Genomic DNA, 46,618 nt, shown 5'->3' with positions numbered 1-46,618 from the left:
AAAGCTGATGAGAATCGGTGATCAAAGTCATGAGAATACGCAGATTGAATATTTGTTTAGCAACTCAAAGACCAAGAGATATTACTGAAGGTGTTCTCAGTCAAATGGGGACATTGTTAGTCCATCGCTTAACAAATGACAGAGATAGAGAGGTAGTAGAAAGAGCATGCGGAGAGATAGATCGCTCAGCAGCATCTTTTCTCCCAAACTTGAAGCAAGGTGAAGTAGCATTAGTTGGCGTTGACTTTCCAATTCCAATGACCGTTCAGATTGATAAACCAGCCAATCCACCAAAATCTGATGGACCTAGTTTTCAAAAAATTTGGACTTCACCTTAATTGGACGTTTATTACCTAAATTTATCCATATAATCATCACTATTAAGTAGTGCTAATTTTAAAATTGATAAAGCTTCTAGTTTAATGGTAAAAGCTTTAAAATTTAGTGGAGAGCAAGCTTTACCAAGTGGAGAGAAGTCTTTAGGAACAGAATTAGATTTTCAAAAGGTTCAAAATTTATTATTTGGAGAAATAATTGGGAGAAAATTAAGGGGTCTAGTTTTAAAAATGAAATTTTATCTTTCGTTAAACTAATTAAGTTAGACTCTCCTTTGTTTTTATTGATCCTATATGTCATAAATGCTGTATTATTTAGCGCTATAAAGTACTTTCAACCATATGCTGAAAAGTACTTTAGTGAGATTGGTATATATAGTAATTTAGTGCTGTCTGTATTGGTCGTCGTTATACTATATCTCAATGGTAAACAGATATTTAGTAAAAGCTTTGATAAATTTATGGGTGATTTTAGCTAACCAATATATCTTTGTCATTGGCAGTGTGGTCTTTTAGCTTCGTATTTACTTTTTAATGAGCCCACGAAAGGTTTATCAATAAATGGTTTTTTGGCGTTTTTATTGGCATTATTGTTTGCATTTCTTTTGTCCTATATATTAAACTTTTTATTAGATAGCAATATTTCAAAATTGAGAGATAGTATTAAGAAGAGGGGCTAAAGTTGAGTTTTATTATATGGTAATCCCCCCGAAAAATAACGGTGCTCAAAAGTAGAATTTTCTCGTAATCTATACGCAGGAGGTTCTGCATGAAAATGTCACGTTATACCGATAGCCAAATCATGGCGATTCTTAAGCAAGCTGAAGCGGGAACGCCTGTACCCGAGCTTTGCCGTGAGCATGGCATGAGCTCAGCCTCATTTTATAAATTGCGCGCGAAGTACGGCGGTATGGATGCGTCCCTGATGACCCGATTGAAAGAGCTTGAAGATGAAAATCGACGGCTGAAGAAAATGTATGCTGAAGAGCGTCTCAAGGCTGAAATTGTTCAGGAGGCTTTACAAAAAAAAGTGGTAAAGCCGTCTCAGCGCAAGGTGATGGCGCAACAGGTTATTGCGGCAAAGGGAGTCAGTATCAGGCTGGCATGCTTAGCGCTCGGCATCTGCGAAACGTGTTATCGCTATCAGCCTAAGTTAGCCTCTGAGAATAGTGAAATCGCAGACTGGCTCATTCAGTTGACTGAGAAAGATACCGACTGGGGGTTTGGTATGTGCTTTGACTATCTTCGCAACGTTAAAGGCTTTCATTGGAACCATAATCGGATTTACCGTATCTACTGTGAGCTGTCGTTGAATCTGAGGATACGGCCTCGCAGACGGCTTAAAAGACACAAACCTGAGCCGTTAAAGCAGCCACTGCGAGCCAATCAGGTATGGTCAATCGACTTTATGCGCGACCAGTTGTCTGGCGGTAGGAAATACCGTTTATTTAATGTGATAGATGATTTCAGGCGTGAAGGCTTAGCGATTGACGCAGGCTTTTCACTACCCTCGATACGCGTCATACGGTCGCTTAACCAGTTGATTGAATGGCGTGGTAAGCCGTTGGTCATCCGCTGCGATAATGGCCCAGAGTTTATCAGTCATGAATTTACCGATTGGGCACGAAAGAACGGAATACGCATTGAATACATTCAACCAGGCAATCCTCAACAGAATGCCTATATTGAGCGGCACAATCGCACGATAAGGTATAGCTGGGTGAGCAAGCACCTATTCGAAACGCTGGATGAAGTACAAGACTATGCAACAAGCTGGTTATGGTTTTACAATCATGAACGACACACATAAAGCCAACGGTGGTAAACCACCTTGATGGTCGCTTAACTTCTACTTTTAGCACCTGCTAAAAAGGGGAGGATTACCCCTCATGTACAAAGCAGACATAATAAATTTAAAAGGAGACCCGATGCGGAGAATACAGTCCGAATTGACGGAATGTGAACGCTTAGGGTAAAAAGACTGAGAGCCCGATGCGGGAAAGATCAGGTGTTCACGTTCAACCAGAAACACCGTTTAGCTTCGCCAGAATACGCAAAAACTGTGTTAATATGTGAGTAAGCCTGATTTAATTATGTGGTTCAATAGGCTGGGGTGATTGGTTGTACCATGATTAATTGGATTTTAGGCCTTTTTACTATCGCTTAACGGGACAGCAGTGGAATATTATCATTAATAAGTCTGGTTTTTAAGTCAGTAGAGTTGTTTGGTGGCTATGTGATACAAAATATCTTTTCAGTTTTAACAGAAAAAGGTTGCTATAAAGTCATTTTGCCTTTCTGGGAAGTTGACTACATTCAAGGCATGCTTGCTAAGGAAGGCAAACCATATGAGCTTCCCATGCTTAAAGCCATGAGTAAAGAACTCTTGGAAGGTGATCTCGTTTTGGATGTTGGTGCAAATATTGGTAATCACACTTTATATCTATCTGCAGTTTGTGGCTGTCGGATCATCGCGTTCGAACCTAATCCAGATCTCTGTATACCTTTACGACAAAGTATTGAACTGAATAACCTTCTAGATAAAGTACATCTTCATGAGGTAGGGGTTGGCTCTGCCCCAGGAAAGGCATGCTTTTCAGCTCTCAACCCTGAGAATCTTGGTGGCCAGTCGTTATCTATAATCTTGCCAGAACAAGGTAGTATTGATGTTATAACCTTGGATTCTTTAGCTATCATCGATACAGTTCGTGCAATAAAAATTGATGTCGAAGGTATGGAACTGGATGTTTTAAAAGGCGGGCTTGAATTAATACGTAGGGATAAACCGCTGTTGTATATTGAGGCGCAAACAGAAGGTGACTTTTTGGGTCTTCACGATCTGTTGGTGAGCTCAGGTTATGTTTATTGGAACACATTTAATGCTACGCCCACCCATTTTTTTATTCATATAAATGAGTTAACAGAAGAAAGAATAGTTCAGCACTGCTTTGATAATGGAAAAAATACTTATAACCAGGCTAGTGCCTTGAATATACTCAAAGAAAAGTTGAAAGATGCTAACGATAAATATCGTCATGCGCATGAACAGATTGATATTTTGAAGGATAAACTTGCTGCAGCAAATGATAAGTATCGTTCGGTAACATCTGACTATCAAGTAATGAAGGATAAGCTTTGTTCTGAAATTGAACAGTTAAAACTTGTTGTTGAGGATGTTGAACCGAAAACTATCGGAGTTGAATCTTTCCTTTTAGGGCTCGATTTTTCTATAGCTGAGTACTCAGAGGGCTAATTTGAGCGTGCATGAACCATCTTCTTTAAATTTATTATTTTCGGTATTTTCTTCTGATTATTACCTTAAATCTAATCCAGATGTATTTAATGAGGATATTGACCCTTGGCTGCACTATAAAAACTACGGTATTTACGAAGGTCGTTTACCATGCTTATTTTCTGCTTATGTGTTAGATGAAGTTTTATGGAAACTTCCTATTGCCGATGTTACCTGCATTATCGAAGACCTTAAAAAAATAGAAAAAGATACAACTATCAATGCCGCACTTGCAGCATGGGTGTTAGCGCGTTGGTATGCCTCCTTTGGTGAATGGCAGCACGTGTGCGATATCTTGCCGCATTTTTTTTCTGAGCCATGTGCGCAGTTGATATTAAATCATCAAGGGCCTTGGTTGTTGCTGTTTACCGCATATTATCAATTAGGTGATCTACAACGATCAGAAGATTTGTTGGTGAGTTCTGAGTGGTCAGATAGTCCGGATAAACAATTAGCATCCGCTATGTTACAGCGCGGTAGTACTAAAATAGAGGTTTTTAACGAGATTTGGTTTGGTGCGAAGGTGCAAGCCATTGCTGTGGACACGCTGAGACAAGATGTTTTATCGCTGGATACTATGATTCCTATGCCTTGTGTTGAACCTTCTTTTGCAGCGAACACACTAGCGAGACTTCAGCAGCTGAAAAAAGTAACCGTTATCATCCCTTGCTTTAATGCAGTTGACACTATTGGCACTGCACTTTTTTGTTTATTGACACAAACATGGCAAAATATTGAGATTTTAGTGGTGGATGATCGTTCAACGGATGGTTCTGTTGAAGTGATAGAAGAGTGGATTAAGCGGGATAAGCGTATTCGCTTGTTACGCCATACAGTTAATCAAGGTGCTTATGCTGCACGAAATACCGCACTCAAATTTGCGACAGGTCATTTCATTACCGTACACGATAGTGATGACTGGTCTCATCCTGATAAGCTCAAGTGCCAGGTTAACGCGCTGCAAAAAAATTCTAAACTGCAGGCCAGTGTATCCCATTGGGTGCGTTGCGATAACCAGCTTAATTTTCAGCGTTGGCGCATGGAAGAGGGGTGGATTCATAGAAATGTCTCTTCATTGATGTTTCGTGCCAGCGTGGTAAAAAAAATCGGGTTTTGGGATCGGGTTTCTGTGAATGCTGATACTGAATATTATTATCGTATTCAGCGCGTTTTTGGTGAACAGTCGATCGGGGAGGTTCTACCCGGTGTGCCGCTTGCGTTTGGTAGGGTGGACGCATCTTCTTTAACACAGCAATCTGCTACCCATCTGCGCACACAGTTTTCAGGTGTGCGCAGAGATTATCAAGAAGCTGCTATGAAATGGCAGCAGTCGACATCGCCTGATCAGTTATACCTTTCCGCATCACCGACTAAACGGCCATTTCCTGTTCCGTCACTTATTTGCCGGGGTGACGAGGAGCAAAAGGCTCATAATGATCAACTCTTGCTGCAGGACAACCCTTTATTTGATTCAGCGTGGTATTTAGAAAAGTATCCTGATGTGCAGGGAGATGCGTCTGAGGCCCTTCGGCATTACTGCCTACATGGGGCTGAGGAAGGGCGTGATCCAAGTGCTTTGTTTAGCACGAGTGGTTATCGTTATGCGCATGGATTATCTATTTCTCAGAATCCTTTGGTTTTCTGGCAGGAGCACGGTGCGGATATATCAACGGCTATCCCTCATTTGACTGGACGTCTTGACTGGGTTGATGATGCGCCTTGCTTATTGGCGTGTGGACATACCGTGAGCAAGCAGTGGTTTGGTGCAGAGCGAAGCTTCTTGGATGTCTTAACCATATTATCAGACAGTAACATTAATATTGTCGTCGCTTTACCTTCTGCGTCTTCGCCTGCTTATATAGAAGCGGTGCGTGCAGTTGTTCACAAGCTTGTGATTTTACCTTATCACTGGTGGCATCTTCAGAAAGAGCCTGATCTCGCAGTGATTGAGTCATTCAAAAATATTATTAAGTGCTACGATGTAGCGCAGGTTTATGTAAATACTCTGGTTTTATCTGAACCTTTACTCGCAGCCGATACTCTGTCGGTGGAGCGGGTGATACATGTGCGCGAATTACCCCCAGCAGATAAGGCGTTATGTGGGGTGTTAGGAGGGTCTCCAGACGAAATCAGACAGCATTTACTGATGAGTGCGGATAAGTTTATAGCGAACTCAAATGCAGTCGCCTCTTATATCAACGACAATCGCAGTTATGTGTTACCGAATATGATTCACTGTGCTGAGTATGATATTAACCCTATGCCGTCGGCTGAGCGATTATCGGTTGGCATGTTGAGTAGCAATCTGCCTAAAAAGGGTTTGTTGGATTTCGTGGCTTTGTCGCAGTGGTGCGAAGCGCATCAGGTGCTCGCAGATTTCAGATTGTATGGCCCTGATAATGAACATATCACGCAACTTCGGGAGGATGGTCAATTTCAAGGTAACTTGTCCTATCTTGGATATGTCGACGAGGCCAGAAATGCTTTGTCTGAATTAGATATTGTTGTTAATTTATCGCATTTTCAAGAGTCTTTCGGGCGCAGCGTGCTGGAGGCGATGGCGTCTCAAAGGTGTGTGGTTGCTTACCGTTGGGGCGCGCTTTCAGAGTTGATTACACCTGGTTGTGGTTTTTTAGTGCCTTTTGGTGAGGTAGAATCTGTAGGTCAATATATCCACTGTTTAGCTGAAAATCGTAGCTTACTTCACGAAACAGCTAAAAGAGGGGCTTTAATGGTGTCGGATGCATATGGAGAAGACGCCTTTAGAGCCAAAGTTTTTTCTAATGAATCGCCTTTTTCATCGTTGTTGAGTTAATAAACTTCAGACGATATTAGCTTTTCTTATGTACTCAACCCCACTCATTCGCTGGATTACAGTGTATTATCGAATATACGGAACGTACGCTTGAATATTGCTATTGCTGCTATCGTTAAAAATGAAGCATCTTATCTGCTCGAATGGATCGCTTATCATTGCGTAATTGGTGTGTCTCATTTTTTGATCGCAAACAATGATAGCTCCGATGAGACTCCTGAATTACTGCGAAAACTTGCTGATAGTGGTTTAGTGACCACAATCGATTTTCCAACTAAAGGTGACGTCAAACCCCAGCTTCCTGCGTATCAAAAATTGCTAAAAAAATGCCCTGAATCGATCGATTTGATTGCTTTTATTGATGCGGATGAATATATAACGGTTACTGATGGCTCTTTGACTATTCATTCTGTTCTTGACCGCTTGTTCGAAAACTCGGAGGTCTCTGCTCTGGCCATGAATTGGGCCTGTTTTGGCTCAGCTGGACAGCTGTTTCGAGAAGAGGGGATGGTGATCGAACGATTTACCCGACAGTCGTCTCCTAAGTTTACCGCTAACCGAAATTATAAATCGATAGCGCGTCGCGAATCGATTATTAATTTCATGAATCCCCATCATATCAATACCAGTGGAGGGTCTTATATCAATACGTTGGGAGAACCTCTGGATATACTGGATGGAAAGCATGGGGTTACACAGCATCTGGTCTGGGATCATTTACGTGTGAATCACTATGTGACTAAATCATTAGAAGAGTTTGTCGTGGGTAAATCACGGAATGGTAGTGCTGCGACTCAAGGGCGGAAGAAGCATAAACAGTATTTCGAAAGTCATGATCGAAATGAAGAGTCATGGCGGTATTCAGACGGTTTATTAAACGCTGTACATGAGCTCCATTGTGCTTTCAAATCTATGCTATATCCTGAAGTTGTACCTCGCTCTGCAAATGTTTACTTCAGTATGGCTTCCGACCTCCGTTGGGGTGGATCTGCTAGTAGTAGGCAGATAAAGGATTTGGGTGTTTATAAATGGCATTTAGATTCTCCTTCCAATGAAGGTGTTATTGAACAAACACAACTTGGATGGAAGCTTGTCGGGTGGTTATTAACTGAAAATGCTGAGGATGCCGCTTACATTATTGTACAGGTCGGTAAAGGGTGTGAGTGGCGGGTTCCCTTAATGATAAAACGACCTGATGTTGTCAGGGAGATGTGTGAAGGGCCAATGTTGACCCGTCACGAACTCTGTGGTTTTGCATTCGATCTTCCAGGCTGTTTCAAGACTGCTAAATTGTATGCTGAAATTTCAGGTCGAAGGGCTTTATTAAAAGAAGTAACCATTCAGTGCTCTCAGTCTTGTTAGTTTTATTTTTAATTTTTAAATGATATTTAATTTATGAGTAGTTGGTGTTTATAGATAATGGTATTTAATCTGTTTGAAAAGGAAGGGGCTGGCTATGATGCAAGCGCGTCTACATGGTTTGTAAATTCTGTGCCAGCAACTGTTTCACTAAAAACTGTGAACAATGCAGGTTATCCATCGGGCTGGGTTTCAATACGCTCGAAGCTTGAACGAAAAGGGAGTGACTTTTCGGCTAAGTTGATTGTCAAAACTTCAAGCTCTGGTTCTGTTTTTTTATTCGACCTTCCTGTTAGCTTAAACGGTAATTTATTTGAAGTTATTTGTCTGCCTGATGATATTGTCAGTATTGAGTTTCAGCCGATGAACTCATTGGGGTCTTTTAAAGCAAAGCCATTTGAGATTATTAAGATAGGTTTTTTAGAGCGCTTGTATAGACAGTATTTTCGAGTATTAACTACCTATTATCATCAACCATCGGATAAGGTTTATAAGTCAGGTTTACGTTGGCATACCCCTATATTTAGTTTGCAGAAAGCTTATGCCATATCAAGTAGCTTTCGATCATATAGCCCTGTCTTAGCTTATTCTAACTGGATTGAGCGATTCGATAAAGTAGACTCCAGAGATAAGAAAAAAATCAGGAAAGTCATTAGAAAGTGGACGGATACTACGACGTTACATGTTGTAATCATAGATTGTTCAGGTAATAGTCAAGGCCTGAAGCGCTCTTTAGATACGCAGCTATATGCGAGCTTTAAAGTATGGGCTCTTACTGAGTGGCTCTCTGAAAGAACGAATTTTTCAGAGCAGGGTTGGGTAGTATTTATTGAAGATTATGTACAGCTTAGGTGTCATGCTTTATTTTGGCTTAATTCTGAAATAAGACGAAATTCAAAGCTTGCGCTTATTTACTCTGACCATGATCGACTTGATGAGTCTGGCGATCGTATTGACCCTGTATTTAAACCAGAGTGGTCGCCTGAACTCCTTTTCGCTACGAATTATATTGGCGGACTCATTGCTGTAAATCTTAATGCTCTCTTACCATATGAATTTACTGAAAACTTAAATTTATATGAGTTGGCGATAAATGTTACAAAAATAACTAAGCCTTATGCTGACTCTGTCTATGAAGTTAAGAGGATTCCTGCAGTTTTGTTTCACGATGCGTGGATGGGTAGTTATCAACCTGAACCGTCTTTTTTTGTGAAAGATATGCTCGAAAAAAACGGAGTTTCAGTAGGTTTTTATAATAATTTACGATTCAATAAGATTATATATAAGCCGTTGGGTAATCCCTTAGTTAGTATTATTATACCTACAAGAGATATGCTGCATCATCTGGAGCGTTGTGTTTTCAGTGTGTTGACACAGACGTTATATTCAAACTTTGAAATTTTGATTGTTGATAATCAAAGCAATATGGACGAAACACTGCAATTTTTTGAAAAAATTGTTGAGGATGAAAGGGTAAAAGTCATACCTTATGATTATTCTTTTAATTATTCAGCCATAAATAATTTTGCAGCGAGTAAGGCTCAAGGTGATTTTTTATGCTTGTTAAACAATGATACCGAAGTGATTACTCCTGAGTGGCTTGATATCATGCTGGGACAGTTACAACAGCCAAATGTTGGTGCCGTTGGAGCAAAGCTTCTTTTCGCTAATGGGACAGTCCAGCACGCAGGAGATGCTGTTGGACCAGGGGGCTGTGCTGATCACTTTCATATTGGTCTTGATGGCGATGCGCCTGGTTATCAATCCAGAGCGATTATGGCTCAAGATCTATCAGCGGTCACGGCTGCTTGCCTTCTCACATCAAAAGAGATTTTTAATCAACTTAACGGACTGGATGAAGAAAATCTTGCTGTTGCATTTAACGATGTCGATTACTGTTTACGAATAAGAGAGCATGGTAAGCGTATTGTCTTTACTCCCTATGCAAAATTATACCATCATGAATCCGCCACTAGAGGAAAGGATGATAGTCCGGATAAGGTTGCCAGGTCTAAGATGGAGGCGGACTACATGAGGACCCGTTGGAAGCAGGTTCTTAGAGATGATCCGTTCTATAATCCTAATTTGAATTATTCGCGCCCAGACTTTACGTTAAGTAACTCTCCATTAGTTGATAAACCATGGAATGAGAGAGTTAGTTTCTGGCGGAAAATGTTTTTTTTAGATTGATGACGTTTTACGGGAGCTTTGGTTTAAGTCCTTGGCGTTACTATGTGTAGATAGGTTTCTTCTCGTTACCTGGGTTTCAAAGAGTAGGTTTCTTATGGCTGATCAATTTTGGATAATCCAAGCTGGTAAAAATCCGTCAACCGATTTTTTTATTAAGCCTGAGCTGCAGAATACAGAAGTATCTCAGTATCATTGTTTCGAGCCACCTCCTTCATTACCACCCAAAGCAGGTCTTTCTATAATTTTTGTTCGCTATCTCAGTAAGGCATGGCTGCGCTGGGTTGAACGATATCGGAACCTGATAGATCAGCTGATCTACTTTATGGATGATGATCTGTTCGATATGGCTACTCATCGCGGCTTATCAACGGTTTATCGTTGGAAGCTTTATTATAATGCTTGTCGTTATAAGTCCTGGTTGCAAGCTCAGGGTGCACAGTTATGGCTTTCGACCCCCTGGCTAGTCGATAAGTACCAAAGCTGGCAGCCTAAATTATTGGAGGCTAAATCTCCCTACATCGATTCACGAGAGTTAAAAACTATTTTTTATCATGGTTCTTCATCACATATGGATGAGATTAACTGGTTATTACCTGTGGTAAGGAATGTGCTTAATCAGGATAGCTCTCTGGTATTTGAAATGATGGGAAATCATAAAGTACGCAAAATATTTTCCGATATTCCCCGGGTAAATATTTTGCATCCAATGGGCTGGGAGTCATATCAAGCATTGGTTAGCAGGCCTGGACGAAGTATTGGCTTAGCTCCACTTCTTAATACTGGCTTCAATCAGGCTCGCTCTTATACTAAGTATTACGATATCACTCAGGCCGGTGCTGTCGGTGTTTACGCTGATCATAATGTTTATCGTCAAGTCATTCGTCATAAGCAAAATGGCTTTCTGGTACCAATGGAGCCACAACTTTGGGTGAATGCCATCCTTGAGTTGAGTAATGATGTGACAGAGTGTGAGCGTATGTTAAAAAATTCACGAAACTGTTTATGATTGGTTATTTCTCATTAGGGATTGGCCGTATCCCATATTTGGATGTTTATTTAGAGCAGCCAATAACCGCTCTGGGAGTTGTAAATCGTTCCTCGGGAGTGTCTGCTATTGCTGGCTGGGGGCTTAAGAAGACTTCTGACAAAGCGCGTCGTTTTGCGATTAAGCATGACTTACCCTATTTATCTTTGGAAGATGGCTTCCTTCGCTCACTGGGGTTAGGTGTCGATGGCTCTCTTCAACATAGCTTGATTGTTGATACTTCTGGTATTTATTACGATGCTACCAGTGCGTCTGATCTCGAAATGCTGATTAGTTCTGCTACGTTCACTCATCAGGAGCTGCTTCGAGCAGAGTCTGGAATTGAACTAATACGTCATTATCGTCTATCAAAATATAATCATGCACCTGACCGTCCAGTACTTGGGTTATCAACAGATAAACTGAAAGTACTTGTTGTTGACCAGACAGTGGGAGATGCATCTATTGAGTATGGCTTAGCCAATATCAATAGTTTCAGGCAAATGCTTAAAACGGCATGTGCAGACAATCCTGAGGCTGAGGTCATTGTAAAGATTCATCCTGATGTCATAGCGGGTAAAAAGCAAGGTCATCTGATGTCGCTTGCCTCTGAGTATGGTTGCACTGTTATTACAGAGGATGTATCACCCTGGGCTTTGTTAGACCTGGTCGATAAAGTTTATGTGGTAACGAGTCAGCTGGGTTTTGAAGGGTTGCTGGCGGGTAAAGAGGTTATATGTTTTGGTGTTCCTTTTTATGCTGGCTGGGGTTTAACAACGGATCATAAAAGCGTTTCCCGTCGCCAGGTTCATCGTTCGCTTAATCAACTATTTGCCGCCGCGTATTTACGCTATTGTCGTTATATAAACCCGTACACCGGTAAACGTTGCGAGTTTGAAGAAACGGTTGCTTTACTTGCCGATCAGAAACGGCAGCGAGATCGTTTCTCCGGCCAATGGTTGGGAATTGGATTTGGTTATTGGAAGAAGGGCTTTGTTCCTTCTTTCCTCGGAAGCAAGGCCCGGATAAAGTTTTATAAATCATCCCCCTCCAGCATGACCCGCACTTGTGAGCGCTTGCTAGTATGGGCATCTGATAAAGCGTCTATAGGCTCTCTTATTGCTAATCAGAATTTTCTTTCTGTGAGTTATATGGAAGATGGTTTTGTCCGCTCGGTGGGGTTAGGAGCGGATGCGGTAGACCCTTTGTCGTTGGTGATCGATGCTAAGGGAATTTATTATGATGCAACGGCACCTTCGGAACTGGAGTCTTTACTGCAAAATAGTCACTTCTCTGAGCACCAGTTAATACGGGCAGAACAGTTGCGGCAGAAACTGGTGTTGCTCAGACTCAGTAAGTATAACACTGGAGAGGAGCAACCATTAACGTTGCCTAAAGATCGTCGAATCATTCTGATTCCAGGTCAGGTTGAAACCGATGCTTCAATTCGTCTAGGCGCGGTAGATATTACAACAAATGCTCAACTGTTATCCGAAGTCCGGCTGAGTAACCCTGATGCCTATATTATCTATAAACCTCATCCGGATGTTCTGGTTGGAGCCCGGTTGGCAGAAACTGATAGTGAGCAGATGGCAGATAGTTACGACCTTCGAGTGACTGATATTGCCATGCCAGAGTTATTAGAATGCGTAGATGAGGTTCATACACTGACGTCTCTAACCGGTTTTGAAGCTTTGCTGAGAGGCGTAAAGGTTTACACTTATGGAATCCCTTTCTATGCCGGTTGGGGACTGACGGAAGATCGTCATTATTGTCCTCGACGGACTCGTAAACTTACGCTGGATCAATTGGTTGCAGCAACTCTGATTATGTACCCAATATATGTTGATCCCGGTTCGGGGCATCAGGTCAACGTAGAAACGGCAGTGGATCTTATTAATCAGCAGCGCCATAAGCCCCCGAAAACAACACTGAATTCATGGGTATGGAAGCGTGTACGTAAACCGGAATAACGATAAAGGTTTAAACGGAGCTAGTTCATCAGATGATACAACATTAAGACTCCTGCTCTTATTAAGCATGATATTCTTCGTAAAGCATCGGTTCTTTAACCTTGTGAAGCGGTTATCTCAAAGGAATACTTATTGTGGTTAGTCCTAAAGCATCCAGCGTTACAAAACAAACAGTTATATTGATAACCGGTGCTACAGGAGCGATTGGCGGTGCTCTGGCAAAGCGTTATGCAGCACCTGGTGTGACATTATGCCTGCAGGGCAGAGATGAAGCTGCGCTTGAACAGATTAGCTCGCAATGCATTTCACTGGGTGCTGATGTAAGGTCATATGCCATTGACATGTTAAATATACCCGCGCTAATGGACTGGTTAAAACAGCTTGATGAGCACTCACCGGTTGACCTCTTCATTGCTAATGCCGGGATAAATATCAATATTGGTGCCGATTGCTCTGGGGAGAGTGAAGTAGAGATGGTTCAGTTACTGGACCTGAATATAAAGGCTACCCTGGTTATGTCCAGTTATCTGGCAAAGTTAATGCGTCAGCGAGGCCGGGGCAAAATTGCTCTGATCAGTTCATTAGCCGGATTTTATGGTTTACCTATTATGCCGAGCTACTGTGCCAGCAAAGCGGCAGTCAAAGCTTATGGAGAAGCATTGAGAGGAGGGTTGTCGGGTACAGGTGTGGGTGTGACGGTGGTCATGCCGGGTAATATTGAGTCGGCGATGTGTGATGCAATGCCTGGTCCTAAACCTTTTCTGATGACGCCCGAGCATGCTGCACGAATTATCCAGCAAGGGATTGACCGGAATGCGGCCAGGGTTAGCTTTCCGTTTCCGCTAAACATGGGAAGTTGGTGTTTGGCCGTGTTGCCCGCCTTTATATCGCAGAGAATTTTACACGTACTGGGTTATAACCGGACAGCAGACTAATATTTTTTATCTGCTTTTCCTGAGTATATTTGCGAAAGGCCTGTTCTAAATGTGGAGCTGCTCGCCTTTGCTCATACTTACTGTTTTTCTTATTCTTGGGGGGGTAGGTAAAAATGCCCCGGGCTGATTCACACTATTAGTGATCAATCTGTCACACATCTCATGGACTGCCAGTTCACGTCCTTTAGCTGAAATAAAACTACCATGAATCTGAATGGTTGCCGCTATCAAACGAACGAAAGCGTCAACCAGCTCTGCAATTGGGGGCTCTGGTTGCTGGAAAAAGGCAGTGAGAGGCTGCTGACTGGTGAGTCCAGGGATGTCATACATTGCATCGCCCAGCGTTACAATTGGTTTTATCTTCTGTAGGCCATGCACTCCGACTGTACTATTAATGGTAATAATACCAGTACAAAAATTCATTATTTTGTTCAGGTTGCCGCCATCTATAACCAGTATCCTGCCCTCAAGGTTGTGTCTGGCAGTCAGTTCGCTAATAATTTTTTCCCATGGTTCAATGCCGTTGTCCATTGGGTGGATTTTGAATAAAAGGGAGGTGTCCTGCTGACCGCTCAGTTTAAGTGATTGAATCGCCAGCTCTATTGCTTCTGATTGATGGTCAAAGGGGGAATTTTCCCTGAGTTGATAATCATTCTGCATTTGCAGTGGAAAAAGGAAAAAACGTTGCTTCTCTGCTTTCAAACGGGAGGTTATGGCTTCAGCCTTTTTCTGGTTTTTTTTATCCCGTAGTAATCTGGGGATGTAGTTAAGGTATTCGTAAATCGGGTTGTACACCTTATCTGATTGATAATGTCTGAAAAAAGCAATGTCGAAGTAGTTTGCCAGGCTAAATACAACCTCGTTCCAGGCTTCCAGCCAGAACGGGTGTCCCAGATTTTTATGGGTAACCGGCAGGGGTAGGTTTTGACCTTTGCGAAGGATGTCTTGCGGGTCATTAGGAAAATGGGAGAGTCGCGACATCCCACCATGTTCCAGAGTAATCCAAAAGGGCCGTAGGTAGCCGTTTTCGTAAGTGATTGCATTGATGCCCAGCTCAGCTGCAATCTTGATTGCTGCCTTATGATAGGGGGTTCGGTCGGCATAATAGACTACGTCGGTGACGCCGTTTTTCTGAATATAGTCTTTCAGATACGCTGGCCAGTCGGATAGTTTTCCGCGATAGTTATCGGCACTGCCTCCTTGCCAGAATAACCAGTCTCCAAGCGATAAGTGGATTTTAAAACACTTTACCTGACGACTTTTTAATTCTTTAAAGAGTAATGAACTGAATCGTGAAGGCGGACCCTGTAACAACAGGAATACTTTTTCGCAGTTTCTCAATGTCATACCCTATATCTGAAAATCAGAGTAGCTGTTTCAACAGTCTGATTGTTTGATCTACCTGATGCCGGGTATGATCGCAACAGAGGAAAAATCTCAGTCGGGCGCTATTTTCAGGTACCCCGGGATACACGATTGACTGGACGTTGACTCCCTGCTGAAACAGACTTTCTGCGATGCGGGTTGTCTTGACTGAGCTGCCTATTATGATCGGCACAATCGCAATACCTCTGCAGTCTCCTGTATTCAGGCCTGCGAGAGTTGCCTGCTCTAAAAAGTAAGCAGAAATGTCATGAAGCCGGGTTATCCGCTCAGGCTCCTTTGCCATGATCTGCAGGGAGGATATTGCTGCAGCGGCAGTAGGGGCGGGTATGCCTGCGCTGTATAAAAAACCGGGAGAGAGATAACGCAGGTTATCAATCAGAGCGGTTTCTCCGGCTATATATCCGCCGCAGCCCGACAGTGTTTTACTCAGGGTTCCCATCCATATGTCGACGTCAGTTCCTGAAATTCCAAAGGTCTCTCTCAGCCCTTTTCCTGAACGTCCAAGCACGCCGAATGAGTGGGCTTCATCAACCATGAGAAAACAATGATATTGCTGTTTGAGTTCGATGAGGCGGGGGAGATCTGGATAGTCCCCGTCCATGCCGTATAACCCTTCTACGATGACCACAACTCGTTCAAACTGATGGCGGTGCTGTTCTAAAAGCTGCTCCAGCGCCTTCATATCATTATGGCTGAACGAAAGTCGTTTGGCGCCGGAAAGTTGTGCGCCGACAACGGAGCTGTTATGGATATATTCATCGTGAATGACGAGGTCTTTGCTGCCAAACAGATAGCCGATAGTGGAGACATTTGTTGCATGGCCACTGACATAAACGACCGCGTCGTCAACGCCATAACACTCGGCAATAGTTTGTTCCAACTCTCTGTGGATAGGTCGTTCTCCCGCCATTATCCTGCTGGCTGAAACAGATGTTCCATACATTTGTATGGCTTCTATGGCGGCCTTATTAACGTCAGGGTGTCCTGATAGTCCGAGGTAGTTGTAACTCGCGAAATTAATTAACTCCCGGCCATTGATGCTTGTAGTCGCACCGGCTAAGGCATCATGCACTCTGAAAAAAGGACTTTCCAGTTCAAGCCGGGCCGCCCCCTGATCAATGATCTGCATCTGCCGATAACCGGGGTGCTGATCAAAACGATAAAACTTTTCAGGGATATCAGATTGGGTCAGGGCCTTTAAAGGCTTGTTCTCTTCTTTGCCCACCTGGTCGTACTTTCGGCGCAGTGATTGCTGAATCAACTTTTGCTTCAGGTCATTGGTCAGTTTTTTAGCGCTCATTTATGGTGTATCCGATGATTAGTAGAGCCCTGATTGATGGCAGTAAGAATCTCAGCTGAGAACTCTGCATCGGCTACTTCACCATGCTGAGAGACCAGTCTTTGTAATTCACCGCTATCTTCAGATAGCTCAGCATTGGTTCCTTCCTGCTTGACCAAGTCAATAATCTTATTTGTTAATTGAGATAGCATGGGGGTCTCAGTCAGTGCCATAACAGGAACCTGAATACCCATTCTGGACTCAAGAGCCGTCATAAGTTCAACACCCATCAGGGAGTCCATGCCCATATCATAGATCGATTTATTCGGATCTATTTTGGCTGCAGGAATCATCAGTATCTCACTTAATTCATTAGTAAGAATTTCAAGGATTGCAGCATTAAACTCTGATTCGGTCATATCCCGCATCATTGCTTTAAGATCAAGGGTGTTCACATCGCTTTGTTCACTATCACCGGCTCTCAGACTAATCTCGCGGAATTTATTCTGCGAGGCTGTGGGTAGAAACTTACTCAGCGTATGCCAGTCCAGCTCCATCACTCCCAGATTGGGAATATTGTGAATAATCATCTGCTCAAGGACATTCAGCGCTGATTCGGAGCTCAAGGCATTTCCGCCAAGACGGCTTTGCAGCGCCTCTTTGATCTCTTCATTACGTGTAAGGAAACCTACATCTTCAATCGCTCCCCAGCGTACACATGTAGCGGGGAGGTTAAGACTGCGCCTGGTTGCCGTCAGTGCTTCCAGCCAGCTATTGGCCGCAACGTATGCCGCTTGACCCGGATTGCCCAGAAGTGTTGTAACGGAGGAGTAGACTACGAAGAGATCAAGTTTAATCGCCCTGGTGAGCTCGTCCAGATACTCGGCACCGCAGAGTTTTGCTGCCAGACTGCTTCTTATCTGTTCTTCATTCAGGTTGCGGATCAGACTGTCATTGATCACTGTCGCTGCATGAATAACGCCTTTCAGTTCGGGAAGCTCATTGCCACAAAGAGCGATGATTCGGGCTAATGCACTTCGATCAGTGACATCACAGGCTTCGGCCCGAACAGCGATGCCATCGGTTTGGCATTGCAACAGAAACTCGACTGCTTCTTCCGATGATGCACCTCTGCGACTAACCAATAACAGATGCTTCGCGCCTTTTTCAATTAGCCATTTAGCGGTTCGTAAACCGAAGCCGCCAAGACCGCCTGTTACCATATAAGTTGCATTTGCTGACAGTTGTAAGCTTGTTATCTCTGCTTGCTCTTCTGTCTTTATATCGGGTCTTAAGCCCTGTTCATAGGTGACAACAATTTTGCCTATCTGCTTAGCCTGTTGCATGTAACGGAACGCATCGATAACCTGGTGAGCGTTGAACTGGGTATAGGGTAGCGGAAACAGGGTGCCGTCCCGGAATAGATCCATTAATTCTTTGAAGAGTCGTGCGGACAGTTCTGGCATCTCCAGTTGTAATTGGTCTGCATCAATACCAAAGTAACTGATATTGTTACGGAAAGGACGCAGGCCGATATGGGTATTTTCATAGAAATCCCGTTTGCCCAGCTCAAGGAATCGGCCAAAGGGTTTTAACACCCGGAAATTCTGGTTGATCGCTTCCCCTGACAGGGAGTTGAGGACCACATCGATGCCTTTTCCGTCGCCGATATCTCTGAGGATCTCCTCGCCGAAGGTCAGCGTTCGTGAGTTGTAAATCCGCTCAGAAGGGATTCCCAGCAACTCAAGAAACTCCCGTTTGTCATCGGAGCCTACCGTGGCATAAATATCAGCGTTGAGCCACTGAGCAATCTGTATCGCAGCAATACCAACGCCGCCGGCTGCACCATGAATAAGCACTTTTTCGCCGGGTTGCAGTCTGGCTAGATAGTGCAGGGCATAATAGACCGTCAGGAATGTGGTCGGAATAGTCGCAGCGCCTTCAAAACTGAGCCCTTCAGGCATTTGGGCAATCGCAGTACTTTTGGCGATCAGTCGGTTACTGAAACAGGATGAACCTGAACCGACGACATTGTCGCCAGTAGAAAAGTCGGTTACGTTCTTTCCTGTTCTGAGTACGCGTCCGGAAAACTCCAGACCCAGCGTTGCGCCAGCATAGCCATTTTCAATAGCTTCATCGGAGAGCAGTCCCAGAGCATACATGACATCCCGGAAGTTAAGGCCTGTAGCCATTACTTCAACTTCGATATCGTCGTCGGTTAAAACCGGCTGCGGCTGTGTCTGCCATTTCAGATTGCGAAGCTGCCCAGGCAGTTCGAATCCCAGTGTGATTAACTGGTCTTCAGTTTGAAGTTCAACGGTGCCGGGTTTAGTTTCGGTTCTCAATCGCGGCGCAAATCTTGACCCATCGGGCGAGATAACCAGTTCCTGTTCATCAGAGGGGTGCTGCAACTCATCGATGAGTGCGTCAACTGAGGACTCACTAACTACTGTAGGAAGATCAATCAGACGTACAGTCGTGTTCAGCGACTCATTCATCAGCGTTCGGGTAAAGCCCCAAAGTGCAGCATCCGCAGGTGTTTGCTGAGCCGTTTCCCACTCGATTGGATGGTCGCAGGGAAGAGTTGCGCCAACGCCTTCGGTTAACACCCAAAGCTGAGCTTTGGAGTTTGTTTGCTCCATTGCCATAGATATATCTGTAGCTAACGTACAGCGCTCTGTCTGACTAATGAGGGGGGCTTCGTCTGAGTCAGTTTGGCTTAGCAGAATGACATCAGTTATGTCTGTTCCGCTCTGTTGCAGTTCAATAAATTTTTCAATCAGCGCTGATCGCGAGGCTGATTGTATAACTGTTTGCGGAGTCTTTGTCGCAGCCAGCTTATCCAGTAAGAAACGCTCTGGTTCGTTCTGATTGCTAACGATGAGCCAGTGAGATGCAATTTCTTCAGGCTGTTCCTGTTTGCTCGCTTCTGCACTGCCGCAGATCAGGAAGAAACCAGTTTCGGGTAACTGATTTGAAATAATATCAATGCTACTGAGGTTGTCGGTTTTCAGTGTTGCCGCCCACTGTTCAGCTGTCGCTTGATTTGACAGCTTTTCGGCTAACCAGTCAGGGGTGTCACCAAAGCACAGGTCAAGCCAGTAAATTGGAGACATGCCGTAGAGAAGCAGGCAGGCACCTTCAGCCATTAATGGCTTTATGTGTTGAAGTAAGCGCAGGTTGTCCTGAATACGGTAGCTGTCCAGGCTGATAACGATCAGTTGAAACGGTTGTCCCTCTGTAGCAACAGTTGAGGCGTCCGTATCTGCAAGATCAATACCCGCTGCTAGCGGGTATTGCTCGCGAAGATGATGAAAACTCTCCAGTGCTGTTGCGTTAGGCGTGGCGAAGCTATAGTCGCAGTCATTGAAATTGATCTGGCTGCAGATAATATGGCCAAAGTGTGTCTGACTCGATGCAACCTCTAATACTCGAAGGCGCTGCCCCGGCTGAAGAGCTCTTTGTTGCTGTTGCAGAAGCTCAGTTAAGCCTGATGCGATCAACGGATAGCATGTCTGAATTGACAGGTCCCTGAACAGGCGGGAATAGCTTTCTTCTGGTTTAATGCCCGTAACCTTTCCGTTACCCAGCATCTTCTGTGCCAGGCTCAGGCTGCTTCGTCCGGCAAGGTTTAATAAGCTGAAGAAGTCTGGGTATTCTCTTAGTAGGGTGTTCCAGATCAGGGAGCTGCTTACTCCTGAATCCTTAAGCTCATGATTTAGCTCATAAGTCTCACCTGCGATAGTTAACAGGTTAAGATCTTTAGCGTGTTTCAGAATCAGCGGTTGTAGTGATAACTGATCTGGGTCTCTGAGTTGTAACGCTTCCAGCTCAGCAATATTTAAGCTACCAAGCTCCTCTTGCACCGTTTGTAGATTTTCATACATGGCATGCAGAATCATGCTTTCCAGTAATGGGGCTACCTCATTGCTGAAACGGTTAAAAGAGTCAGACTGCTGCTGGCCAATGCTTAATAGTGCTTGCGTTAGTGCTGGCTGAAAACCGCTAGCTGGTTGCGATAAGGCTGGCGCCGGTGTCAGATGATAATTCAGATAGGCCATCTTCTGGTGCTTCGATTTATACAGACGAACTGACTTAAATCGAACGCCTTCCAGGATCGCAATACACGCGCCCAGATCATCAAAAAGCTCCAGACGGGTAAGGAGAGAGTGGGATGACTTCTTCAGCAGTTTCAAATGAGCCAGCGTTGGTTGCTTTTTTATCTCTCGATCAATGGTTATCCGATCAACTCTGATAGGTATAAATGCAGTACCGCTGGTCTGTTCTAACTCCTTGATGAGAAAGTGCACAACTAATTGAATGGCGCTGTCGAGTATGCCAGGGTGCAGCAAATACTCATTTGTTGTTTTTGCGATGCTGTCATCTGCTTTTAGCTGCGCCAGGACTTCACTGTCGTTGCTCCATCCAAAATCTACAGCGCTAAAAGCCGGGCCATACTGAAGGCCGGCCTGAAGAGCTAACTGCCGGTGAGTGTCCTCGTTGAAATCAGCATCTCTGCCAGGGATATAAGGCGCTGCTATCTTTAAAACGTTACCGGTACACTGATGGAGTCCCCGGGCTTTACAATTTAAGGCCCATTGTTCGGATACTATATGGTTGCGACTTAATATCGAAATATCACCCGAGACTTGATCAATTGACGTTTGTAACACCTTACTTTGTCCCTGCTCAAGAATAAGAGGCAAGAGTATTTCAAGGTCTTCAATTTGAACGGTTTGAGCTGGTTGGAAACGATCTGCAGCATTTAGTGCTAATTCGATAAAACCGGCACCCGGGAAAACGACACTATCGCCAACTTTATGATCTGCTAGCCAGGGGTGTAGCTCTGTATCAATCTGATGTTCCCATCGCAGAGGCTGAAGTGGTAATTCTGCTCCAAGCAAGGGATGTACAGCATGCCTTTGCAGCAAGCGGTGAGACTCAATAGTGATCGGGTGCCAGTGACGTTCATGCTGGAAAGCGTATAAAGGTAGCTCCAGTCTGTTTCCATCTATTGGGAACCAGCGATGCATATCGACAGCGCCAGCCATTACTGCAGCAGCGGCACTCGTTTCCAGTTCAGCGAGAGTGCCGTTGTTACGATTGAAAGTTGGAATAACCAATGCAGTTTTATTGTGCTGGCGGATCTGATCATTCAGATAACTGCGCAATACCGGATGGCCTCCGATCTCAATAAAGCAAGTGTGTCCCTGTTCTAGCAATGTATCCAGTGCCTGGCAGAAGAGTACAGGCTGACGAATGTTATGCCACCAGTATTCTGCTGTCAGCGTTTGTCCATCTAGCTCTGTGCCGGATACAGTAGAGATAAAAGGCAGGTTGGTGGCCGAAGGCTTAAGTCCGGATAGCGCATTTAAAAGCTCAGACTCAATTGGGTCCATCGCCTGACTATGAAATGCGTAGTCAAGTTTTAACCGGACATTGAATATGTTTTCTTTCTGCAAACGGGCTTCAAGTACTGTTAGTTGGTCGGGGTTGCCCGCCAGGGTGACGCCTTTAAAACTGTTGATCCCTGCGAGGTGAACTTCATTAAACACAGGTTCCTGTAATAGTGTTTCTACTTGCTCCTGGCTCAGGCTGGCGGCCGTCATTGCGCCGTTGCCCTTAGTGGTGCCCTGATACAAGCTGCGATAATAGATAACTTTTACAGCGTCGTTTAGCGTCAGGGCGCCCGATGCCCATGCCGCGGCGACCTCCCCGACACTGTGGCCCGTGACGCACACAGGGGTTACTCCCTGATGCTTTAAGTATTCTGTAATCCCTACCTGAATGGCAAACAGGACTGGCTGTGCGACCTCTGTATATTCAAACCTGTTTGTACCGTTTAGACCTTTGATCTCATCTACTAATGAGAAATCAGAGAATTGTCTGAATATTCCATCTACTTTATTGATTGTTTGGCAAAACACATCTGAGGTTTCAAGGAGCGCTTTACCCATGGTTTCCCACTGGCATCCGTTTCCAGAATAGATAAATACCGCTCCGGTTGCAGATTCTAAGCCTTTACCCGTTTTTATCTCTGTAGTTGTTCGCTGCTCATTAGGGGTGATAAAGCTGTTTAACTTGGATATCGCTTCTTCAGCATTCATCGCATAAAGCAGAGCGGCTTCTGAATGCCGTTCTTTGCAGTAATTGTAGTTCCATGCAACATCATAAAAAGAAATTTGTCGGTCAGCCTCCAGAAAGTCCGCTAAGCGTCTGGCATTATCTATTAATGCCTGATCACTTCGTCCACTAATAATCAAAGGGAGGCTTTGGTCTGAACGATGTTGCTGGTTTGAAGGCTGAGCTCTATCCGGAGCGCTTTGAAGAATGACGTGAGCATTTGCTCCGCCAAAACCAAATGAGTTGATGCCGATATTAAGAGGGTCTTCCTTCTCCAAAGTAAGCAGTTTGTCGACGACATGAATATTCCACTCATCAAATTTAATATTTGGATTTGGGTGTTTCATGCTGATGGTGGCTGGTATTTTGCGGTGCTTGATAATAAGCAAAGCTTTGACCAGACTCGCTACGCCGGATGCGGGTTCCAGGTGACCAAGATTACTTTTAACTGATCCTATAGGCAGAGGCGTCTTGCGTTTTTTTCCCAGTGCATTACCAATCGCCCGTGTCTCTATAGGGTCTCCAACAGGCGTGCCTGTACCATGTGCTTCGAGATAATCTAAATCATCTGGCGTTAGACCCGCTTTCAGATAGGTCTGTTCCATAAGCCTACCCTGGCTGTGGCAGGAGGGGATTGTGATGCCTGATTTGTAGCCGTCAGTGTTGACTGAAGAGGCGGCTACTATCGCGTGAATCTGATCGCCATCGGCAACGGCCTGATCATAATCCTTTAACAGGAAAATGCCGCCTCCTTCCGAGCGGACATAACCGTTAGCGGACTCATCGAAGACTTTACAACGCCCGTCGGGGGAGAGCATGGTGGCTTTTGAAAAAATAATAAAGCCAAACGGATGCAGATGAAGGCTGATACCGCCGGTCAGTGCAGAAGATACCTCACCATTCAGAATGGCCTGGCATGCCTGGTGAAAAGCGACCATTGAAGATGAGCAGGCCGTATCCATCGAGATGCTTGGACCATGCAGGTCAAAGCTATAGGATATTCTATTTGAGGCAATACTCGTCGTATTACCTGTTGCAGTCGATGCATTGATGCTGCAAAGGTCATCAGACATCCGGTTGCCATAATCCAGGCTGGAGATACCGATATAGACGCCGCAGTCTGTTTGCTTTAAGGAAGAGGCTGGAATACCCGCGTGCTCAATTGCTTCCCAGGTCATTTCCAGAAGATAGCGTTGCTGAGGATCCATAACGGCAGCTTCACGGGGAGATATGCCAAAGAAGCTGGCATCAAAACCTGAAATATCACCCAGAGATCCAGCTTTGAACGTATAGCTGCTACCGGGATGATCTCTATCTGGATGAAGGTGGTTCTCGAACGACCAGCGTGATTGTTCTACCTCTGTAATAAGATCCTTGCCGTCAAGCAGATCTTGCCAAAAGGCGTCAGGCGATGTCTGCGGTAGGCGGTATGAGTAACCAATTAGAGCAACACGTTTATCCATGCTTAATAACGAAGTCCAGTAGAGCGTATAAATGAGCCGCCTATTCTAAAGTAAATAGGCGGCTGATATAAGAGTGAGCTGCTATCGTAATGTTGCTTTAATTACCAAGCTAACGAAGGGCGAATGTAATCTGTTACAGTAAGTTCAGCGCATCTGTTGGCCTTATGCGACTGGGATTAAGGTATTTAGTTTGAATAGTCGTCAAATCCTATTGTCTGTCATACGATCCCGGATTAATCAGCCTTTATGAGTAATGTAAAAATAATGAGTATTCCTGACAAAGAGTCGTTGTTTATTCCTGTCGCAACGGCGAGGCCAAAGTCCTTCGGCCTGTCCCTAACTAATGCATCAATCTTTCGTCGAAATATGCTTTCGGTCTGGGCTGATAAGGCATATCAGGCTCGATCGCTTTCATTTAAGCTATTGAATCAGCATTATTTTCTCTGTAATTCCTCAGATACTGTGCGGCGAGTTTTTCTCGATCGTCATGATATTTATGATAAAAAAAGTCCACAGATGCGTAATGCTCTTGAACCATTGCTGGGTGATGGTTTGTTTGCGAGTGATGGTGAGTTGTGGCAGGAACGGCGTAAAGCGTGCTCCCCGCCTTTTGAAAGCTCATATCTACCAGGTTTTGCGGCGGTTATGTCGCAGTCTGCTTCGGAGGTGGGCGATCGTTGGGCCTCTTTGCCTGACGGCTCGACGGTTGATGTGCTCAATGAGATGGCAAAGCTGACTGCCAGGATTATTGGGAGAACTATTTTTGGCGATGATGTTTCAGATGAAGATGTAGCTACGGTAGTGAGTGGGTTTACTGAGTATCAGCAAACGATCGAGCAGTTGGATTATGCAGACACGTTTGGTCTTCCGTTTCTGAAGGGGATCGTGAACCCCATGCGACGAAAGAAAGCGTTGAAAGCTGCTGCTCAGGTACACGTGGTAATTGATAAAATTATACAGCGGTACCAGCAGGGCAGCAGGCCTGATCAGCTAACATTGTTGTCAGTATTATTAGATGGTGAAGCTTCTGTTGCAGGCAGATCTGGTTGCCCGATGAGTCAGCAGGCTGCGCGAAATGAGGCTATTGTTATGTTTATGGCGGGACATGAAACAACTGCTAACTCTCTCGCCTGGGCCTGGTACCTTCTGGATGGTTGTGAGCGATCAAGGAATAAGATGTACGCAGAGATTGACCAGGTCTTGCAAGGGCGTACCCCAACCTTTGAAGATGTATCTGACTTACCCTTTACCCGTGCAGTATTCGAGGAATCTTTACGGCTTTATCCCCCGGTGCCGCTGTTAAGTCGGCAGTCGCGGGGCGAGGATGAAATTCGGGGAGCGAAAATAAAGCCTGGTACTATTATGCTGGCCTTGCCCTGGTTGCTGCATCGCCATGAGAAAGAGTGGGAAAACCCCAATGCATTTTACCCAGAGCGTTTCATGCCGGGTAATCCCCGTCCGGATAAGTTTATCTATATCCCTTTCAGTGTTGGGCATCGTGTTTGTTTGGGGTTGAGGTTTGGGCTCACAGAAGGGATTTTATGTCTGGCTACTCTGGCGCAACGCTATCAGCTCAGACTGCGAGATAATCATAAGGTGGATATTGAGTGTCGTCTGACTTTGCGGCCAAAAGGTGGCTTGCCGATGATTCTTAGTAAAAGGAACTGATATGGACACTAATGGACTATCCATTAAGCAGAAGTCGGAGGTGTTGCTGGCTCGCCTGCTGAGATTTTTGCCGATCGATGCTGCTTCAGCTATAGGAGGCTGGCTGGGACGTCGAAGTGCCCGTAAAGCGATTCGACTAAAAAGGAAGTGGGTGGCGCGTCTGCATCATAACTTTGAGCAGTTAGAAGGCATTGATAACAGCGAAAAAAGAGAGTCTCGTATTATTGAACATGCAGAGCATATCGGGAGAGTGTATGCAGAGTACCCAGTGTTGCATAAAATTGCTGCTGAGCGTTTAACGGTTAGTGGAAGTGAGTACCTCGCTAATATTGAGGGTCCGGTTATCTATGTAAGTGCGCATACTGGACACTGGGAGTTAATGGCTGAAGTGCTGCGTCGTCACGGTATAATAGCGGCGGTGCTATATGACCCCATTCCCGATAAGGCCCGGTTACAGCAAGCGCTAAATATTCGTAAGTACTTATGTCCTGAGGATGCGGGTAATCGTTACATTCCGGCGTCACCAACGGCAGCGAGAGAGTTGCTGAACTGGTTGAAATCTGGCCGTGGATTATTGCTCTATATCGATGAGGAAAAAGATGGTTTCGTGTGGTCTCCTGCATTGGGTAGAGAGTTGCCATTGAAGGGAAACAGGGTAATGGCGGCTAAGCTTGCTGTTAAATATAACGTGCCGCTTATTCCTATACACATACAGCGTAAGACAGCTGCCAACTACGAGGCTATTATTGAAGCGCCAATTGTTGCTGCAGAGAGCTCGAGCCGAACAGCAGCAACAGAGGATGTCGCTGAACAGTTGAACGATACATTAGAACGATGGCTTAAAGAGGATTACAGTCACTGGTATTGGTTGGCTCAGTTGAATCTGGATAAGCCTTTTCCTGGGAAGCTGCCTTAAAAAAAGCAAGATATCTCAGTAACACGAATTGAAAGCGTGTATGTGTTCTGGTCGTGTAGTTTTTGTGATTCGGTTTAGGATGGATAATGGATACACAACAGCTGATTAAAACCCTGGCGCAGTTAGCGTCGGATAAGCAAGTCAGAATTGCGACGGCTGAGTCCTGTACTGGCGGTTGGGTGGCGCAGGAAATTACCGGATTAGCGGGGAGTTCTGACTGGTTTGAGTGTGGTTTTGTAACTTACAGTAATGAGGCGAAAAGCCAGATGCTGGGGGTGCCGGAAGCGTTGTTTGGCAGTGATGGTGCCGTCAGTGAGCCTGTGGTGGTGGCTATGGCTGAAGGGGCTGTTAATAATAGCCGGGCGTCATTAAGTGTCTCTATTAGTGGTGTTGCGGGGCCTGGTGGTGGAACGCCGCTGAAGCCTGTGGGTACAGTGTGGATGGCCTGGCATCTTGAGGGGGCAAGTACCGAGACGTGCTGCTTTCAGTTTATGGGGGATCGTCATTCTGTGCGTCAGCAGGCCGTTGTTGAAGCACTGAAAGGGCTTATAAAACAATTAAATAAAAGTACTGTATAAAAAAACATATTTTTTTCTTGCAAACGGAGCTCGCTATGTTAATAATGCTGGTCAAACATACAGTATTTAACTGCGCTGCAGAGATAGGTCACTACAATGGATGCAAACAGACAGAAAGCACTCGATGCTGCCCTGAGTCAGATTGAACGCCAGTTTGGTAAAGGCGCCGTAATGAAGATGGGGGATCATCCCCGTGAAGCGATTCCTGCAATCTCGACCGGTTCTTTAGGGTTGGATATTGCGCTTGGAATAGGTGGTTTGCCGACTGGGCGGATTGTTGAGATCTATGGTCCTGAATCCTCCGGTAAGACTACTCTGACACTGCAGGTCATTGCTGAAGCTCAGAAAATGGGTAAGACCTGTGCGTTTATCGATGCAGAGCATGCCCTCGATCCTGGATACGCAGAGAAGCTGGGGGTCAATGTTGACGATATGCTGGTTTCTCAGCCGGATACTGGTGAGCAGGCTCTGGAAATTACCGATATGCTGGTGCGTTCCAATGCGGTTGATGTATTGGTAATCGACTCCGTTGCTGCCCTGACCCCTAAGGCCGAAATTGAAGGCGATATGGGTGATTCGCATATGGGTTTGCAGGCGCGTCTTATGTCCCAGGCGCTGCGTAAGCTTACCGGGCATGTTAAAAACGCCAATACACTGGTTATCTTCATAAACCAGATTCGTATGAAGATTGGCGTCATGTTTGGTAGCCCTGAAACCACCACGGGTGGTAATGCCCTGAAGTTTTATGCGTCAGTGCGACTTGATATTCGTCGCATAGGAGCGGTTAAACAGGGTGATGAGATCGTGGGTAACGAGACCCGTGTGAAGGTTGTTAAAAATAAGGTAGCACCGCCATTCCGTGAGGCTGAGTTCCAGATCATGTATGGTGAGGGTATCTACCATATGGGTGAAGTTATCGACCTTGGCGTTAAGCATGACTTTGTTGACAAGTCGGGTGCATGGTATGCCTATCAGGGCACTAAAATTGGTCAGGGTAAGGCGAATGCGGCGAAATATCTTGAGGAGCATCCAGAGGTAGCCAGCGAGATTGAAACCGCAATTCGGGCAAAGCTGCTGGCGGTGCCGACACCCAAAGTAAAAGAGGCCGAGTCTGAGGCTGAACCTCAGCTGGATCTGTAAAAAACTGCCTGGTGTTTATAGGGATAGGTTTCGACAGAGACCGGTTTTGATGCAAATCAGTTAAAAAAGGAGCCGCATGGCTCCTTTTTTATAACATCCGTTCTATAGAGTGATAGATCAGATGCTCTGTTTTGATGATCTGCTAGCGGAGTCACAAAATAGCACGTGTTTTGATCATAGTCTGATAAGAGGCCGCAAATGTACGAAACTCAATCTGAGGCAAAAAATGCAGCTATTGGGTTGTTAGCTCGTAGGGAACATTCACGCAAGGAGCTGTTGGATAAGCTGGTGAGGCGCTGTGAGGGCGTCGATCTGGATGAAGTGCTGGATGAATTGGGCCGCAATGGCTATCAATCCGATCAGCGTTTTACAGAAAGTTTTATCCGTATGCGGGTCGGGCAGGGGCAGGGGCTGATTAAGATACGTTTTGAATTACAGCGTAAAGGTGTTGCCAGTGAGTTGATTGCAGCTTCGTTTGAGGCAGCTGATATCGACTGGTTTGAGTTGGCACTGGAGATGTATCGTCGCAAGTATAAAACTAATCTGGACGGGGCCGACTTTAAAGAACGAGGCAAGCGGATGCGCTTTATGGCGCAGCGTGGGTTTAGTTCAGAGCAGATTAATTTTGCTATAGCTGCCGGACAGGGGTTTGAGTGAATATCAAACGTGCATTTTCTACTGCTTTACATTGATCTTTAGTTGCGGTTTTCTATTAAAATCTGCCCCTGATATAAAAAAATTCGTAGATTTAATCGTCTCGTTATATACTACTTCGCCATTTTTATAATGATTTCCATGTCTGTTTCTAAGTTTCTGTTTTGTATCGGAAACAGGGCTGGTGACGGTTAGGTATTAGAGCGATTAAAGCCATGAAAAATATGACAAGTGCTGAACTGCGTCAGGCCTTCCTGGGATATTTCGAATCTCAGGGGCATGAAATTGTAGAGAGTAGTTCACTGATTCCCGGGAATGACCCTACCCTGATGTTTACCAATGCAGGGATGGTGCAGTTTAAAGACGTCTTCCTCGGTAGTGATAAGCGCTCTTACAGTCGTGCGACCACCAGTCAGCGCTGTGTTCGCGCAGGTGGTAAGCATAATGACCTGGATAACGTTGGTTATACTGCCCGTCATCATACCTTCTTTGAAATGCTGGGAAACTTCAGCTTTGGCGATTATTTCAAGCGTGACGCGATCAATTTTGCCTGGTATTTCCTGACTGAAATCCTTGAGCTGCCGAAAGAAAAGCTCTGGGTGACCGTGCATATCTCTGATGATGAAGCGGAAAAAATCTGGAAAGATGAGGTTGGTATTGATCCGACTAAATTTTCTAAGTTAGACGAAGATAACTTCTGGTCGATGGGCGATACCGGACCTTGCGGGCCGTCCAGTGAGATCTTTTTTGATCATGGTGCCGATGTCTGGGGTGGACCTCCCGGAAGTCCGGAAGAAGACGGCGATCGCTATATAGAGATCTGGAACCTGGTGTTCATGCAGTTTAATCGCTCTGCTGATGGCACAATGGAGCCGCTGCCGAATCCTTCGATTGATACCGGTATGGGCCTCGAGCGAATCGCTGCAGTACTGCAGGGCGTGCACTCCAACTATGAGATTGATCTGTTTCAGAACCTGCTGAAGGCTGCGTCAGCTGCTGTGGGATGTAAAGAGACCGATACTCAGTCGTTACGGGTTATTGCGGACCATATCCGTTCCTGTGCTTTTCTGATTTGCGATGGAGTTATCCCCTCCAATGAAGGCGCAGGTTATGTGCTGCGTCGAATTATCCGCCGTGCTGTTCGTCATGGTAATAAGCTGGGCGCTTCAGGTCCCTTCTTCAATACGCTGGTGGCTGCATTAGTGGTTGAAATGGGTGATGCCTACCCTGAGCTTAAAGAGAAAGAGGCTCAGGTTTCACGCGTGTTGCTGAAAGAGGAAGAGCAGTTTGCCAAGACGCTTGATCATGGTTTGGGTTTGCTGGAAGAGGTGATCGCCAACCTGACAGGTAGTGAAATACCGGGCGAAACCGTATTCAAACTATATGATACCTATGGTTTTCCGGTGGATCTGACAGCCGATGTTGCCCGTGAGCATCAATTGACTGTAGACATGGATGGTTTTGATCAGGCGATGGATGATCAGCGAAACCGTGCCCGTGCAGCAGGTAAGTTCAACGTTGATTACAATGAGACTCTTCGTCTTGAGGGGCAGACGACCTTTACCGGATACACTGAACTGGAAGGTTCTGCTGCTGTTGTTGCGCTGTTCCGTGATGGTGAGCCTGTTGAACAGTTGAATGCTGGCGATAAGGGTATGGTGGTGCTGGATCAGACGCCGTTCTACGGTGAATCTGGCGGACAGGTCGGTGATACGGGGCTGCTGTCAGCTGTGGGCGTCGAGTTCCGGGTTGAAGACTGTACTAAAGAATCTAAAAACCACCTGCATCATGGTGTGCTGGTGAGTGGTAACCTTAAAGTCGGTGATGCAGTTGAGCCTCAGGTCGATAGTGCTAAGCGTCGTGCGACGGCGGTAAACCATTCGGCCACACATCTATTGCATGAAGCGTTACGTCAGGTGTTGGGCGAGCACGTGCAGCAGAAAGGTTCTCTTTGTGATGCAGACCGTTTGCGCTTCGACTTCTCTCATTTTGAGGCGGTGAAGCCTGAAGAGATGAAGCAGATTGAGCAGATCTGTAACGAACAGATCCGTTTAAACTCTGCTGTTCAGACCGAGATTATGGACCTTGAGACCGCTAAGCAGACCGGCGCAGCCGCTTTGTTTGGTGAGAAGTATGAAGATACCGTGCGGGTTCTGACCATGGGCGAAGGCTTTTCTGTCGAACTCTGTGGTGGTACTCATGCGAGTCGTACCGGTGATATTGCGTTGCTTAAAGTGATCTCTGAAGGCGGTATCGCGGCAGGTGTTCGGCGGATTGAAGCGATAACCGGGGCTAAAGCGCTGGAATATATCGATCAGTCAGCGGTACAGCTGGAAGCAAAATTGCAGGATCAGATCGGTAAGAGTCGTCAGCTTGAAAAAGAGCTGGAGCAAATAAAGGCCAAATTGGCGGCTGCCAAAGGTGCTGACCTGCTCGGCAACGCCATTGATGTCAAAGGTGTTAAGGTGTTGGCGGAACAGCTCGATGGTATCGATCCAAAAACGCTGCGTGACACGATTGATCAGCTCAAGAATAAGCTTGGCAGTGGTGTTGTCGTACTGGCAACGGTCGCTGAGGGTAAGGTTAGCCTGGCAGCAGGGGTTACTCAGGATCTGGTCGGTAAAGTTAAAGCCGGTGATCTCGTGCGTGACCTCACGGCCCGCTTAGGCGGTAAGGGCGGCGGCCGCCCGGACTTTGCACAGGGTGGCGGTACTGATATTGAAGCTTTGCCAGCGGCGCTTGCTGAAGTGCAGCAGCTGGTTGAGCGTAGCTTGTAATAAGAACTGTAATATAAGCGTGTAATAACTGCAGCCTGGCGGCTGATGAAGGGAACAGATAAGTATGGCCCTATATGTACAGAAATATGGTGGAACTTCGGTCGGTACCGTTGAGCGTATTCAGGGTGTAGCCGATAAAGTCAAAGGGTTCCGTGACGCGGGTCACGATATTGTGGTTGTGGTCTCCGCCATGAGCGGTGAAACAAATCGACTTATCGGTCTGGCTAAAGAAATGCAGGAGCAACCAAGTCCCCGTGAGATGGATGTACTTCTGTCTACCGGCGAACAGGTAACTATTGCGTTGTTGTGCATGGCGCTGGAAGCGCGTGGTGTCCGTGCCCGCTCCTATACCGGCGGACAGGTTAAAATTCTGACTGATGACGTGCATATGAAAGCACGGATTCAGGATATTGAAGTCGATGGCATGCGCGCTGATCTGGCGCAGGGTAGTGTTGTCGTTGTTGCTGGTTTTCAGGGGGTTGATCCTGAAGGCAATATTACAACACTGGGACGTGGTGGCTCAGATACAACCGGTGTTGCGCTTGCTGCAGCACTGAAAGCTGATGAGTGTCAGATCTATACTGATGTAGATGGCGTATACACTACAGACCCTCGGGTTGTTGAAGGTGCACAGCGCATGGATAAGATTACCTTTGAAGAGATGCTGGAAATGGCCAGTCTCGGATCAAAGGTGTTGCAGATTCGCTCTGTCGAATTTGCGGGTAAATATAATGTGCCACTGCGGGTTCTGCATAGTTTTCAGGATGGCCCTGGCACGCTGATAACAACAGAGGAAGACGATACTGTGGAAAAACCGGTCATCTCAGGTATTGCATTTAACCGCGATGAAGCGAAGCTGACAGTTCTGGGTGTACCAGATATTCCAGGTGTTGCTTCTCGCATTCTGGGGCCTATCAGCCGCGCTAATATTGAAGTGGACATGATTCTGCAAAATGTCGCTGCGGATAACTCCACCGATTTCACCTTCACTGTGCATCGAAATGACTTTGTTGCTGCGCAGGATATTCTGCTGAAAATCAGAGACGAGCTGGGTGCACGGGAAATTATCGGTAATAATAAAATCGCAAAAGTCTCGATTGTTGGAGTCGGTATGCGATCTCATGCTGGTGTTGCTAGCAAGATGTTTGATACATTGGCGGGCGACAACATCAATATTCAGATGATATCTACGTCTGAAATTAAGGTTTCTGTTGTAATAGCAGAGAAATACCTTGAGTTGGCTGTGCGCGGATTGCACTCAGCTTTTGATCTGGACGCGGCTGATACAGTTAGCGAATAAACTTATCAGCAGTGGTCTATAGTTAGGTCACTGCTGGACAACTATAATGTTTAACGCAAGGTTCCCCTGCGACAGCCCGTTGTTACGCTATAATGCAAACAGGAGAGGTCAGGTCTGTAGTACTTGTCTGTTAAATAAGGAGATTTTTCTATGCTTATACTTACTCGTCGAGTTGGTGAAACCTTGATGGTTGGTGATGACGTCACCGTGACTGTGCTGGGTGTTAAGGGTAATCAGGTGCGTATTGGTGTTAATGCACCTAAAGATGTTTCTGTGCATCGTGAAGAGATTTATCAGCGTATCCAGAAAGAGAAAGAACAGGATAGCGAATAATATTTCTTTTTTAGGATTAGCGCTTTTCTTTTGAAAATCAGTATTGTACTATACGCGCCGTTGTTTAGGTGAGCTGGCCGAGTGGCTGAAGGCGCGCCCCTGCTAAGGGCGTATAGGGGAAACTCTATCGAGGGTTCGAATCCCTCGCTCACCGCCATTCAGCGCCCGTAGCTCAGCTGGATAGAGTACCTGGCTACGAACCAGGCGGTCGCACGTTCGAATCGTGCCGGGCGCGCCACTTATTTTTTTATTCTCCGTGAATCACTTTGTTGAGTAATTCATCTTTACCTGAGTTATTTCGCCCTCTTTGTTGTTACCCCTTGTCTGTGATGTATGTCTGCAAAAATGCTTTTGTCTGGATGAGTTTTGTACCCTCTTCGCAGCAATGTATAATAAACAGCCTTCAACCCTCTACAGATGTACACCATGAAATTTATCGTCAAACTCTTCCCTGAAATTACCATCAAGAGCAAGCCTGTGCGTAAGCGTTTTATTAAACGCCTGCAATCCAATCTGCAGGTGACACTTAAACGGATTAACAATGATATTAAGGTGCGCGGCTTATGGGACCGGGTTGAGGTTGAGCTGCCCTCTGCTGATGCGCAGCTGAGAGCTGAGGCGGTTGAGCTAATGATGTGTACCCCGGGTATACAGCATATCCTGGAAGTGGATCAGTACCCGCTGGGGTCGTTTGACGATGTATTTCAGATCACCAGATCGGTTTATGCCGATGAGATTAAAGGCAAGACGTTTGTTGTCAGGATCAAGCGTGGTGGCAAGCATGAGTTCAGATCTACAGATCTGGAGCGCTATATCGGCGGAGGCCTGCTGGAGCATTGCGACACTAAAGGGGTGGATCTGCATAACCCGGAGGTAACGGTTAAACTTGAGATTCGTGATGAACATCTGTTTCTGATATCGCAACAGCATAAAGGCTTGGGTGGTTATCCTCTGGGGACGCAGGAGGATGTTATATCGCTGATCTCAGGTGGTTTTGATTCGGTTGTCGCTAGCTATATGACGATGCGCCGGGGTAGTAAAACCCACTTTCTGTTTTTCAATCTGGGTGGGCGTGCGCATGAGATTGGCGTAAAGCAGATCGCGCTCTACTTGTGGCAGAAGTATGGCAGCGCTTCGCGGGTTAAGTTTATCTCGGTGCCCTTTGATGAAGTGGTTGGCGAGATACTGCAAAACGTCCACCACACTCACATGGGTGTGGTGTTAAAGCGGATGATGATGCGGGCGGCAGAGAAAGTCGCTGACCGTATGAAGCTGCCTGCGTTTGTTACCGGCGAAAGTATCGCTCAGGTGTCCAGTCAGACGCTGATTAATCTCCAGGTGATTGATTCGGTAACCTCGAAGCTGATTGTGCGTCCGCTGATTACAATGGATAAACAGGACATTATTGATCTGACCAAGCAGATCGGTGCCTATGACTTTGCCAAAAATATTCCGGAATACTGTGGTGTTATCTCTGATCGTCCTACGACTAACGCTAAGATCGAGCGTATAGAGGAGGAAGAAGCCAACTTCGATTATGACGTTCTGGCACAGGCATTGGAAAATACTCAGGTGATTAGCATTGATAAGATTGTTGAGGATATTAATATCCATACAACTATTGAGGCATTGACCCGGGTGGGCGAGAATCAGATGATTATTGATATCCGCCACAGTCGGGATCAGGAGCGCAAACCCTTTAATATGCCTAAGGCTGAGGTACTGCCGATACCGTTTTTTGATCTTGAAACAAAATTTCAGGATCTGGATCAGAAGAAAGAGTATCTGCTGTATTGTGATAAGGGGATTATGAGTCAGATGCATGCCCAGAACCTGCAGGATAAGGGGTATATGAACGTTAAGGTGTATCGTCCAGAGGTCTGAATGAGGTTCTCGTGTTGAATTGGTTAACATCGTAAATTGTCGTATTTTAGCTATTTTTTGTAGTTTATTTACAGACGTTTGCGGCACTTTTTATGCATTATATATATTGTAAGCAGTTGCCTGAACGTTATATTTCAGGTTTAATTGTTGACCATTTACTAACTGTTCATCTGTTCTGTTGCAGCCGGATTTGACCTTCCGGGGGAGAAACTGCGGCCACAAGCCAGCAACAGACTTATGGGTTTCGTACAAAGAAGGAGCACCCGTTAGATGGATAATCTAATGTCAGAAGGCCTCAGCTTAATGGTCTTTGGTATGGGATTCGTTTTCGTATTCCTGACCCTGTTGGTTTTTGCTACAGGCTTTATGTCTAAGCTGATAGCAAAGGTGGCGCCTGAGGCTCCGCCTAAGCCTGCCAAGCCAAAATCAGTTGCGGTTGCCGCTACTGCTTCAGGTGGTAGTGATGAGCTGGTCGCAGTGATGACTGCTGCGGTTCATCAGTTCCGTAAGCACTGATTAGCTTAGCAACTAATAACCAATAATTATTTTAAAGAGCATTAATCGACAAAAGGCCTATACCCATGTCTGATAAAAAACCTCTTGGCATCACCGATGTAGTACTTCGGGACGCGCATCAGTCGCTGTTTGCTACCCGCATGCGCATCGATGACATGCTGCCAATCGCTGAGAAGCTTGATAAAGTCGGTTTCTGGTCCCTGGAAAGCTGGGGCGGAGCGACATTTGATTCATGTATTCGTTATATCGGTGAAGATCCATGGGATCGCATTCGTGAACTGAAAAAGGCGATGCCGAACACCCGACAGCAGATGCTGTTGCGCGGACAGAATCTTCTTGGCTACCGTCACTATGCTGATGATGTGGTCAGCAAGTTTGTCGAGCGAGCAGCCACCAACGGCGTAGACGTTTTCCGTATTTTTGATGCGATGAACGATCCCCGTAACCTTGAAACTGCGATTAAGGCAGTTAAAGAGTCCGGTAAGCACGCCCAGGGCACCATCTCTTATACTAAGAGTATCGTACACACCATTGATATGTGGGTTGAGTACGCTAAAACTCTGGAAGATATGGGTGCTGAGTCGATTGCTATTAAGGATATGTCCGGCATTCTGACGCCTTACGACGCGTTCGATCTGGTGTCTCGTCTGAAAGCTCAGACTGATCTTGAAGTTCAGCTGCACGCTCATGCAACTTCCGGCCTCTCTGACATGACTATCCTCAAGGCGGTTGAGGCGGGTATCGATCGGGTTGACACCGCAATCTCCTCTATGTCGATGACATACGGCCACACCGCTACCGAGTCTGTGGTTGCTGCACTGGCTGGCACTGACCGTGATACAGGTCTGGATCTGCTGCAACTGGAAGAGATCGCAGCTTACTTCCGTGAAGTGCGCAAAAAATACGCTAAGTTTGAAGGTTCTCTGCGGGGTACTGACTCCCGTATTCTGGTTGCTCAGGTTCCGGGTGGCATGCTCACCAATATGGAAAGCCAGCTGCGTGAGCAGGGTGCTTCTGATAAGTTTGATGAAGTGCTGGCTGAGATCCCACGGGTTCGTGAAGATCTGGGTCTTATCCCGCTGGTCACACCGACTTCACAGATCGTTGGTACACAGGCGGTCATCAACGTGTTGATGGGTGAACGTTATAAAACCATCTCTAAAGAGGTTCAGGGTGTTCTGAAAGGTGAATATGGCGCCGCGCCTGCTCCTTACAATGCTGAACTTCAGGCCCGTGTTCTTGATGGCGGTGAGGCAATTACCTGCCGTCCGGCTGATCTGCTTGAGCCTGAAATGGAAAAACTGGTTGCTGAGCTTAAAGCGCTGGCGACTGAGAAAGGCGTTAGCCTTGCGTCCGGTCAAAATGAGATTGATGACGTTCTGACCTATGCACTGTTCCCACAAATTGGTCTTAAATTCCTTGAAAATCGCGGTAATCCAGACGCATTTGAACCCGCACCTACATTAGAGGACGCCCTGACAATGGCTGCACCTAAGAATACTGGTCCACAGACTTACACCATCAATGTTAATGGTCAGAACTACGTTGTTCAGGTTTCAGAAGGTGGTGATATCACTGCGGCTGCTCCAGCTGCTGCGCCTGCTGCTGCACCTGCTGCATCCGGTCCTGCTGAATCGGTTCCGGCCCCGCTGGCAGGCAATATCTGGAAAGTTGTCGTTTCTCCGGGACAGACTGTTCAGGAAGGTGATGTTCTGGTCATTCTGGAAGCAATGAAGATGGAAACTGAGATCCGTGCAGCACGTGCCGGTACCGTTTCTACCATTGATGTTAAAGACGGCGATACCGTACAGGTCGGTGACAGCCTGCTGACTCTGGTGTAAGGGCGGATTCTAAATGGATAAGCTATTAGATCTCTGGCACGCGTCAGGGGTATACAATGTGACCCCAGGCCAGATCGTTATGATTCTGGTTGGGCTGTTGCTTCTGTTTCTTGCTATTCGCAAGAACTTTGAGCCATTGTTGCTGGTCCCTATCGGTTTTGGTGGCATTATGGCCAACATACCGGAAGCGGGTCTTGCTTTCTCCGCAGTTGAGAACGCTCTGCATTTAGGTGGGCCTGATGTGATCATGTCCATAGCCGATGCATTGGGTATCAACAGTACTGATCCGTATGCGATTCATGAAGCCTATAATATGGCTTCTGCAAAAGCGCATACCGCCGCCGTATATGCTGCTACCGATGGCGGATACAGCAACGGTATGATGTACAACTTCTACTCCGTAGCGATTGCATCCGGTGTTGCGCCTCTGCTGATCTTTATGGGTGTTGGTGCGATGACCGATTTTGGTCCTCTGCTGGCTAACCCTAAAACCCTGTTTCTGGGAGCGGCTGCGCAGTTTGGTATCTTCGCCACCGTACTGGGAGCGGTCGGTCTGACGACACTGGGGCTGATGGACTTTACCATTCAGGATGCAGCGGCAATTGGTATTATTGGTGGTGCTGATGGCCCGACAGCCATCTATGTAGCCTCTTTGCTGGCGCCTGATCTGCTGGGGGCAATTGCGGTTGCTGCATATTCGTACATGGCTCTGGTGCCTTTGATTCAGCCACCCATCATGCGTGCGTTGACTACAGAAGCTGAACGTAAGATCTCTATGGTTCAGCTGCGTCATGTACCTAAAACTGAAAAGATCATGTTCCCGATCGTGTTGCTGATTCTGGTTGCGCTGCTGCTACCTGATGCGGCGCCACTGCTGGGTATGTTCTGTTTCGGTAACCTGATGCGTGAGTGTGGTGTTGTTGATCGTCTGAGCGATACTGCTCAGAATGCACTGATTAACATCGTGACCATCTTCCTGGGTCTGTCTGTTGGCTCTAAACTGTCAGCGGATAAGTTCCTTGATATTCAGACTCTGGGTATTCTGGTTCTGGGTGTGATCGCATTCGGTATCGGTACCGCCTGTGGCGTTCTGATGGCGAAGGTTATGAATAAGATGGCCGGTGGTAACGCGATCAACCCACTGATCGGCTCAGCAGGTGTATCTGCGGTGCCAATGGCTGCTCGTGTATCGAATAAGCTGGGTCTGGAAGCTAACTCTCAGAACTTCCTGTTGATGCATGCGATGGGACCCAACGTCGCCGGTGTCATCGGCTCCGCGGTTGCCGCGGGTGTGATGATCAAGTTCGTAGGTTAAACCTACGATCTTAAAAAAAAACCGCCTTCGGGCGGTTTTTTTTGTTTTTGCTTTTTCTAGCAAGTCACGTAGCGACGTTCTGCTTTTTATACGTTCTGCTTTTCTTAGTACCCTGCCAATACTTCCAGGTGTGCCTGCACACTAAACGCCAGTGATACCGGGTTATAACCGCCTTCCAGTACTGAGACGATACGTCCGCCGCAGGTGGTGCGCGCAGCATCTGTTAGTAGTTGCGTCGCCCAACGATAGTCCTCTTCGGTAAGGTTAAGGTCTGCCATAGGGTCTTCATGGTGTGCATCAAATCCAGCGGATATGAAGATGATGTCAGGTTTATGTTTTTGTAGCGCAGGTAACCAGTGCTTTTCTAATTGCTCGCGAAAAACCGAAGCGCGGGTATGGGCTTCAATCGGGCAGTTAATAATATTATCCCGTTGAATATCACAATAGCGTTCCGGGTAGTAGGGGTGCTGGAAGGTAGAACATACCAGCACCTCGGGTTTGTCTTTAAAAATATCCACGGTGCCATTGCAATGGTGAACATCAAAATCAACGATAGCCACCCGGTTTACATTGGGTTGAAGCAGGGCATGCATGGCACCGATGGCGACATTGTTAAAAAAGCAAAAGCCCATCGCTGCGTTATGTTCGGCATGGTGTCCGGGGGGGCGTACCGCGCAGAAAGCGTTGTCGACCTTTTCTGCGAGTACCTGGTTGGTGGCAAGAATAGTCGACCCGGCGGCCAGGCTGGCAGCATGCAGAGAGTCCGGGCAGAGAGCGGTGTCTTCATCGGCATAGAAAACCCCCTCCTCTGGGACTTTCATCTCCAGTCGTTTCTGATGCAGGTTTGCGTGTGCCAGTTGAATCTGCTCAGGGGTGACATGCACCGATTCCATCTGCTTGAGATGCTCAATCAATCCTGTTTTCTGCAAGACCTTTTGGATCGCCAGCAGCCGGATTGGGCTCTCTGGGTGTTCCGGCCCCATATTGTGCAGGCCACAGTCATGATGAGTAATAAATGCGGTAGTCATATCTTATCTGATTCTTTTATTTATCTTAAGTTTACTGGAATATCACTGTGGCAGCGCTTAGTCAAAAGTTGTAGGAAATTACAGTTTAACAAAATAACTTAACAGGTCGACTATTGACATGGATCAGTATCTCTTTTACCGGAAGCCTATACTATGTTTCTCACAGCATAGAACTGTATTTAGCGCCGAGCGTTTCACCCTACTCTCGGTGCTTTTTTTTGTCTGTAGAAAACTGATCCCGTTTTGAGATGTTTTTCCTTTCTCCCCGGGGGCGTGGCTCTTATACTTGATTGGTTATAAGTTTTAAGGATAAGGCTGGCCGTGACCGCTTTGCGCAACAATACCATTGATATCCAGATTGATTATTCAGACAAGCATGTTCTGTTAATCGACAGCAGCGGAAACATGCGCGCAACAATCTACTATATGCTGCGCGAGCTGGGCATCACCAATGTGAAAGCGATAACCATCAATGACAAGGTTATCCCGTTAATTGCGCAAAATGATTTTGATGTCATCCTGCTGGGACATAACGCCAGCGACAGTGTTACCGGCATTCAGATACTTGAGGAAGCCCGTTATCGTGGCTATATCAAGCCCAGTGCTGCCTGGGTCTGTATGACCAGCGATTCTTCGCAAGAGGTTATCCTGCATGCCATCGATAGTCATCCGGATGATCTGATCTCAAAGCCCTTCTCCATTGAAGAGCTGAAATATCGTCTCGACCATATTATGCGCCGTAAGTTAGCGTTGCGTCCGGTTGACCTGGCGCTGGAGTCAGGCGCGTTCAATCAGGCTTTGCAGATCTGTGAAGCGCTGATAGACCGGCAGCATCCGGAGTATAGTCATCTGCAAAAAGTCAGAGGAACGTTGCTGCTCGATCTCGGTGAATATGAGCGAGCCCGTGAGCTTCTCGACGGTATCTATTGGGAATCACGGGACAAAGAAGCAGGACTTTACCTTTGCCGGGCCTATGTTGGTCTGGATGATCTGACTGCTGCAGAGCAACTGCTGCAGGAGTTGATTATGGATAACCCGTTGCTGATTGCAGCCTATGATCTGTTAGCCGAAGTACATGAAAAACAGGGCGACCTGGTGCAGGCCCGTGAAACACTTAAAGAGGCAACGACGCGTGCGCCTCTGGGAATTCCCCGGCAGATGGAGTTGGGGCGTGTTGCCATTCAGACCCAGGAGATGGATCTGGCTAAAGGCGCTTATCGGCGTTCTATCTCACTCGGGAAACACAGTTGTTATCGTTCCGCAGAACCCTATCTGAAACTGGCAAATCTCCGCCGTATGGAGGTGAAAAGTAGCGATACGATCACCCGTGAGCAGATTGAACGGGAGATTGATGGCTTACTTGTCAGTGCCCGGAAGCAGTTTTCAACGGATCGTGCAGCAGAGGTTCGTGCGTTTCTAATCCGTAGTCAGTTGGCTGAAGATATCGGTGATAGCAGCGCGAAGGAACGTTTTCTCCGGGATGCTAAACTGGTCAATCGGGAGATGGATATTCCTGTCGATATTGATCGGGAGTTGTTAGTGATGTCTGGTGAAGCGTTGCCCGTTCTGGAGAAATCTCAGTCAGTCTCTGTCAGAAAAGAAACCGATACCCATGTTAAGCAGCTAAGTCCGGATATGAGTGATAAGGCTAACCGGCTGGGTATCAAACATTATCTATCCGGAAAGTTTGGTCTGGCGATCAAATCTTTTGGTGCGGCGATCGATTTTGATTTCAACAATCAGTCTGCGGTTCTCAATCTGGCGCAGTTGTTCCTTGAGACTGCGCGGGATGATAAAGCGCGACGTGATGATCGACTTAAAATGGTTGATCGTTATCTTAATCTGGTTGAGCGGGTGGTGCTTAACCCAGAGTTTAATAACAAGAAACTGTTGTTGAAAAAGTATCGGGCGACGCCTCTGGATGAACTGCCACCATCCTCTCTGGGGCCGTTATTAAAATAAGGTTATTCTTTCTTTAATAACCTCTGGTGAGCAGCAGGTCTGAACCGTTCATATAAAATGTTCCAGCTCATCAGCCATAGCGTTAGCGCTTGCCCAGCTCGCTTCTAAACCGTTACCTTTTAACCAGTCTCCGCAGGCGCCAATGCCGGTCTCGGCATCCCAGAGATAAGCTGTAGGATGGTCCGACCGGTGCCGGGCCAGCAACCAGCGGTGGACTCTGCTGGATCGAATGTTGGGTTGCTGACCGATCAGGGTGCAAAATGCTGAGTACAAAAGGCTTAATACATCAGCCGCATCGGTATCGATATGGCCCGCACTCCATTGACGGGTTGCTTCTATAACCCAGGTTTCCGTATCTGCTGGCGCTGTTCTACCGGGTTTAGCGCTGTCTTTAATACAGCGATAAAGTATTTCGTGTTCGCCGCAAAACAGATCTGCTTCATTCCGTAGCCCTGATAGGGTGATTACCACTACCCAGCATGGATCGGTGATCGCCTGTCCAGCGATTCTGGCAAAGCCGGGTATCGCTTCGAGCAAAGGTTTGGCCTGAATTGCGGGAGCGGTGATAATCGCCGCGTCAAACAAACCTAATGCCAGTCCCTGGTCATCGTTAACTACCACTTGATTAGAATGCTCCTGCTGTAGTGGTAAAACAGAAGCAACTCTGCATTGAGTTTTCAGCGTGGCTTTATCACACAACTTGCGCGTGAGTATGCTTTGCCTGGGATTGGCAACATAGAGCGGCTCAGATTTTATTTGTATGTTATTGAAATCACGCCCCTTGGGTTGCCAGCGGCTTACCTCCGACTGCGCTCCGAGCCAGTTGCTGAATGCTCCGCTTGTGGGTTTAAACCAGGGCGCTCCCAGGTCAGCAGCGTACTCCTCAAGTCTGCAGGATGACATTCGTCCGCCGGTACCTCTGCTTTTTTCAAACACAGTAACCTCTGCGAAGGGGCTCAGGCGGTCAGCTAAAACGGATCCAGCAAGACCCCCTCCGATAATGGCTATCTTTTTTGTCATAGTCAGAAACGTCGTGTCTTGAGTTGTTTTGGGTTGAGTGAGTATATCCTGCACTCGATCTGTTAGGTGCGGCGGGTTTCTCTTCTGCAAGAGACTACGTTCAGTTACTGCATCTGGATCACTCAGACCGCGGTTTTTCCTCAAGACTCTTTAATTTATAGGTTATCTGACGTCGGGTTATTCCCAGCAGTTTAGCTGCCTTGGTCATATTGCCTTTCGTTTTTTCCATGGCTGCTTTAACCAGTCTGCCTTCAAACTCTTTCAGCGGCAGGTTCTCCTCCAGTAAGTGATTGTAGATATTTTCCCCTGAGGTGATGGTTTCATGCTCTGTTGTCAGGGTTTCAGTCTGTTGTGTTGTTGATGCGCGGGTCACAATATGTTGACGCTCAATCGAGCCGCTATCCGGGGCCAGCAGAACCGCTCTCTCAATAATGTTTTGTAGCTCCCGGATATTACCCGGCCAGTCATAGTTCATTAATGACTGCATGGCACTGTCGCTTATCCCTTCTATGGATTTGTTATACAGCGGCGCATATTTCTCAACCATTGAGTGGGCTAATAGCGGGATATCTGACTTTCTGGATCTAAGTGGTGGAATCTCCACCGGATAAGTGGCAATCCGATAATAGAGATCTGAGCGGAACTGTCCCTGATCGATCGCTTCATGTAGCTTCATATTGGTTGCAGCGATGAGTCTGACATCCACTTTTATCGTTTTATTATCGCCCAGGCGTTCCAGTTCCCCGGACTGCAGCACCCTTAACAGCTTTACCTGAGCAGATAGTGAGAGTTCACCCAGCTCATCGAGGAACAGTGTGCCGCCATTGGCTGATTCGAAACGGCCAGGCCGGGAAGCGTTGGCCCCGGTATAGGCTCCACTTTTCACGCCAAATAACTCAGCCTCGATCAGGTCATTTGGAATAGCACCACAGTTAATCGCGATAAAAGGCTTATCGGATCGGCCACTGTTTTCATGTAGCCAGCGGGCAAACAGCTCTTTACCCACACCGGTTTCACCCAGCAGAAGCACGTTGATCGGACTGTTAGCCGCCTGATTAAGCAGGGTGAACGCTTTAACAAACTCAGGAGACTGTCCGATCAGTTTACCTTGTTCCGGGCGCCTGGCTGAGGGAAATCCCCTCAGACTGTTAAGTTCAGATTCGATTGAACGAAACTGCTGTTTGACCGGGTCCTGCTTAAAATAATCGATATAATCATCATCTCCCCAGGCTTCAACGGGCTTGCCAACGAGCACGCATCTGGCATCCTCTTTAGCGACACATTCCACCTCTTTAAAGACGATATAGCGTTTGAAAAACATCGAAGAGTAGCCAGAAGCATAGCCGACCAGCATCCAGCAAACCGGGTCATGGCTGGGGCCTGATTCCTCCAGTTCAATGGCGGCTTCTACGGAGTTCTGACAGACTACTTTGCCGTAGAAACTGCCTTTTTCCCAGTCCACCTCTGACTCGACGATAGTAGATTTAACAAAGCCTTCTAAACCGTGCAGGGCCGGGCCGATATCGAAGACATCGTAGTTATTATCGGTGCCAAACAACTTCAGTGCCAGCTCTGCGTCCTGCTGCCCGGCCGCAAAGCCCATACGTACCAGAATGCTCTGTGCCTGTTTAGGGTCGAGGCTATCAAAAAGGCTTTTACGGATCTCGGCAAGCACCTGGCTATGAAATAGCAGCATACGGTTCTTATCGAGCCAGATCTGCCCATCATCGCTTTCGAAACGTAGCTTTTCGTGGATTTTAAAGTGTTCTAAGAGCTCTTGGTTTTGCATTTTATTGTTATTTTTTTGTTGATTGGCGTGCTATAGCAAACAGATTAACCATCATCGACAGAGTCCGTCTAGTGGTTTTTTTGATTAAAAGGTCGCCTCCTGTTGATATGGGGGTGACCGTTCAATTTTGAACGAATTATATATTTCGTTCAAAATTGAACGGTTGTTTTTGATTTAATTGAACATTTTTGAACGCATCTGTTTTTCACAAAAAGGTATGAATTATTATAAGTCGTTGATTAATAGTTAAAAAATATTATCTGGTCTGAGCTGTGCAATATACCCCATACGGAATATCCAAAAAATAATTTTAAAAACTGGAGTTTTGGTATGGCAATGACCGGTGTGTTAAGACCTGGACATGTTCAGGTTCGAGTATTTGATCTGGAAGAGAGTGCACGTTTTTATCGTGATGTAATGGGACTGGTGGAAACAGGTCGTGATAACCAGGGTCGTGTTTATTTCAAGTGTTGGGATGAACGGGATCATAACAGTTACATCATCCGCCAGGCTGAAGAAGCCGGGATAGATTTCTTCGGCTTTAAAGTTCTTGATGCAGCAACGCTGGATAAGCTGGAAGCAGACCTGAACGCCTATGGTATTACAACAACCCGCATGTCTGCCGGAGATATGCTGGAAACCGGTGAGCGGGTACGTTTTACCCTGCCAACCGGTCATCTGATGGAACTGTATGCTGAAAAGAGCGCCGTCGGTAATGGCCTGACCAATGCCAATCCGGGCCCGTGGAATGCAGCCAGTGAACAGGGTATTGCACCGCTTCGGCTGGATCATATGCTGCTGTACGGGCCAAATGTCGCGGCCAACAAAAAGATCTTTGAAGAGATTCTGGGATTCTTTCTGGTGGAGCGGGTGCTGGCTGAAGATGGCGAGTTTGAGGCTGCCCTGTGGTTATCCTGCTCTCACAAAGTCCACGATATCGCTTTTGTTGAACACCCTGAACCAGGCAAACTGCACCACTGCTCGTTCCTGATGGAAAGCTGGGAGAAAGTGCTGCGGGCTGGGGATATTATGTCGATGAATGAGGTGTCGGTGGATATTGGTCCGACCCGTCACGGTATTACCCGCGGCTGTACTATCTATGCCTGGGACCCGTCCGGTAACCGCTTTGAAACCTTTATGGGTGGTTATCAGCCCTATCCTGATTATGAAACCATCACCTGGGACTGGGATCATTTCCCTCAGGGGCTGGATTATCCGCAACGAAAACTTCATGAGTCATTCCTGACCATCGTCACCTGATTTAACAATTCAGAAACTGCAGAGTGTCTTTTAGGCATCTCTGCAGCTTCGCAGTGGAGTTGTTCCATGACCACAAACCATATGACCACCGCCGGTGCAGATGTCGCCGGACTGGATAGCTACGTCAAATATATCCGCGTACGCAGTGATGAAAATGCTCGCTTTGTCGAGTTCGATTTTGCCATTGGTGACCCGATGCTGTTTGTTGAGCTGATTATGCCTAAAACCGCTTTCGAGTATTTTTGTACTGCGAATGATGTGGTGTTTATGACCCGTGAGCAGCAGGAAAATGTGGATGCCGAGATGGAAAAATGGCGCTACGGCGAAGAGACCCTGATGGCAAAAAACCATAGCTGAGACCGTTAACCGCTGTAACCGCTGCGCTAATAAATAAAAATAAATAACCCGAACAGAAGGGATCAAGCAAATGACCATAGAGATCAAAACCGCAACGCTGGAGCCG

Annotated in this window: 31 protein-coding genes and 2 tRNA genes; 27 read left to right on the top strand and 6 right to left on the bottom strand. The window is 46.3% G+C overall.

Annotation, left to right across the window (positions count from 1 at the left end; all coding sequences use genetic code 11):
- The first annotated feature begins 17 nt into the window (after positions 1–17).
- From Q0499_RS16350 to Q0499_RS16305, 10 genes are all read left to right on the top strand, one after another.
- A complete protein-coding gene (locus Q0499_RS16350; RefSeq protein ID WP_299201308.1) occupies positions 18–338 on the top strand; it encodes a hypothetical protein in 321 nt (106 codons plus the stop codon).
- Between the two features lie 84 nt (positions 339–422).
- Positions 423–593: a hypothetical protein gene (locus Q0499_RS16345; protein WP_299201305.1), complete on the top strand. Its 171-nt coding sequence runs from the start codon at positions 423–425 to the stop codon at positions 591–593.
- 511 nt (positions 594–1,104) lie between these two features.
- Positions 1,105–2,170, top strand: a protein-coding gene (locus tag Q0499_RS16340; RefSeq protein WP_299201302.1) for an IS3 family transposase whose coding sequence is annotated in 2 segments (ribosomal slippage) — positions 1,105–2,136 and positions 2,138–2,170 — 1,065 coding nt in all. Because the reading frame shifts where the segments join, the coding sequence is not laid out codon by codon here.
- 401 nt (positions 2,171–2,571) lie between these two features.
- Positions 2,572–3,588, top strand: coding sequence for an FkbM family methyltransferase (locus Q0499_RS16335; RefSeq protein WP_299201299.1), 1,017 nt, complete (start codon positions 2,572–2,574; stop codon positions 3,586–3,588).
- 7 nt (positions 3,589–3,595) lie between these two features.
- A complete protein-coding gene (locus Q0499_RS16330; RefSeq protein WP_299201317.1) occupies positions 3,596–6,442 on the top strand; it encodes a glycosyltransferase in 2,847 nt (948 codons plus the stop codon).
- A gap of 90 nt (positions 6,443–6,532) precedes the next feature.
- Entirely contained in the window at positions 6,533–7,804 is a 1,272-nt protein-coding gene (locus Q0499_RS16325; RefSeq protein ID WP_299201296.1) for a glycosyltransferase family 2 protein, read from the top strand.
- Positions 7,805–7,861: 57 nt separating this feature from the next.
- Positions 7,862–9,991 carry a glycosyltransferase family 2 protein gene (locus Q0499_RS16320; RefSeq protein WP_299201293.1) on the top strand — a complete coding sequence of 710 codons (2,130 nt, stop codon included), beginning with the start codon at positions 7,862–7,864 and terminating at the stop codon, positions 9,989–9,991.
- 94 nt (positions 9,992–10,085) lie between these two features.
- Positions 10,086–10,997, top strand: coding sequence for a glycosyltransferase family 1 protein (locus Q0499_RS16315; protein ID WP_299201290.1), 912 nt, complete (start codon positions 10,086–10,088; stop codon positions 10,995–10,997).
- Positions 10,994–12,988 (top strand): capsular polysaccharide biosynthesis protein, encoded by a 1,995-nt coding sequence (locus tag Q0499_RS16310; protein WP_299201287.1) that lies wholly within the window; start codon positions 10,994–10,996, stop codon positions 12,986–12,988. Before Q0499_RS16315 ends, Q0499_RS16310 begins: the two co-directional genes overlap by 4 nt.
- Positions 12,989–13,122: 134 nt before the next feature.
- The gene (locus Q0499_RS16305) at positions 13,123–13,923 is read left to right on the top strand and encodes an SDR family NAD(P)-dependent oxidoreductase (RefSeq protein ID WP_299201284.1); all 801 of its coding nucleotides are present in this window, start codon (positions 13,123–13,125) and stop codon (positions 13,921–13,923) included.
- Between the two features lie 45 nt (positions 13,924–13,968).
- Here the strand turns inward: Q0499_RS16305 and Q0499_RS16300 are convergent, their stop codons facing one another.
- From Q0499_RS16300 to Q0499_RS16290, 3 genes are read right to left on the bottom strand one after another with little or no spacing between them, the layout of a single operon-like run.
- Complete coding sequence (locus Q0499_RS16300) at positions 13,969–15,270, bottom strand: capsular biosynthesis protein (RefSeq protein WP_299201281.1); 1,302 nt, start codon at positions 15,268–15,270, stop codon at positions 13,969–13,971.
- 16 nt (positions 15,271–15,286) lie between these two features.
- On the bottom strand, positions 15,287–16,609 hold the full coding sequence (locus tag Q0499_RS16295; protein ID WP_299201278.1) for an aminotransferase class I/II-fold pyridoxal phosphate-dependent enzyme: 1,323 nt from the start codon (positions 16,607–16,609) through the stop codon (positions 15,287–15,289).
- Positions 16,606–24,174, bottom strand: a complete 7,569-nt coding sequence (locus tag Q0499_RS16290) for a type I polyketide synthase (RefSeq protein ID WP_299201275.1) — start codon at positions 24,172–24,174, stop codon at positions 16,606–16,608. The genes Q0499_RS16295 and Q0499_RS16290 overlap by 4 nt, the downstream gene beginning before the upstream one ends.
- A gap of 246 nt (positions 24,175–24,420) precedes the next feature.
- Between Q0499_RS16290 and Q0499_RS16285 the strand changes: the two genes are divergently transcribed.
- The 14 genes from Q0499_RS16285 (at position 24,421) to Q0499_RS16220 (ending at position 39,096) form a co-directional block, all read left to right on the top strand.
- Positions 24,421–25,842, top strand: a complete 1,422-nt coding sequence (locus tag Q0499_RS16285) for a cytochrome P450 (RefSeq protein ID WP_363317815.1) — start codon at positions 24,421–24,423, stop codon at positions 25,840–25,842.
- Between the two features lies 1 nt (position 25,843).
- Positions 25,844–26,758 carry a hypothetical protein gene (locus Q0499_RS16280; RefSeq protein ID WP_299201273.1) on the top strand — a complete coding sequence of 305 codons (915 nt, stop codon included), beginning with the start codon at positions 25,844–25,846 and terminating at the stop codon, positions 26,756–26,758.
- 86 nt (positions 26,759–26,844) lie between these two features.
- Positions 26,845–27,336, top strand: coding sequence for a CinA family protein (locus Q0499_RS16275; RefSeq protein WP_299201271.1), 492 nt, complete (start codon positions 26,845–26,847; stop codon positions 27,334–27,336).
- Positions 27,337–27,432: 96 nt separating this feature from the next.
- Complete coding sequence (recA, locus tag Q0499_RS16270; RefSeq protein ID WP_299201268.1) at positions 27,433–28,476, top strand: recombinase RecA; 1,044 nt, start codon at positions 27,433–27,435, stop codon at positions 28,474–28,476.
- A 198-nt stretch (positions 28,477–28,674) separates the two neighbouring features.
- Positions 28,675–29,133, top strand: coding sequence for a regulatory protein RecX (locus Q0499_RS16265; protein ID WP_299201264.1), 459 nt, complete (start codon positions 28,675–28,677; stop codon positions 29,131–29,133).
- Positions 29,134–29,354: 221 nt separating this feature from the next.
- Entirely contained in the window at positions 29,355–31,907 is a 2,553-nt protein-coding gene (gene alaS / locus Q0499_RS16260) for an alanine--tRNA ligase (protein ID WP_299201311.1), read from the top strand.
- Positions 31,908–31,971: 64 nt separating this feature from the next.
- Complete coding sequence (locus Q0499_RS16255) at positions 31,972–33,207, top strand: aspartate kinase (protein ID WP_299201261.1); 1,236 nt, start codon at positions 31,972–31,974, stop codon at positions 33,205–33,207.
- A gap of 150 nt (positions 33,208–33,357) precedes the next feature.
- Entirely contained in the window at positions 33,358–33,540 is a 183-nt protein-coding gene (gene csrA / locus Q0499_RS16250; RefSeq protein ID WP_019620695.1) for a carbon storage regulator CsrA, read from the top strand.
- A 67-nt stretch (positions 33,541–33,607) separates the two neighbouring features.
- Positions 33,608–33,697, top strand: a tRNA-Ser gene (locus Q0499_RS16245).
- Between the two features lie 4 nt (positions 33,698–33,701).
- Positions 33,702–33,778 (top strand) — tRNA-Arg (locus Q0499_RS16240).
- 188 nt (positions 33,779–33,966) lie between these two features.
- The gene (thiI, locus tag Q0499_RS16235) at positions 33,967–35,424 is read left to right on the top strand and encodes a tRNA uracil 4-sulfurtransferase ThiI (RefSeq protein WP_299201257.1); all 1,458 of its coding nucleotides are present in this window, start codon (positions 33,967–33,969) and stop codon (positions 35,422–35,424) included.
- Positions 35,425–35,694: 270 nt separating this feature from the next.
- On the top strand, positions 35,695–35,940 hold the full coding sequence (locus tag Q0499_RS16230; RefSeq protein WP_299201253.1) for an OadG family protein: 246 nt from the start codon (positions 35,695–35,697) through the stop codon (positions 35,938–35,940).
- Between the two features lie 65 nt (positions 35,941–36,005).
- Entirely contained in the window at positions 36,006–37,781 is a 1,776-nt protein-coding gene (gene oadA / locus Q0499_RS16225; protein WP_299201250.1) for a sodium-extruding oxaloacetate decarboxylase subunit alpha, read from the top strand.
- Positions 37,782–37,794: 13 nt separating this feature from the next.
- Entirely contained in the window at positions 37,795–39,096 is a 1,302-nt protein-coding gene (locus Q0499_RS16220) for a sodium ion-translocating decarboxylase subunit beta (RefSeq protein ID WP_299201248.1), read from the top strand.
- Between the two features lie 104 nt (positions 39,097–39,200).
- On the opposite strand, the gene Q0499_RS16215 is transcribed toward Q0499_RS16220, so the two are convergent.
- A complete protein-coding gene (locus Q0499_RS16215; protein WP_299201246.1) occupies positions 39,201–40,124 on the bottom strand; it encodes a histone deacetylase family protein in 924 nt (307 codons plus the stop codon).
- Between the two features lie 321 nt (positions 40,125–40,445).
- Between Q0499_RS16215 and Q0499_RS16210 the strand changes: the two genes are divergently transcribed.
- On the top strand, positions 40,446–42,086 hold the full coding sequence (locus Q0499_RS16210) for a response regulator (protein ID WP_299201243.1): 1,641 nt from the start codon (positions 40,446–40,448) through the stop codon (positions 42,084–42,086).
- Between the two features lie 48 nt (positions 42,087–42,134).
- Here Q0499_RS16210 and Q0499_RS16205 read toward each other — a convergent pair whose 3' ends face one another.
- Positions 42,135–43,106, bottom strand: a complete 972-nt coding sequence (locus tag Q0499_RS16205) for an NAD(P)-binding protein (RefSeq protein ID WP_299201240.1) — start codon at positions 43,104–43,106, stop codon at positions 42,135–42,137.
- Between the two features lie 118 nt (positions 43,107–43,224).
- The gene (locus Q0499_RS16200) at positions 43,225–44,895 is read right to left on the bottom strand and encodes a sigma-54-dependent Fis family transcriptional regulator (protein ID WP_299201237.1); all 1,671 of its coding nucleotides are present in this window, start codon (positions 44,893–44,895) and stop codon (positions 43,225–43,227) included.
- 330 nt (positions 44,896–45,225) lie between these two features.
- Here Q0499_RS16200 and Q0499_RS16195 point away from each other — a divergent pair, with 330 nt between their 5' ends.
- Positions 45,226–46,155: a catechol 2,3-dioxygenase gene (locus Q0499_RS16195; RefSeq protein ID WP_299201234.1), complete on the top strand. Its 930-nt coding sequence runs from the start codon at positions 45,226–45,228 to the stop codon at positions 46,153–46,155.
- Positions 46,156–46,221: 66 nt separating this feature from the next.
- Complete coding sequence (locus Q0499_RS16190) at positions 46,222–46,512, top strand: phenol hydroxylase subunit (RefSeq protein ID WP_299201231.1); 291 nt, start codon at positions 46,222–46,224, stop codon at positions 46,510–46,512.
- The last annotated feature ends 106 nt before the right edge of the window (positions 46,513–46,618 follow it).

The sequence above is a fragment of the uncultured Amphritea sp. genome (assembly GCF_937127095.1).
Lineage (GTDB): Bacteria > Pseudomonadota > Gammaproteobacteria > Pseudomonadales > Balneatricaceae > Amphritea.
The sequence above is the reverse complement of the archived record's forward strand: the minus strand, read 5'-3'. Positions and strand labels throughout refer to the sequence as shown.

What these genes read in the sequence shown, in the direction of transcription:
- Q0499_RS16345 (WP_299201305.1), top strand. Translation starts at nt 423, where the DNA reads ATGGTAAAAGCTTTAAAATTTAGTGGAGAGCAAGCTTTACCAAGTGGA.
- Q0499_RS16320 (WP_299201293.1), top strand. Translation starts at nt 7,862, where the DNA reads ATGGTATTTAATCTGTTTGAAAAGGAAGGGGCTGGCTATGATGCAAGC.
- Q0499_RS16315 (WP_299201290.1), top strand. Translation starts at nt 10,086, where the DNA reads ATGGCTGATCAATTTTGGATAATCCAAGCTGGTAAAAATCCGTCAACC.
- Q0499_RS16310 (WP_299201287.1), top strand. Translation starts at nt 10,994, where the DNA reads ATGATTGGTTATTTCTCATTAGGGATTGGCCGTATCCCATATTTGGAT.
- Q0499_RS16300 (WP_299201281.1), bottom strand. Translation starts at nt 15,270, where the DNA reads ATGACATTGAGAAACTGCGAAAAAGTATTCCTGTTGTTACAGGGTCCG.
- Q0499_RS16295 (WP_299201278.1), bottom strand. Translation starts at nt 16,609, where the DNA reads ATGAGCGCTAAAAAACTGACCAATGACCTGAAGCAAAAGTTGATTCAG.
- Q0499_RS16290 (WP_299201275.1), bottom strand. Translation starts at nt 24,174, where the DNA reads ATGGATAAACGTGTTGCTCTAATTGGTTACTCATACCGCCTACCGCAG.
- Q0499_RS16285 (WP_363317815.1), top strand. Translation starts at nt 24,421, where the DNA reads ATGAGTAATGTAAAAATAATGAGTATTCCTGACAAAGAGTCGTTGTTT.
- Q0499_RS16280 (WP_299201273.1), top strand. Translation starts at nt 25,844, where the DNA reads ATGGACACTAATGGACTATCCATTAAGCAGAAGTCGGAGGTGTTGCTG.
- Q0499_RS16275 (WP_299201271.1), top strand. Translation starts at nt 26,845, where the DNA reads ATGGATACACAACAGCTGATTAAAACCCTGGCGCAGTTAGCGTCGGAT.
- recA (WP_299201268.1), top strand. Translation starts at nt 27,433, where the DNA reads ATGGATGCAAACAGACAGAAAGCACTCGATGCTGCCCTGAGTCAGATT.
- Q0499_RS16265 (WP_299201264.1), top strand. Translation starts at nt 28,675, where the DNA reads ATGTACGAAACTCAATCTGAGGCAAAAAATGCAGCTATTGGGTTGTTA.
- alaS (WP_299201311.1), top strand. Translation starts at nt 29,355, where the DNA reads ATGACAAGTGCTGAACTGCGTCAGGCCTTCCTGGGATATTTCGAATCT.
- Q0499_RS16255 (WP_299201261.1), top strand. Translation starts at nt 31,972, where the DNA reads ATGGCCCTATATGTACAGAAATATGGTGGAACTTCGGTCGGTACCGTT.
- csrA (WP_019620695.1), top strand. Translation starts at nt 33,358, where the DNA reads ATGCTTATACTTACTCGTCGAGTTGGTGAAACCTTGATGGTTGGTGAT.
- thiI (WP_299201257.1), top strand. Translation starts at nt 33,967, where the DNA reads ATGAAATTTATCGTCAAACTCTTCCCTGAAATTACCATCAAGAGCAAG.
- Q0499_RS16230 (WP_299201253.1), top strand. Translation starts at nt 35,695, where the DNA reads ATGGATAATCTAATGTCAGAAGGCCTCAGCTTAATGGTCTTTGGTATG.
- oadA (WP_299201250.1), top strand. Translation starts at nt 36,006, where the DNA reads ATGTCTGATAAAAAACCTCTTGGCATCACCGATGTAGTACTTCGGGAC.
- Q0499_RS16220 (WP_299201248.1), top strand. Translation starts at nt 37,795, where the DNA reads ATGGATAAGCTATTAGATCTCTGGCACGCGTCAGGGGTATACAATGTG.
- Q0499_RS16215 (WP_299201246.1), bottom strand. Translation starts at nt 40,124, where the DNA reads ATGACTACCGCATTTATTACTCATCATGACTGTGGCCTGCACAATATG.
- Q0499_RS16205 (WP_299201240.1), bottom strand. Translation starts at nt 43,106, where the DNA reads ATGACAAAAAAGATAGCCATTATCGGAGGGGGTCTTGCTGGATCCGTT.
- Q0499_RS16200 (WP_299201237.1), bottom strand. Translation starts at nt 44,895, where the DNA reads ATGCAAAACCAAGAGCTCTTAGAACACTTTAAAATCCACGAAAAGCTA.
- Q0499_RS16195 (WP_299201234.1), top strand. Translation starts at nt 45,226, where the DNA reads ATGGCAATGACCGGTGTGTTAAGACCTGGACATGTTCAGGTTCGAGTA.
- Q0499_RS16190 (WP_299201231.1), top strand. Translation starts at nt 46,222, where the DNA reads ATGACCACAAACCATATGACCACCGCCGGTGCAGATGTCGCCGGACTG.